Source organism: Micromonospora sp. CNZ296, from assembly GCF_007827635.1.
On the sequence record NZ_VISW01000017.1, the window covers coordinates 1 to 57,671 of the forward strand.

Below are 57,671 nucleotides of genomic sequence, written 5' to 3' on the forward strand. Positions count from 1 at the left end.
TCACCCGCTGCCTCAAGCGCTACATCGCCCGACAGCTCTACCGCACCATCACCACCCACCACCAAACCCCTTGACAACCCCACTCACAGATCGACCGAGTGAGGGCGCGAGGGAGGACGGGAGGGAGGACGGGAGGACGGCGACGGGCCCCGGCCTTGGTGGCCGGGGCCCGTCGTGGGTGTTCGGGGTCAGTTGCCGCCGTTGGGCGAGCCGTGGCAGCGCTTGTACTTGCGGCCCGAGCCACACGGGCAGGGCGCGTTACGGGACGGGCCCTCGCCACCGTCGACCTGGCCCGGCGCGGCCCGCCGGGCGGTGCTGGCGGCCACAGCCTGGCCGCTCGCCCCGGCCGGAGCACGGCGCGGCGTGGTGGCGGCCGGGCGCTCCGAGGACTGCTGGCCGATGCCGAGCGCCGGCGCCTGCTGCTCGGGCCGCTCGATCACCGGGGCACCCCGGCCGGCCTCGCCGTCCACGGCGGGCGCGGAGTATTGCAGGCCCTGCTGCTGCGGCGCGCGGTTGAGACCCTTGGCCCGGATCTCCACCGGCTTCTCCAGCAGCTGCACCTCCTCGGCCTCCGGCTCCGCCTCCTCGACCTGGACGTCCAGGTTGTAGAGGAAGCCGACCGTCTCCTCCTTGATGCCGTCCATCATGGAGGCGAACATGTCGAAGCCCTCGCGCTGGTACTCGATGACCGGGTCGCGCTGGGCGTACGCCCGCAGGCTGATGCCCTCCTGCAGGTAGTCCATCTCGTAGAGGTGCTCGCGCCACTTACGGTCGATCACCTGGAGCAGGACCATGCGCTCGAGCTGACGCACCGCCTCCTCGCCGAGGCTCTCCTCACGCCTGTCGTACGCGGCGTGCGCGTCCTCCTTGAGGCGGGCGAGCAGGAAGTCCTGGTCGATGCCCGAGCGGGAACCGACCTCCTCCTCCAGCTCCTCGACGGTGATCCCCACCGGGTAGAGCTGCTTCAGGCTCGACCAGAGCTGGTCGAGGTCCCAGTCCTCGGCGTAGCCGTCGCTCGTCGCGCCGACCACGTACGCGGTCACCACGTCGTCGATCATGTTGCGGACCTGGTCGGACAGGTCCTCGCCGTTGAGCACCCGGAGGCGCTCGGCGTAGATCACCTGGCGCTGCTTGTTCAGCACCTCGTCGTACTTGAGGACGTTCTTGCGGATCTCGGCGTTCTGGCCCTCGATCTGGGCCTGGGCGCTCCTGATCTGGCGGGTGACCATCTTCGACTCGATGGGCACGTCCTCCGGGATGTTGAAGCGGTCCATCACGGCCTCGACCGCGCCGGCCCGGAAGCGCTTCATCAGCTCGTCCTGGAGCGACAGGTAGAAGCGGGACTCGCCCGGGTCACCCTGCCGGCCGGCGCGACCGCGCAGCTGGTTGTCGATCCGGCGGGACTCGTGCCGCTCGGTGCCCAGCACGTAGAGCCCACCGGCGGCGGCGACCTCCTCCGCCTCGACGTCGCACGCCTGCTTCCAGGTCGGGAGGATCTCCTCCATCGCCTTGGCGTACTCCTCCGGCTGCTCGACCGGGTCGAGCCCGCGCTGGCGCAGCTCGTTCGCGGCGAGGAACTCGGGGTTGCCGCCGAGCAGGATGTCCGTACCGCGGCCGGCCATGTTGGTGGCGACGGTGACCGCGCCCTTGCGCCCGGCCTGCGCGACGATCTCCGCCTCCTTGGCGTGGAACTTCGCGTTCAGCACCGAGTGCGGGATGCCGCGGCGGCGCAGCATGTGCGACAGGATCTCGGAGTTCTCCACCGAGACGGTGCCGACCAGCACCGGCTGGCCCTGCACGTGCCGCTCGGCGATGTCCTCGACGACGGCGTTGAACTTGGCCTTCTCGGTCTTGTAGATGACGTCGGGCCGGTCGAGCCGGACCATCGGCCGGTGCGTCGGGATGGTCACGACGCCGACCTTGTAGACCTTGTTGAACTCGCCCGCCTCGGTCTGGGCGGTACCGGTCATGCCGGAGAGCTTCTCGTAGAGGCGGAAGTAGTTCTGGAGGGTGATGGTGGCGAGCGTCTGGTTCTCCTGCTTGATCTCCACCCCCTCCTTGGCCTCGATCGCCTGGTGCATGCCCTCGTTGTAGCGGCGGCCGTGCAGGATGCGGCCGGTGAACTCGTCGACGATCAGGACCTCACCGTCGTTGACGATGTAGTCCTTGTCGCGCTTGTAGAGCTCCTTGGCCTTGATCGCATTGTTCAGGTAGCCGACCAGCGGGGTGTTCACCGACTCGTACAGGTTGTCGATGCCCAGGCGGTCCTCCACCTTGGCCACGCCGCGCTCGGTGATCGCGATGGTGCGCTTGGCGTAGTCGACCTCGTAGTCGCCCTCGCCGTCGGTGCCGGGCTGGAGCCGGGCCACCACGGCGGCGAACTCCTGGTACCACCGGGCGGAGTGCTCGGCCGGACCGGAGATGATCAGCGGGGTACGCGCCTCGTCGATCAGGATCGAGTCGACCTCGTCGACCACGGCGAAGAAGTGGCCGCGCTGGACCAGCTCGTCCTTCGACCAGGCCATGTTGTCGCGCAGGTAGTCGAAGCCGAACTCGTTGTTGGTGCCGTAGGTGATGTCGCACTCGTAGGCCGCGCGGTGCTCGCTGGCGGGCCGGTTGGGCAGCACCACGCCGACCTGCAGGCCGAGGAACTCGTGGACGCGGCCCATCCAGGCGGCGTCGCGCTCGGCCAGGTAGTCGTTCACCGTGATCACGTGCACGCCCTTGCCGGCGAGCGCGTTCAGGTAGACCGGCATGACCGAGGTGAGCGTCTTGCCCTCACCCGTCTTCATCTCGGCGATGTTGCCGAAGTGCAGCGCCGCGCCACCCATCACCTGGACGTCGTAGGGGCGCTGGCCGAGCACCCGCGAGGCGGCTTCCCGGCACACCGCGAACGCCTCGGGCAGCAGGTCGTCGAGGGTCTCGCCATCCTCGAGCCGCTCCTTGAACTGGTCGGTCATGGCGCGCAGCTCGTCGTCGCTGAGGTTGACGTAGTCGTCCTCGATCGAGTTGACGGCGGCAGCGATGGCCTTCAGCCGACGCACCATGCGGCCCTCGCCGGCGCGAAGGAACTTTTCCAGAATCGACACGGATCAACGCTCCCCTAGACGGTCTCGAACCATCGTAGGCGCTCCGACGCGACGATGGTCACTGGTGGCGGCGGTCCGGGCTCCGGAACCCGACATAACGCCGCGACCGTGCGCCACCGGCCGCTAATCGGGTTACGCCGTGCGCGAACGATCCGGCACGATGGCTCGAATGGAGCCTGTGGAGATCATCGAGGACGGCCTGCTGCTGCGCCCGTGGCGCGCGGAGGACGCCGACGCGGTGCACCGTGCCTGCCAGGATCCGGACATCCAGCGCTGGACCACCGTACCTCGCCCGTACCTGCCGGAGCACGCGAGCGAGTACGTCACCACGATCAGCGCCACCGCCTGGGCCGAGGGCACCGGTGCGCTCTTCGCGGTCTGCGACGCCGGCACCGGTGAGCTGCTCGCCTCGTTCGGCCTGGTCTCCGTCGACCGCGCGCGGGAGTCGGCCGAGGTGGGCTACTGGACCGCGCCGTGGGCCCGGGGCCGGGGCGTCGCGGTCCGCGCCACCCGCGCGCTCGCCCGCTGGGCGTTCGACGCGCTCAAGTTGCGTCGGCTCACCTGGCAGGCCGAGATCGGCAACCACGCCTCCCGGCTGGTCGCGCTGCGCGCCGGCTTCCGGATCGAGGGTGAGCTGCGGCTTGCCGACCCCAGCCCCGGCGGCCGGCCCGAGGGCTGGATCGGCTCGCTGCTCCCCGGGGAGGTCGCCGCCGCCGGCGACCCGGTCCCCTACGGCCCGGACACGCTCCAGGCCCGCCGCGCGGCGGTCTTCGGCCGGCCGCAGCCGGTCCTGTTCGCCACCGCAGGCGACACCGAACTGCGGCTGCGCGCGCTGGAGGAACGCGACCTGGCCGCGGTGACCCGCACCTGCCAGGACGAGCAGACGATCCGCTGGACCACGGTGCCGCACCCGTACCGGCCGGAGCACGCCGAGGGCTTCCTGCGCGACCTGGTGCGCCCGGCCTGGGCGCGGGGAACGGCAGTGACGTTCGCCGTGGCCGATCCGGACGACCGCTACGTCGCGTCGATCGACCTACGCCTGCTGCCGAACGACCCGCTGGTGGCCGACGTGGGCTACATGACCGCGCCGCACGCCCGCGGCCGGGGCTACCTGCCGGCCGCGCTCGCCGCGGTGTGCGCCTGGGGTTTCACCACGCTCGGCCTGGCCCGGATCGAGTGGCGGGCGAACGTGGGCAACACCGCCTCGCGGCGGGCCGCCGAGAAGGCCGGGTTCACCGTCGAGGGCACGCTGCGTGGCGGCGTCCAGCACCGCGGCGAGCGGCAGGACGCGTGGATCGGCGGCCTGCTGCCGGGCGACCTGGCATGACGCCGGAGACGATCGAGGGGTACGGCGTACGGCTGCGGCCGTGCCACCTCGCGGACGTGCCCGAGATGGTGGCCGGGTGCGCCGATCCGGAGATCCGCCGGTTCATGCCCCTGCTGCCCGACCCGTACGACTCCGGCGCCGCCCGCTGGTGGGTCACCGAGGGCGCGCCCGCGGCGTGGGCGGCGGGCGGTGCGGCGTACACGATCGCCGACCCGGCCACCGACCGGCTGCTCGGCAGCATCGGGCTGACCCGGCTCAGCGCGGAGCGGGCGACGTACGAGATCGGTTACTGGGTGGGAGCGGCGGCGCGCGGCCGGGGCGTGGCCACCGCCGCCACCCGGCTGCTGACCGAACGGGCGTTCGCCGCCGGGGCGGCCCGGTTGGAGTTGCTCACCCGCACGGAGAACGTGGCGAGCCAGCGCATCGCGCTCGCCTGCGGTTACCGGCACGAGGGCGTACGCCGGGCGGCGGGCGCGGACGGCGACGGCGTACGCCAGGATCTGATCGCCTGGGTGCGGCTGGCCGACGACCCGCCCGGGCCGCTCGCCCGGTTGCTGCCGGACCTGCCGGACGGCCGGCTCACCGACGGCGTGGTGACGCTGCGCCCGGTGGAGCCGGCGGACACGGACGCGCTGTACCGGCTGCACTCGCTGCCGGAGGTGGTGGCGAACCGGGTGCCGCCGGTGGCGCCGGAGCGGGCGGCGCTCGCGCGCCGTTGCCGGCTGGCGGCGAGCCGCTGGCTCGCCGGAGAGGCCGCCGACCTGGCGATCGTCGACGCGGTCACCGGCGCTGTCGTCGGCGGCTGCGCGCTGTTCTACGACGAGCCGGCCACCGGGCAGGCCATGATCGGCTACAGCCTGCTGCCCGAGGCGCGCGGGCGCGGGCTGGCGGCCCGGACGGTCCGGCTGGTCGCGGGGTGGGCGTTCGGCATCGGGGTGGCCCGGCTCTGGGCCGGCACGCGGCCGGACAACATCGCCTCGCAGCGGGTGCTGGAACGGGCCGGCTTCCGGCGGGAGGGTCTGTTGCGCGGCCGGCTGCCCGGCCCGGACGGCGCCCGTGTCGACTCGGTGGTCTACGGCCGGCTGGCCACCGACGAGAACTGAGTACGGGCCCCCGCACGGGGCCCGTACTCACCGGTCAAGGGGTCACGTGTCGAGCTGGATGATCCCGTAGTCGTACGCGTGCCGCCGGTAGACCACGCTCGGGCGGCCGGACTCCTTGTCCTGGAACAGGTAGAAGTCGTGGCCGACCAGTTCCATCTGGAACAGCGCGTCGTCGACGGTCATCGGTTCGGCGGGGTGGACCTTCGCCCGGGCGATGTGCCACGGCTGGTCGTCGGGTTCGGTGTGGCCGCTCTCGTCGGGGCGTTCCGCGACCGCTGTGGCGGTGCCGTGGCCGTCGAGCGCCGCCAGTCCGGGCCCGTCGAGGTCGGCAACCGGCAGGCCGGCGGTCGCGGCGGCCACGGAGATCGGCGCATGCCGTCCGCGGTGTACCCGGCGACGGTCCGCCGCGCGGCGGAATCGCGTGTCCAGCTTGGCGATGGCGGCGTCGAGCGCGCTGTAGAAGTCGTTCGTGCAGGCCTCGGCCCGGATCACCGGGCCGCGCGTCACGCACGTGATCTCCACCCGCTGGCAGGTGTCCGCCTGGCGTGGATTGCGCTCGTGGAACAACTCGACGTCCACGCGAATGAGCTTCTGGTCGTAGCGTTCGATCTTCGCGAGCTTCTCGGCTACGTGCACCCGGTAATGGTCCGGCACTTCGACGTTACGGCCCTTGACCACGATGTCCACGTGACCTCCCTTGTTCGGACGGTCGTTCGGTCCGGATCATCCGGTCGACGCACCCGGGAGGGCCCCGCTCGGCGTCGACCGGTGTTGTTCGGCTACGCCTCCTTCCAGTGCCGGGGGAAGGTTTGACCCTCACTACCCCCGACACCGAAACGCTAACTCCTGTACGGCCAACCGTCACCCCTGGTTGCCGAAGGCGGTCGCGAAATTTAACAGCTCATACACCATGGGGTGAAACGGATACACGAAGCGTCACCGACGGTGCCGCTTTTGCGTTGCGGCGAGCACGGCCGCGGCCTTTGGCGTCATTCCCGCGCGGTGCAACATCCGGCTCACCGCCGCCAGCGTGGCGCCGGTGGTGACGATGTCGTCGAGCAGCACGACCGTCTCCCCCGGCCGGTGGCCGGCCGGCGGGCGGCGCAACCGGAACGCCTCCTCGGCCGCGGCGGCCCGCCCGGCGCTGTCCAGCGCCACCGAGTCGGTCCGGGGCAGCGCCCGCAGCGGGCGCAGCACGCGTACCGGCCAGCCGGCCGCGCGTAACCGGGCCGCCGCCGGCCGGACGAGCCGGTCGAGGTGGTCGCCGTAGCGGGCCCGGGCGGCGCGAGCGGTGTCGGGCACCGCCACGAGCGTGACCGGGCCGGGTTGCCCTGCCGCCACCGCGACCACCTCGGCGAGCAGCGCGCCCAACGGCCGGGCCAGCCCGTGCCGGCCCCGTTCCTTGTACGCCAGCAGACCCTCGCGCAGCGCGCCGCCGTACGGGCCGAGCGCGACGCAGGGCGGCAGGCCGGGCGGAGCCGGATCGGGCCGGGCAGGTGCGGGACGCAGCGACTCCAGCTCCCGCACGCAGCCGGGGCAGAAGCCGTGCCGCAGCCGTACCGATCCCGCGCCGCAGCCCGCGCACCCGGCGGGCAGCACCAGGTCGGTCAGGTCCGACCAGAGCCCGCCCAGGTCACGCACGGACGGCTCAGTAGAGGAAGAACGGCGCGGTCGGGTTGGTCGCCCGGCTGCCCGACGGAACGTCAAGCACCTGCTCCCGCTTCACGTAGTCGAACGGGTTGTTCCGCCAGGCCGCGCCGTCCGTCTCGAACATGAACGAGAACGCGGCCAGGCCGCGGTCGCCGCCGCCCGGATAACCGGCGAGCTGGGTCACCGGGGCGCCGATCTCCACCGCCAGCGGGGTCTCCCAGGCACCGTCGACGCTGAGCTGGTGGATCGCCGAACGCCGGTCCGCCTCGTTGCCGGCGAGCGCCAGCTCGTTCTCCGCCACCCAGTCCACCACCGTCACGCCGGTGAGCAGCGTGGTCACCCGGCGGGGCTGTCCGAGGCTGACCACGCCACCGTCGACGCTCACCGCGGCGACGAAGACCGCGCCGCCGGAGGCCAGCGCGATCCGGTGGCCGTCGAGGGAACCGGCCACAGCCGTCACCGGCCCGGGAACGGACAGCGGGATCTCGCTCATCCGGCCCGCGCCGTCGAACCGGTAGAGCCGGCCGTCCGCCGCCACCAGACCGGCCGGGCGGACCTTGTTCAGCGACCGCAGCCAGGTGGGACGGCTCATCGCCCGGAACGTACGGTCGCCGGGGCTGAGCATCGCGACCGGTTCCGGACCGGTGCCCACCTTGAGCCGCCTGCGGTTGTCCGACCCGGTCACCACGAGCGCGGCGAGCACCTGGTCGTCGGCGCGGGCGAGCGACGCGGAGACCACGTTGCGGTTCTCCGCGGGCGGCAGCGGAACGGCGGCACGCGACTCGTTGCCGAACGCCAGGGGGCGGACGGCGCCGTCGTAGACGGCGAACCGCATCGGATCGCCGCCGCGTGGATAGGCGGCGGTGGAGACGCGCTCCCGCCGCAGGTCGACGGTGAGCCGCTTCTGGTTCTGGATCTTCAGGTCGACCTGGCCGTCGAGGTCCGACAGCGACCATGCCAGCTGGGTGCCGAGCCGGGTCAGCCGCTGCTCGTTGGCGCCCGGCATGTTCAGGTTTATCTCCCAGTGGCCGTCGGCGCCGGTCGCATTGTTGATCAGCTGGGTGCCGTCGGGCAGCCCGGTCACGCCGGGGGCCAGCCAGTCCGACGGGCGGTCGGCCAGCCACTTCATCACCTCGGTGATCCGGCGCTCGGTCGGCGCCGACGAGGGCAGGTAGCGCTGGTCCGGCACCAGCCGGGTCAGGTCGGTGTTCCAGAAGTAGACGGTGCGGGGACGGTAGTACTCGCGCATCGCCGAGTCGCTGGCCAGCAGCACGTTCGGCAGCTCGGTGATCAGCAGGCCGGTACCGGCCTGCTCGGCCCGGCGCAGCTCGAAGGCGTACTGCGTCTCGCTCGCCACCGGCGGGCCGAGCGTGCCGTCGGCGCGCAGCACGCCCACCTGCTGCACCTTGAGCGTCACGGTGCTGGTGCCCTGGTTGTTGGGCGGCGTGCTCTCCGGCTTCTCCCGCAGCCGCACCACTGTCAGTTCGACCTCGCTGGTCTGCGGCTTGCCGGGAAGCAGGTCGCGGGCCTCCGCGGCGAGGAACTTCCGGGCCCGGGCGTACGCCTGGTCGCGTTCCCCTGCCGCGGCGGCCCGCAGGTAGTTCTCGATGAAGGGCACCGGCTCGCTGCTGTCGGCCGGCTCGGGCGGCCGGGCCGGGCTGCCGTTGAGCGCCCCGGACTCGGCGGCCGGCACCGAGCCGTCCACCTGCACGTCCGTCTGGTCCGGGATGCCGCATCCGGCGAGCGCGGCCGGCAGCAGCGCGCCGGTCAGCAGCAGGGCCAGGACGCGGCGGTTCACGGCCGCGCCTCCGCGTGGTCGCCCCCGCCGGCCGGTCCGGCGGTCAGCGCCGCGACACCGCCGCCGGGCCCGACGGCGGGCAGCCCGCCGTCGCGGGGGCCGCCGAACGGCACCGTGGCGTCGGCCGGTACCAGCCGCAGCGGGGAGGTGGTGAGCCGGTCCCCGGCCCGGGCCGGCAGGGTGAGCCGGAACTGGGCACCCTGCCCCGGCGCGCCCCACGCCTCCAGCCAGCCGCCGTGCAGGCGGGCGTCCTCCAGGCTGATCGACAGGCCCAGCCCGGTGCCGCCGGTCTGCCGGGCGCGCGACGGGTCGGCCCGCCAGAAGCGGTTGAACACCAGCTTCTCCTCCCCCGGCTTGAGGCCGACCCCGTGGTCCCGCACGGTGATCGCCACCGCGCTCTGGTCCTGGCCCAGGGTGATCCGTACCGGCTTGGCCTCGCCGTGCTCGACCGCGTTGCCGACCAGGTTGCGCAGCACCCGCTCGACCCGGCGCGGGTCGACCTCGGCGATCACCGGAGTGTCCGGCAGGTCCAGCTCGATGGTCACCCCGACCCGCTCGGCCAGCCCGGCCAGCCGCTCGGTCACCCGGTGCACCACCGGCACCAGGTCGGTCGGCTCGCTGTCCAGCACCGCGAAGCCGGCGTCGAACCGGCTGATCTCCAGCAGGTCGGTGAGCAGTTCCTCGAACCGGTCCAGCTCGGCCTGGAGCAGCTCGGCGCTGCGGGCCACCGCCGGGTCGAACTCGTCGCGCTCGGCGAAGATCAGGTCGGCTGCCATCCGTACCGTCGTCAGCGGTGTCCGCAGCTCGTGCGAGACGTCTGAGGTGAACCGGCGTTGCAGCCGGGACATCTCCTCCAGCCGGAGGATCTGCCGTTGCAGGTTCGTCGCCATCTGGTTGAACGAGGCGGCCAGCAGGGCGAGGTCGTCCTCGCCGGAGACCACCATGCGCTGGTCGAGCAGGCCGGCGGAGAGCCGCTGCGCGGTGCGCGCGGCCACCCGTACCGGCGTCACCACCAGGCGGGTGACAAGGGCGGCCAGCAGGCCGAGCAGCAGCACCAGCGCGACGCCGGTGGCGACCACCGTGGCGCGGGCGTCGGCCGCCGTCGCGTCCTGCCGCGCCAGGGGTACGAGGTAGTAGAGCTCGACCTGCCCGAACTTGGTGGGCACCGGGGAGCCGTAGACCAGGTATTTCGTCCGCTCGCCGCCGAGCGAGCCGGTACGGATCTGGTGTGCGACCTTGCCGGAGGCGACTGTGGCCCGCAGCTCGTCGCCGATCACCGCGCCCACCGGCACGTCGGGCGTCGTACGCGGCTCGATGAACTCGGCGAAGTTGTCGGCGGTGATCGCCACCACCACGCCGCTGGTCTGGGTGGGGTCTCCGCCGGCCAGGTAGTTGACGGTGCCGTCGATGGTGTTCTGGAGCTGCGCCTCCTGCGGCTGGCTGTAGAGGTTGAACTGCTTGGCCGCGTACTCGCTGCCGTTGCTCAACCGCAGCCGCACGTCGGTCTCGGCGTTCTCCAGCAGGATGCTCGTGATCTTGTCGGCGATCAGATAGGCGAAACCGCCCACCAGCAGGCTCGACGCCACCAGCGTGATGGTGACCACACGGACCTGGAGCGACCGCCGCCACGCCTGGTGCACCGCGGCCACCAGCCGGGCGACCCGGCCGGTCAGGGCGAGCCAGATCGCCCGCACGGCGTGGAGCCGGCGGGGCGCGGCGGTCGGCGGGTCGGGCAGCGGGGTGGTCACCACAGTGCTGACCAGGCTATCCGGTACCCGCCTTGTAGCCCACGCCCCGCACGGTGAGGATGATTTCGGGTCGCTCCGGATCCGGCTCGATCTTGGCGCGCAGCCGCTGGACGTGCACGTTGACCAGGCGGGTGTCCGCCGCGTGGCGGTAGCCCCAGACCTGCTCCAGCAGCACCTCGCGGGTGAAGACCTGACGCGGCTTGCGGGCGAGCGCGACCAGCAGGTCGAACTCCAGCGGCGTCAGCTTCACCTCCTCGCCGTCGCGGCTGACCGTGTGGGCCGGCACGTCGATGGTGATCTGGTTGCCGGGCGGGCCGATGGTCAGCATCTCCGGCGCCACGTCCTCGCCGCGGCGCAGCCGGGCCCGCATCCGGGCCACCAGCTCCTTGGGCTTGAACGGCTTGACCACGTAGTCGTCGGCGCCGGACTCCAGCCCGAGCACCACGTCGACTGTGTCGCTCTTGGCGGTCAGCATCACGATCGGCACGCCGGACTCGCCCCGGATGGCGCGGGCCACGTCGATGCCGCTCATGCCCGGCAGCATCAGGTCGAGCAGGACGATGTCGGGTCGGTTGTCGCGGAACGCGGCCAGCGCCCGTTCGCCGTCCGCGACGAAGGACGGCACGAAGCCCTCGCTGCGCAGCACGATGCCGAGCATCTCGGCGAGGGCGGGGTCGTCGTCGACCACGAGTACCCGGGCTCTCATGGGGTTTATCGTTCCATCCCCGTTCGTCTGGAGTGTTCGGCGTCTCCACGAGACCGTAGCGCCGAGCGGCCCCGCGCACCACAGCAAGTCGGCGTGGCCGCCCAGCGTGGCGCGCCGGGGCGGACGGGTCCACCGGATGCGGACCCGCCGTGCAACCATGATCCCCCGGGCGTCGCCCCGCCCGCCACCTCCGCTCGCCCCGCCCAGGAGTACGCGTGCCCGACGCCGGCCCGACCGCGGTGCTGCCGCGCCGTCCGCTGACCGTCGGCGAGCTGCTCGACGCGGCCGTGCTGCTGCTGCGCGACCAGGCCCGGGTGCTCGTCCCGCTCGCCCTGCTGCTGGCCCTCGCCGAACAGGCGGTGCTCCACCCGCTGCGGATGCTCGCCGGGACCGAACCGCCGTTCTGGTGGCCGGCGGAGTTCGGCGACTCCCTCCCCGCGTACTGGCTGCTGCTGGCGGCCGGCGCGGGCACCGAGGCCGCGATCGTCGCGCTGCTCGGCGCCCCTGCGGCTCGCGGCGCGGGCGCGGCGCTTCTGGGGCGCCGTCCCGCACCGTCGGAGCTGCTGCGCGGCGCCCGGCTCGGCGCGGCACTGCCGGCCGCCGTCCTGGTCGGGCTGACCGTCACCGCCGCCGGGCTGACCGGGCCGGGCTGGTTCCCGGCGTACGCGCTGCTCGGCCTGGTGGTGCCGGTCCTGGTGCTGGACGGGGTGCCCGCGCACCTGGCGCCCTGGCGGGCGCTACGCCTGGCCGGCCGGGTCAGCGCGCGGGCCGCCGCGATACGGCTGCTGGGCTACCTGGGCTGGTGGCTGATCCGGCTCGGCATCGGGCTGGGTCTCTACCAGGGCCTCACCATGCTGGGCCTGTTCGACGTCTCGGCCTGGGCGCTGCCGGTGACGATCGCCGCCTTCACCGCTGTGAACGCGCTGGCGTACCCGGCGCTCGCCTGCCTGGACGCGGTGCTGCACCTGGAGACCCGGATCCGCACCGAAGGGCTGGACATCCGGCTCTCCCGCGCGCCGGCCGACGTGCCCGAGCCGGTCCTGCTGGCGGCGCACCGGTGAGCCGGTGGTGGACCGAGACGGTCGCGGCCCTCGGTGACGTGGTGCCGCTGCCGCTGGTCGCGCTGATCCTGCTGGCGGTCGCGCTGCTGGCGGCGCTGGGCTGGTACTTCTTCCCGGCCTGGGTGCCCCGCCGGCTGCCCCGGTTCAGTCTCCCCCGGTGGCGGCGTCCACGGCTGCCCCGGTTCCGCCTACCCCGGTTCCGGCTGCCCCGGTTCCGGCGGCGCAGCCGGAAGCGCACCGAACCGCCGCCGGTACGCCTGCCCGCGCCCCGGCTGCCGGAACCGGCGGCGGCCGGGCTCGGGCCGGCCGACCGGCTGGCGGCCGAGGGCCGGTACGCCGAGGCGGTCCGGGAGCGCCTGCGCGAGATGGTCCGGCTGCTGGTCGTCCGGCAGGTGGTGGAACCCCGCCCCGGGCTCACCGTCGTCGAGCTGACCGAGGCGGCGGCCCGTAACCGGCCGCAGGTCCGGCCGACGCTGCACGCGGCCGGGGCGATCTTCTCCGACCTCTGGTACGCCCAGCGTCCCGCGACCGCCGCGCACGACCGGCGGATGCGTGAACTCGCCACCGACCTGAGCCGCGAGCTGACCGGGGAGGAGCCGCGGTGACGGCCACAGTCGTACCGGAGACCGTGACGGCGGCGGCCACGGCGGCGCCGCGCCGGCGTCCGTACCGGTTGATCGTCCCGCTCGGGCTCGCAGTGCTGTTGATCGTGACCACGCTCGTGCTGCGCGCGGTCGACCGGCCCGACGCCGACGAGCCCGGTTTCCTGTCCCCGGTCGCCACCGACGACGACGGCGCCAGCCGGCTCGCCGAGGCGCTGCGGACGCAGGGCGTGCCGGTACGCCGGGAGACGGATCTGGCGGCGGCGCTGCGTACCGCCGGGGCCGGGCCGAGCACGCTGTTCGTGCCCGCGCCCGGCCTGGTGCACCCGGACCTGCTCGACGGGCTGACCACCCTGCCGCCCGGCAGCCGGCTGGTGCTCGTCGAGCCGTCCCGGCGGGTGCTCGCCGAGTTGGACACCCCTGTCGAACCGGCCGGCGGGCGCTGGGCCGCCCGCGCGGTGCCGCCGGACGCCGACGGCACGCCCTGCCCGCTGCCCGAGGCGGTCCGGGCCGGCACGGCGGCGATCGACCTCCAGCGGTACGCCGGACCGGCCGAGGTGGACCACTGCTACGGCGGCGCGCTGCTGCGCGTCCCCAGCCGGGTCGAGGTGGTGCTGGCCGGCGCCAGCGACCCGTTCCGCAACGACCGGATCGGCGAGTGGGGCAACGAGGCCCTCGCCACCGGCCTGCTCGGCGGCGACCGCCCGCTGGTCTGGCTCGACCTGCCCGAGCCGGCGTCGGCCCCGACCGGTCCGAGCTGGTCCCCGGAGCCGTTCACCGAGGAGCCCGCCCCGGCCGGCAGCGGCAGGTCGGAACGGCCCGACCCGCCCGACCGCGCCGACCCGCCGCGGGAGAACCCGCTCTGGGGCGCCTTCCCGCAGTGGTTCTGGGCCCTCCTGGTGCAGCTCGCCCTGGCCGGCCTGCTCGTGGTGCTCTGGCGGGCCCGCCGGCTCGGGCCGCCGGTGTCGGAGCCGCTGCCGGTGACCGTCCGGTCCGCCGAGACGGTACGCGGCCGGGCGCGGCTCTACCGCCGGGCGGGCGCCCGGGACACCGTCGCCGCGACGCTGCGCGACGCCGCGCTGGACCGGCTGACGACCCGGCTCAACCTGCCCCCGGGCACGCCCGACGACGAGGTGGCCGCCCGGGTCGCCGAGCGCGCCGGCGCCGACCCGGAACGGGTGGCCGACCTGCTCTACGGCCCCGCCCCGGAGAAGGACCGCGAGCTGCTGGAGCTGGCCCGCGAACTGGACGTCCTGACCCGTACCCTGGCCCCGCATCCCAGCGAAGGAGACACCCGGTGACCGGACCCGTCACGACCACCGCCCCGTCCGGCGCCCGCGCCGCCCTGCACCGGCTGCGCGCCGAGGTCGCCAAGGCCGTCGTCGGGCAGGACGCCGTGGTGACCGGCCTGGTGATCGCCCTGCTCTGCCGGGGGCACGTGCTGCTGGAGGGCGTACCGGGAGTGGCCAAGACGCTGCTGGTGCGGACGCTGGCGGCCGCGCTCGACCTGGACGCCAAGCGGGTGCAGTTCACCCCCGACCTGATGCCGGGCGACGTCACCGGCTCGCTGATCTTCGACCAGCGCACCGCCGCGTTCACGTTCCGGGAGGGGCCGGTCTTCACCAACCTGCTGCTCGCCGACGAGATCAACCGCACCCCGCCCAAGACGCAGTCGGCGCTGCTGGAGGTGATGGAGGAGCGGCAGGTCTCCGTCGAGGGCGAGCGCCGTCCGCTGCCCGACCCGTTCATCGTCGCGGCCACCCAGAACCCGGTCGAGTACGAGGGCACCTACCCGCTGCCCGAGGCGCAGCTCGACCGTTTCCTGCTCAAGCTGACTGTGCCGCTGCCGGAGCGCGAGGAGGAGCTGGGCGTGCTGCGGGCGCACCACGCCGGCTTCGACCCGCGCGACCTGCGTGCCGCGGGCGTACGCCCGGTGGCCGACGCGTCGGACCTGGCCGCCGCCCGGGCCGAGGTGCGGATGGTGCACGTGGCCGAGCCGGTGCTCGGCTACATCGTGGACCTGTGCCGGGGCACCCGGTCCGCTCCGGCGCTGGAGCTGGGCGCGTCCCCCCGGGGCGCCACCGCGCTGCTCAACGCCGCCAAGGCGTGGTCCTGGCTGGCCGGCCGCGACCACGTCACCCCGGACGACGTCAAGGCGGTCGCCCGGCCCACGCTGCGGCACCGGCTGCGTCCGCGTCCGGAGGCGGAACTGGAGGGCGTGACTGTGGACGCCGTGCTGGACTCGGTGCTGGCCACCGTGCCGACGCCGCGATGACCTGGCGGGCGGGTCTGCTGCTCGGCGCGGGCGCGCTGACCCTGCCGGCCTGGCCGGCGCCGTTCCTCGGCGTCGCCGTGCTGACCGCGACGGTGCTGCTGCTGGTGCTGCTCGACCGGGCGATGGCGGTCCCGCCGGACGCGCTCACGGTGACCCGGTCCGGGGAGCGGACGGTCCGCCTCGGCGGCACCGCCACCGTCACGCTGCACCTGGCCAACCCCACCGATCGCACGCTCCACGCCCAGGTACGCGACGCCTGGGTGCCGTCGGCCGGGGCGCGCCCGGACGTGCCGCCGGACCGCCTGCTCACCGTGCCGCCCGGTGGCACCGCCACGCTGCCGGTCCGGCTCACCCCGACCCGGCGCGGCGACCGGCCGGCGGTGGCGCTGACCGTACGCTCGCTCGGGCCGATGCGCCTGGGTGCCCGGCAGCGCGCCGGGCAACCCGCCACGCCACAGTGGACGCTGCGGGTGCTGCCACGCTTCGACTCCCGCCGGCACCTGCCGGAGAAGCTGGCCCGGCTGCGGGTCATCGACGGCGTGCAGGTGACACGGGGGCGCGGTCACGGCACCGAGTTCGACACGCTGCGCGAGTACGCGGTGGGCGACGACGTCCGCTCGATCGACTGGCGGGGCAGCGCCCGCCGCGCCGACGTGCTGGTGCGCACCTGGCGCCCGGAGCGGGACCGGCGGCTGGTCTGCGTCCTGGACACCGGCCGCACCTCGGCGGTACGCCTCGGCGACGAGCCGCGGCTGGACACCGCCATCGACGCGGCGCTGCTGCTCACCGCGCTCGCCGCCCGGGCCGGTGACCGGGTGGACCTGCTGGCGGCGGACACGGAGATCCGGGCCCGGGTGACCGGCAGCGGCCGTCCGGCGCTGCTCGCCCGGCTGGTCGACGCGGTGGCGCCGTTGCAGCCCGCGCTGGCCGAGACCGACTTCGAGCTGATCGCCGCCGAGGTGCTGCGCCGGGAGCGGCAGCGCAGCCTGGTGGTGCTGTTCACCGCGCTGGAGGCGGGCGCGATCGGCGACGGGCTGCTGCCGGTGCTGCCCCGGCTGGCGACCCGGCACCGGGTGGTGCTGGCCGCGGCCGGCGACCCGGTGCTGAACCGGCTCGCCACTGCCACCCCGGCCGGCCCGGACGACCCGTACGCGGCCGCGTCGGCGTGGCGGGCGCTGGCCGAACGGGACCGGGTACGCGCCGCCCTGTCGCGCTACGGCGTGACTGTGGTGGACGTACCGGGGCACCGGCTGGCCCCGGCCGTCGCCGACACCTATCTGCGGCTCAAGTCTCTCGGCCAGCTCTGACCGCGCGCCGGCCGAGCACCAGCGCGTACGCCAGGAAGGCCAGCCACACCGCGGCGCCGGCGGCCACCCGCAGCGGGATCGGCACCGGCGCCGGGGTCACGAACGCCTCGATCAGCGCGGAGACCGCGAAGAGGCCGACCAGGCCGGCGGCGACCACGACGGCGAGCCGTCCCGCCTCGGCGACCGCGCGGCCGCGCCCGAGGTGCGCGGGCGGAGCGATCCAGGCCCAGGCGGTCCGCAGTCCGACCCCGGCGGCGACGAAGATGCCGGTCAGCTCCAGCAGCCCGTGCGGGGTGATCATGCCGAAGAAGACGTCCGCCCGGCCGTAGGAGATCATCACGCCGCCGACCACGCCGATGTTCAGCGCGTTCTGCCACAGCAGCCAGAGCACCGGCACCACGAGGACGCCGGCGGCCAGGCACTGGGCGGCCAGCCAGGCGTTGTGCGTCCACAGGTGGAACGCGAACGTGGGCGCGGCGAACTCGGTGTAGTAGCCGGCGAATCCGGAGTCCACGAGCTGCCGGGCCGCCTCGGGGCCGACGAACGCGGCGGCGGTGTCCGGGTTACCGGCGACGAACCAGATGAGGAAGGCGCTCAGGGCGCTGAACGCCGTGGCCACGCCGCACCACCACGGCCAGGCCCGGTAGAGGGCGGCGGGCAGGTCGGCGGCCAGGAACCGGCCCACCGCCGCCCAGGACAGCCGGGGGCGGCCGGTGACCCGGGCCCGGGCGGCGAGGACCAGGTGGGACAGGCGGTTCACCAGCGTCGGCTCGGGTGCCCGGGCGCGCAGCGCGGAGAGGTGTGTGGCGCTGCGCTGGTAGAGCGCCACCAGTTCGTCGACCTCGGCCGCGTCGAGGCGACGCCGGCCGGTCAGGTGTTCCAGCCGCCGCCATTCGGCGCCGTGCTCGGCCACGTACGCGTCGAGATCCACTCACCCTCCCCCGTTCGGCGTCCATGGTGTTCACTGTCGGGGTGCGCGCGCAACCTCCCCCACCGCCCAGTTGGGCCGATGCCGGTCTGGTCAGCGGCGAGGCGGTGGAGCTGGACGTCCGGGTGGCCCGGCTGGGCTCCCGGGTGCTCGCCCTGCTGATCGACGCCGTGATCCAGCTCGTGCTGTTCCTGCTGCTCGGCGCAGTGCTGGCCATGGTTGCGCTCGCCCTGCTGGGCGACCTCCTCGACGCCGCGCTGGCCGGCGCGCTCCAGGTCGTGCTGCTGGTGCTGGTCCTGCTCGGCTATCCGGTGGTGATGGAGCGCTTCGCCGGTGGCCGGACGGTGGGCAAGCTGGCCGTGGGGCTGCGGGTGGTGCGGGCCGACGGCGGCCCGGTGGGGGTGGGCCAGTCGCTGACCCGGGCGCTCGTGGGCGTCGCGGTGGAGTGGCCCGGGCTGGTGCTGCCGCTGCTGAGCTGGGCGGCGAGCGTCACGGTGATGCTCACCGACCCGCGCGGCCGCCGGCTGGGTGACCTGGTCGCCGGCACGCTCGTGGTGCACAGTCGAGGCGCCGCGCTGTGGCGGCCGCTGCCGCCGGCTCCGCCGCCGCTGCTGGCCTGGGCGACCACGCTCGACCTGACCCGGTTCGACGACGGGCTGGCGCTGGCCGTCCGGCAGTATCTGGACCGGCTGCCTCAGCTCGCCGAGCCGGACCGTTCCCGGCTGGGCCGGGCGTTGTGGGTGGAGGCCGCGGCGGTCACCTCGCCGCCTCCGCCGTGGTCCGCGCCGGACTGGGTCTACCTGTCCGCCGTGCTGGCCGAGCGGGGGCGCCGGGCCGCGCTCCGGCTGGGCCGCGCCCGGGCGGTCACCGCCACGCTCTGGCCGGAGCTGGTCCCGGCCGCGGTGCCGCACGCCGTCGCGCCGGCCACCCTGCGTCCCGCCGCGCCGGCCGTCGGCCGGTTGCGGTCCGCGGCGCCGGAGGCCGCCCCCGATCCGGTACGCCGCTGAGCCGGGCTCAGCCGAACAGCCCTCGCCCCCACCAGTCGGCGGCGTCGCGTACGCCGGGCGGGCAGGCGAACAGGCCGCTGGAGACGTGCCGCAGGTACTCGTTCATCGCGTCGTTGCGGGCCAGCCGGGTCTGGATCGGCACGAACTGCCGGCGCGGATCCCGCTGGTAGGCGATGAAGAACAGACCGGCGTCGAGCCGGCCCAGCCCGTCCGAGCCGTCCACGAAGTTGTAGCCGCGGCGCAGCAGGCGGGCGCCGTTGTTCGCGTCCGGGTGGGCGAGCCGTACGTGTGCGGTGTCGGCGATGAGCGGCTCCCCGTCGTCGCCCTTCGCAGCGAAGTCCGGTTCGTCGAACTCGTCCCGGAGGCCCAGCGGCGCGCCGCTGCCCTTGGTCCGCCCGACGATCATCTCCTGCTCGGCCAGCGGGCTGCGGTCCCACGTCTCGATCAGCATCCGGATCTTCCGGGTGACCAGGTAGGAGCCACCCGTCATCCACTCCGGGCCGTCACCGGGCTGCACCCAGAGCTGGTCGCGGAGCAGGCCCGCGTCCTCGGCCTTGAGGTTGGCGGTGCCGTCCTTGAAGCCGAACAGGTTGCGCGGCGTGGCCTGGTCCCGCGACGTCGACGAGGTACGCCCGAAGCCGAGCTGCGACCAGCGGACGCTCACCACGCCCATGCCGATCCGGGCCAGGTTGCGGATGGCGTGCACCGCCACCTGCGGATCGTTGGCGCAGGCCTGGACGCAGAGGTCGCCGCCGGACAGCTCCGGCCTGAGCGCGTCCCCGGCGAAGTGCGGCAGGTCGGCGAGGGCGGCCGGGCGGCGGGCGGCGATGCCGAAGCGGTCCCGGCCCTGCGCGTCGCGGAACAGCGTCGGCCCGAAGCCCACAGTGAGGGTGAGCTGCGACGGGGGCAGTCCGAGCGCCTCGCCGGTGTCGTCCGGCGGGGCCTCGGGCATGCCGCCGACGGCGCCGATCACCCCGGCGTCCTTGCCGGCGGTCATCCGGGCCGCGGCGGCGGTCCACTCCTGGAGCATGGCGACGAGGCGGTCCCGGTCCTTCGTGACCACGTCGAACGCGACGAAGTGCAGCCGGTCCTGGGCGGGGGTGGTGATGCCGGCCTGGTGCTCGCCGAGGAACGGCACCGACCCGGCGGCGGAGCCGGTGGCTGAGGCCTCGTTCCCGCCGGCGAGCAGCGCGCCAGCGCCGCCCGCCACCCCGGCGACGCCGGCCACACCGACGCCGGCCAGTGTCATCGCCCGGCGGCGGGACAGGCCGCGACCGGTCCGCTCGTGGTTCGGCTCGCTCGTCGCGTCACCACCGGCCGGGCCGGTCATCGCGCGACTGCCGCCGCGACCTTGCTGACCGGCTCGGCCAGCGCGTTCACCGCGTCCGACAGCTCCTTGAGCTCGGCCTTGCCGAGCTGGGTGTGCAGCTTCCAGCCGTCGCCGTCCCGGTGCTTGCCGAGGGTTGCCTCCACGTTCGCGAACTCGCTGTCGAGCTGCTTCACCAGGTCGGGCGCGCGCTGCTCCAGCGCCGGGCGCAGCGCCGCGATCGCCGCCTTCGAGCCCTCCAGGTTGGCGTTGAAGTCCCAGAGGTCGGTGTGCGAGTAACGCTCCTCCTCGCCGGTGATCTTGCCGCTGGCGACCTCGTCGAGCAGCGCCTTGGCGCCGTTGGCGAGCTGGAGCGGGGTGAGCTTCTCGGCGTCCGCCTTGGCGACGATCGCCTTCACGTCGACCAGGAGCCGGTCGGCGATCGGGCCGTCCTTGCTGACGTCCCCGGTGGTCCAGAGGTCCTTCTCGATCCGGTGGAAGCCGGTGAACTCCATGCCCTCCTCGACCACCTCCTCGCGGCCGTCGATCTTCGGGTCGAGGTCGCCGAAGCTCTCCGCGACCGGCTCGATCCGCTCCCAGTAGGTGCGGGCCACCGGGTACAGCGCCTTGGCCTTGGCCACGTCGTTCGCCTTGACCGCGGCCACGAACTCCTCGGTCTTCGTCAGCAGCGCGGCGGTCTGGCTGCGCACGTACCGCTGGTAGCTCTCGGTGGCCTGGGTCAGCGCGGCGTCGGGGGCGACAGTCGCGGCGGTGCCGGAGACCTTCAGCGCGCCCCGGATGCCCCGGCCGCTCATCCCCGGCTTGCAGGCCGTCTCGTACGTGCCGGCGGTCAGCTCGACGCGCAGCTCGCGGCTGAGCCCGGGGGCGATGTTCTCCACCTCGCCCATCACCCGGTCACCGGCCGCGTAGACGTAGAACTCGTTGACCTTGGAACCGGTGTTCGTCACCTTGAAGGTCACCTGACCGGCGTCGATCTCGGTGTCGCCGACCTCGCAGACGGTGTCGGTGGCCTTGACGGCGATCGGCCCGCCGTTCGTGGCGTCGGCGTCGTCACCGCCCCCGCAGCCGGTCAGCCCGGCGACGGCGAGCAGCCCGGCGGCGGCGGGCGCGACGAGTCGAGTGGTACGCATCGTGCGGGGTCTCCTCGGAAACGGGCGGGTCAGGAGCGGGGGGACGGAACGGCGGCGGCGTCGGCCGGCGCGGCGGACGTCTCGGCGGACGTGTCGGCGGCCGGCTCGGCGGACTGCACCGGCTCGGCGGACTGCACCGGCTTCGCGGGCTTGGCCGGCTTGCGCAGGAAGAGGACGAGCACCGGCACCGCGTACGCGACCCAGGCGACCAGTTCCAGCACCGTCGGCGCGGCGGTGACGTTGAACATGCCGGCGAGCAGCGCGCCGTACCAGGAGCCCGGGTCGAGCGTGCCCGAGATGTCGAAGGCCAGGTCGTTCAGGCCGGGCAGCACGCCGGCCTCCTGGAAGTCGTGCACGCCGTACTTGAGGATGCCGGCCGCGACCAGGATGAGCAGCGCGCCGGTCCAGGTGAAGAACCGGCTCAGGTTGATCCGTACCGCGCTGCGGTAGAGCAGGAAGCCGATCACGACGGCGGTGGCGATACCCCCGGCCAGGGCGAGCAGCGAGCCGGGCCCGGTTCCGCCGGCCGCGCTCTCGGCCGCGGCGTAGAAGATCAGCGCGGTCTCCAGACCCTCGCGGATCACGGCGAGGAACGCCATGCCGGCGACCGCCAGGGAGCCGACGGCGAGCGCGTCGGTGAGCTTGCCGCGCAGCTCACCGGCGATGGTGCGGGCGGCCCGGCGCATCCAGAAGATCATCCAGGTCACGAAGACCACGGCGGCGACCGAGGTGACCGCCTCGAACAGCTCGCGCGACTCGGAGGTGCGCAGCAACGAGGTGGAGGTGTACTGGATCAGGGAGCCGAAGCCGACGGAGAGCGCCAGGGCCAGGCCGACGCCGGCCCACACCTGCGGCAGCCGGTCCCGGCGCTGCGACTTGACCAGGAAGGCGACGAGGATGCTGACCACGAGGGTCGCTTCCAGGCCCTCGCGCAGGCCGATCAGGTACGTGGCGAACATGGATACTCCGTAGTCAGGCTTGCCTCAGTTAACTTAGGGCAGCCATACCTTGCTCCTGTTCACAGCAAACGTCAAGCCGATCCGGGTAACGTCACCCGGTTCGACATCCGCCGGACTCCCCCCGTACGCGAAGAAGGACCGGGACGGCCGCACGGCGGCCGACCCCGGTCCCTTCTCCGAGCGTGGGACTCAGTAGCGGTAGTGGTCCGACTTGAACGGGCCCTCCGGGGAGACGCCCAGGTAGGCGGCCTGCTCCTTGGTCAGCGTGGTCAGCTTCGCGCCGAGCGCGTCCAGGTGCAGCCGGGCGACCTTCTCGTCCAGGTGCTTGGGCAGCACGTAGACGCCGATCGGGTATTCCTCGGTCTTGGTGAACAGCTCGATCTGGGCGATCGTCTGGTTGGCGAACGAGTTCGACATCACGAAGCTCGGGTGGCCGGTGGCGTTGCCCAGGTTCAGCAGGCGGCCCTCGGAGAGCACGATGATGGCGTGGCCGTCGTCGAAGCGCCACACGTCGACCTGCGGCTTGATGTTCTCCCGGGTCACGTCGCTGCGCTTGGCCAGGCCGGCCATGTCGATCTCGTTGTCGAAGTGGCCGATGTTGCCCACGATGGCCTGGTGCTTCATCCGGGCCATGTGCTCGTTGGTGATGACGTCGAAGCAGCCGGTCGCGGTGATGAAGATGTCGGCCTGCTCCACCACGTCGTCGAGCGTGGCGACCTGGTAGCCGTCCATCGCCGCCTGGAGCGCGCAGATCGGGTCGACCTCGGTCACCACGACCCGGGCGCCCTGGCCGCGCAGCGACTCGGCGCAGCCCTTGCCCACGTCGCCGTAGCCCATGACGACAGCCATCTTGCCGCCGATCAGCACGTCGGTGGCGCGGTTGATGCCGTCGATGAGCGAGTGGCGGCAGCCGTACTTGTTGTCGAACTTGCTCTTGGTCACCGAGTCGTTGACGTTGATGGCCGGGAAGAGCAGCGTGCCGGCGCGGTGCATCTCGTAGAGCCGGTGCACACCGGTGGTGGTCTCCTCGGTGACGCCCTTGATGCCGGCGGCGATCCGGGTCCAGCGCTGGCCGTCCTCGGCCAGCGAGCGGTGCAGCAGTTCGAGGATGACCGCGTACTCCTCGGAGTCGGCGGACTCGACCGGCGGCACGACGCCGGCCTTCTCGAACTCGGCGCCCTTGTGGACGAGCAGGGTGGCGTCGCCGCCGTCGTCCAGGATCATGTTCGGGCCCTGCCCGTCGGGCCACGCCAGCACCTGCTCGGTGCACCACCAGTACTCCGGCAGCGTCTCGCCCTTCCAGGCGTAGACCGGCACGCCGGCCGGGGCCTCCGGGGTGCCCTCGGGGCCGACCACGATCGCGGCGGCGGCGTGGTCCTGGGTGGAGAAGATGTTGCAGGACGCCCAGCGGACCTGCGCGCCGAGCGCGACAAGGGTCTCGATCAGGACGGCGGTCTGAACGGTCATGTGCAGCGAACCGGTGATGCGGGCGCCGGCCAGCGGCTGGGCCTCGGCGAACTCACGCCGGATCGCCATCAGGCCGGGCATCTCGTGCTCGGCGAGCCGGATCTCCTTGCGCCCGAACGCGGCGAGCGACAGATCCGCCACCTTGTAGTCGCCCTCGGCGAGGGTGCTCGGCCGGGCCTGCGACGACGCGCCGCTGGAGGCCGCCGGGAGGGTGCTGGTCATGGAAGCTCCTGTCGAACGATGGTGGTGCGCAGCCTTCCACCTTACGCTCGCGGGCCACTCGACCCGTGCCCGGTTGGCCGACCGCGCAATCGGCCGGTCGGCGGACAGCGCACGGGGCGGTCGGTCGTGAGCGGACTTTCCACCCACGGCCCGGCCGCCCCGCGCATCCCCCCGGTTTGGTTCCCCCGCACGTCACCGGACCTTCGTCGCGACAACGCTGCGTACCCATAGAGTCACACCACGCAGCGTGACCGTCAAGCTATTTCGGGAAAGTCGGACTTGCGCAGATCAGTGCATGCCGCAAGTGGCGACGAACGCCTCGCCCGCCCCGCCCACCGTCAGCGGGCCACCGGCCGCCGTACCGACCGCTGCCTGACCCGCGTCCAGCGTCACCACGCCCACGCCGTCGTCAACTGTCAGCTTCCCGGCCCGGCAGAGCACCACACGCGGTCCGGGCAGCGTCAGCCGCACCCCCGGCGACCCGGCAGCCACCTCGACCCGGTGCAGCGCGAAGTCCTCCACCGGCACCGGCCAGGTCAGCACCCCCGGCTCCACCTGCTCCGGCCGCAGCACCGGCTGGGTCAGCACCTCGAACCGGAGCACCCGCAGCAGCTCGTCCACGTCGACCCGCTTCGGGGTCAGCCCGCCGCGCAGCACGTTGTCACTGGCCGCCATGATCTCGACGCCGGTGCCGCGCAGGTAGGCGTGCAGGTTCCCGGCCGGCATCCAGATGCCCTCGCCGGGGGCCAGCCGGACGTGGTGCAGCAGCAACGCCACCACCACGCCCGGGTCGGCCGGATAGCCCGACGCGAGCGTGCGGACCAGCTCGGCGTCCGCCGAGGCCGGCCCGGCCTCCGCCGCCGCCAGCACGGCCGCCACCAGCCCCGCCCGCTCCGCCCGGGGCCAGCTCAACAGCAGGCGTACCGCCTCCCGCAGCCCCGCCGGCCCGTCGCGCAACGCCGCCACCACAGGCTCCAGCGCGGGTACGCCGAACGCGGCGATCGCCGCCGCCGACTCCCCCGGATCGCGGAAGCCGCACAGCGCGTCGAACTCCGAGAGCGCCACCAGCAACTCCGGCTTGTGGTACGGGTCGACGTAGTTGACCCGCCCCACGTCGGCGGCGTGCCCGGCGCGGGCCTGCTCGGCGTCCGGATGCGCCTGGAGGCTCAGCGGCGCGTCGGCGGCCAGCACCTTCAGCAGGAACGGCAGCCGGGTGCCGAACCGGCCGACCAGCCGCTCACCCAGCCAGTGGCCCGGCTCGGCCACCAGCAGTTCGGTGAGGCTGACCGGTCGGCCGTCGCGCTGCACAGTGGCCGGGGCGCCCGGGTGGGCGCCCAGCCACAGCTCCGCCTCCGGCCCGTTGCTCGGCACCGGCCGCCCCTGCAACTCGGCGATCGCGGTGCGCGAGCCCCAGGCGTAGTCACGGATCCGGCCCTGCAACAACTCCATCGGTCAGCTCCCGGGCCGCCCGGCCACCTCGTCGGCCGGCTGCGCCCCACCACTGGTCACGGCCTCCGGGACGGCGGTGTCCGCCGCCTGCCCGGTGCCGGCCCGCTCGGCGGCGGGCGAGTAGATGTCCGGCTCCAGGTAGATCACCCGGGCGGTGGGCACCTCGCGGCGGATCCGCGCCTCGACCGCGTTGATGTCACGCGCCAGGTCCTGGGCGGTCTCCCAGGCCGGCACCGCGATCTTCGCGGCCACCATCAGCTCCTCGGGGCCGAGGTAGAGCGTCTTCATGTGGATGATCCGCTCGACCTCGGGACCGCTGGTCACAGCCTGCTCGATCTTGTCCAGCTCGCTCTGCTCGGCACCCTCGCCGAGCAGCAGGCTCTTGGTCTCGATCGCCAGCGTGATCGCGATGATCACCAGCAGCACACCGATCATCGCGGTGCCCGCGGCGTCCCACATGCCGTCTCCGGTGATCAGCGTCATGCCGACGCCGAACAACGCGAAGACCAGACCGACCAGGGCGCCGAAGTCCTCCAGCAGCACCACCGGCAGCTCCGGCGCCTTGGCGCGACGGATGAACCGGACCCAGGACTGCTTGCCCCGGACCAGGTTCGACTCCTTGATCGCGGTACGGAAGGAGAAGCTCTCCATCACGATCGCCGCGACCAGCACCACCACCGGAACCCACTGCCAGTTGTCGATCGGGTGCGGGTCGGACGCCTTGTGGTACGCCTCGTAGAGCGCGAACAGGCCACCGATGCTGAACAGCACGATCGCCACGATGAAGGCGTAGATGTAGCGCTCCCGGCCGTACCCGAACGGGTGCTGCGGCGTGGCCTGCCGCTTGGCCCGCCGGCCGCCGAGCAGCAGCAGGCCCTGGTTACCCGAGTCGGCCACCGAGTGGATCGACTCGGCCAGCATCGACGACGAGCCGGTGAGGGCGAACGCGATGAACTTGGTGACGGCGATGCCGAGGTTCGCCGCCAGGGCGGCGACGATCGCCTTCGTGCCCCCGTTTGCGCTCATTCCCCGCCTCGCTCGATGCCCCGTGTGCTCACTGGTTTGCCAGCTCCTTCATCTCCGTGATTGCCGGTACCGCCATCGGGTCCAGCCCGTGCGCCAGGGCCAGGTAGATCGAGGCGAAGTCGGGGACCGCCACCAGCGACGCGAGCCGCTCCAGCGCGGAGCCGCCCTCGGCGGTCACCACGTCGCAGCGCACCCCGCGCCGCTCGGCAAGCGTCTGCACCGCGTCCGCGCGGCGCTCCTCGACCGCCAGCGGCTCGTCGGTGTCGTCGTCGGCGTTGAGCCCGCCGTCGCGCAGCAGCACCAGCCGTAGCCGGGTGCCGTCGGGCTCGTCGTCGCCCGGGTCGGCGAAGATGTCCCGCTCGCCCTCGGCCAGACCGCCGAACACGCCGTCGAGCAGGCCGACGCGGCCCCGGCCCGCCTCGCCCAGCGCACCGGCGACCACCGGGTAGCGGGCGTTCGCGGACAACGTGTCACCGAACCGCCGGGCGGCCACGGTGGCCAGCGGGGACGAACCCCACACGATCGGGATCGAACCGGACAGGCCGAGCGCCAGCGACTTCGCCGGGTTGACGAAGGACTCGGCGGTCGGCCGGCATCGATCGGCGTCGGCGTCCAGCCGGGCCGCCGTCTCGGCCAGATCCGCCTCGTTGACCTTCACGAGCCCGAGGGTACGGGCGGCCAGCAGAACCGGCACGGTGAGCGCCCAGAGGCTGGCCCGGGCCGGCGCGCGCCGGGGCACCGGGATGAACGGCGCGCGGGCCCGCTCGGCCACCGACTGGAGCTGCGAGTCGGGCGCGCCGACCGCGACCAGCCGGGCACCGCGCCGGTGCGCCGCCTCGGCCGCGCCCAGCGCCTCCGGGCTGCGGCCCGACGCGCTCACCGCGATGACCACGTCCGCCGCGCCCACCCAGCCCGGCACGCCGGCGCTGCGGTGCGGGATGACCGGCACCGGGCAGCGCGGCCCGGCGACGGTGGCCAGCACGTCACCGGTACGCCCGGCGGTGCCGATGCCGGCGATGACCACCGCGCGGGGTCGCCCGTCGTCGGCGAGCACCGACAGGTTCGCCTCGGCGGCCAGCGCCGCCGACTCGCGCACCTGGGCGCCCGCGGACGCGGTGAACCGGAGCATGCCGCCCGGATCCCGCTCGGAGAGCTGCGCCGCGTCGTCCAGCAGGGCCTCGTCGGCGTGCCGGTGGCCGCTGACCCCGGCCGTACCCTCCATCACCGCGACGACCCGCCCCGCGCGTCGTCGGCGGCGGGTCCACCGCGCGCCTCGTCCAGCAGGAGCACCGGGACGTCGTCCCGGACCTCGAAGATGCGACCGCACTCGGTGCAGGTGAGCGTCTGCGCCTGCGCGTCGTAGTCGAGCGGGGCGTGGTGCGTGTCCGGGCAGGCGAGGATGTCGAGCAACTGCGGGTCCAGGGCCACGGCGCGGCTCCTTCCACGTATGCGGTCTCACCGGTCGGCGGTGCCGATCGGCGCACGCGATCTTATCGGCCGAGCGGCCCCGGCACCGGGCCCCGTTCGGCCCCGGTGTTCCGTCCTCCGGCCGGGCAGGTGGCGGCTACCGGGTCACGGCATGACCACCCACAGTCACGGTAACCCCGGGACCGGGTCGGGTTCCGGCTCAGTCCGGCAAGCGGGGCAAGACGCTCGTCGCATCCCCGGCAGGCGGGGCCGGCGGCGTCGGAGCGGGCGCGGGCGCGCCGTACACGTTGCCGGCCGGGCGGGGCGGTGTCGCGCCCCCGTACACCGTGGGGGCCGGTCCGGGCGTGCCGGAGCGGTAGGTGGTGGTGCTGCGCGGCAGCGGGACCGGCGGGAGGCCGGCGTCCACGCCGCCACCGCTGCGGTCGGCGCGGTTGCGGCGCAGCAGCAGGACGATGAGGGCGGCGCCGACGAGCACCAGCCCGATACCGAACCACATGATCATGGAACCTCCGAACGACGAGTCGTCGGCCGCGGCGGTGGCCGGGGCGACGGCGGCGGCCACCGGCGACGTGTCGGTCGCCTCGGCCGGCGTGGTCTCGCTCGCGCTGGGCGTCGGCGAGGGCTTACGGGACGGGCTGGGACTCGGCGTCGGCGCGCCCACCAGCCGGGCCGACCCGCCGGCGCGGCCGAGCACGTCGCCGTTCGCGGCGCTCGCCTCACCGGCCAGCTCCAGCCGGCCGCCGACGGCCCCGGCCAGGAAGGACACCCGGTAACGCACGGTGACGCCCTTGCCCTTGCACAGCGGCCGGTCGACCGGGGCCACCGCGGCGGTGGCGACGGCGCCGCCGTCCCCGGAGACCTGCACCGGCACCCATCGGCCGCCGGACGCCACCTGCACCCGGACCTGGTCCGCCCGCAGGCCCTCCAGCCGGAGCCCGACCGCGGTACGCAACTGCACGCAGCCGTCCGTGCGCTTGCGCACCTCGACCGCCACCGTCCCGGGCGGACCACCGGCGGTGAAGCTCTTCGCCGAGCGCAGTCCCACCCGGTCGTCCCGGGCCGACGCCGGTGACGCCGGGACGGCGATCAGGCCACCCAGCAGCGCGCCGACCATGGCCCACCGCGCCGCGTGCCGCCCTGCCGACATCTCCACCTCACCGTTGCGTCCGGACCGGATCCGCCGGTCAGGTTACTACCGGCCCCTCCAGGCACCCGCGCATCGAGCACGCCACATGTGTGCAGCGCCACGCGATCACCGCCCGCCCAGGTCACCGCCCGACGCGCCTGCATCGGCGAGCGCCCGCCGGCACAGCCGGTCGGCCGTACGGGTGGTCTCCGGCAGCCGGTACCGGGGCGTCAGTGCCAGTACCCGCTCCACCGCTTCGTCCAACCCCATCCGGTGCCCGACGCTCACGAAGACCGGCCGGACACCGTCCTGAGTCCGCAGCACCCGCCCGACCACCTCGCCCTCGTCACACAGGTCGGCGCTGTCACCACGCTCGGGACCGGGGCCCGTCCACGAGCCGACGAGCGGCGTCTTGCCCACCCCGATCGTGGGCAGCCCGGTCACCAGGCCCAGATGACAGGCCAGCCCGAACCGGCGCGGGTGCGCCAGCCCGTGGCCGTCACAGACCAACAGCTCCGGACGGGTGGTGAGCCGGTCCAGCGCGGCGAGCAACGCCGGCATCTCGCGGAACGCGAACAGTCCCGGCACGTACGGGAAGGCGGGACGCCCCACGCACACCGCCTCGTCCACCACGTCGAGGGTGGCCGCGTCGAGGACCGTGACGGCCGCTGCGAGCAGGTCACCGTCCTGCGCGTACGCCACGTCCAGCCCGGCCACCGTCGCGGGCGCGGCAGGACCGGGCCCGATCAGGTCCACCCGGGACCGCAACTCCTCCTGTACGCGTCGCGCCTCCGCCACGTCGGCGGGCGGCAGGTGGGGCACGGGCGGGCCGCCGGTGGAGGGCATGGCGTTCCGGGCCGCTGTCAGGAGGCGATGGTGGGGTCGGCGGCCGGGTCACCGGCCTGCTGGAGCTGCTCCTCGAACATCACGAAGGTCCGCCGCCGGACTCCCCGGATCAGCGCCTGCTCCTGCGGCGTCGGGTACCGGCGTTCCTGCTGGAGCGTGTCCTCGATCGCCCGGACGGTTTCGTAGAGAGCGAAGATCGGCCCGTCGCCATTCAGATAGCGGCCTCGCTCGTGTTCAGTGAGTTGTACGAACTCATCCCGCGAGATCTCACTGATCTCGTCACCGCCGGTGAAGAGCACCTTGTCGATGAGATTGTTGGCCTCGCGCCAGCCCCCTGTGTCCTTGGAGAGCCTCCAGCCTGCGACGCCGCCATCGGCCGTGGCTACGAGCTTCAGGGGGGAGCCGAAGTAATCGAAGAACTTCGGCAGCCGCAAGCCCTCTACCTGACTCACCGCGGTGGCTCCTCCCCAAGGCTCTCTTGCACCTTGCTCCAGTAAGCGTCCTGCACTCGCCGGAGGAGTCCGTCCCGAATCGCACGTTCCCCCTGTGTCAACGGCCTGCCCTCGATCTCTGCCGCCGCGCTGAGGTCGCGCCGAACCTCGTACAACGAATGCTCCCACTCTGCGATGTCATCGAGCGACACCAGGTGCAGCCGAAGCTCTCCTACATGGCCGTTCGACATCCGGAGGTTCAGCAGTAGGTCCCGATAACCGCTCGCCTGCGGATTGAGGAAACGATCCTTGATGTGCAGAATCACGACCTCCGGGTCGACTGCTAGACGGCCGAGTGCCTGGTAAACCGCATCGACGCTGTCGAACTGCACTTTGGCGCCGGCCAAGTCCTTGAGCTGGGACGCGTCATTCTCGTACTCACCTTCCAGCTTGTCGAGGACACGCTCTCGGCTCTTGGGCTCGGTCCGCCAGCCGGGCGTGCCGCCGTGTGCAGCCAGCTTGATGGCAAGCCTGTTCAGCTCCTGCTGGGCGACCACCGCATCCGCATACAGCCGGTCAACGTATGCAAGGCGGTAGACCTCATCATGACGTCGCCTTTCATCAAACCCAGGTTGCAGTCTCGACTGACGGCGGGACGCCACCGAATCGACGAGTCGACGCTGCTCGTGAGTGATGGGCGTCGGTTGAGGCGTCAATGGTTCATGCGCTACGACAGCGTCCGCCCCGTACTCGGCTATGTCGTTGATGACCTCGCCGAGTACATCGATGGCCTGCTGGTGGCTGGCCAGGTGATGCAGGGTCAGCGGCCGCGCGGTCAGCGAGTTGGCGAGTTCCGGCGTCGCCAGGATCATCCGGACCAGGTCGGGCCGCTCCGCGAGCTGCCGCACCAGCGTCTCGGCCAGCAACTCCTCGCGTCGCGGCGGCGCCTCCCAGCTCTGGTCGAGCATCCGCTGCACGCGCGGGTCGGCGAACAACCGGGTGAGGTCGGCCGCACCGCTCTCGTCCAGCGCCGGTACGAGCCGCCGCAACGTCGGCACGTCGGCGTGCTGCGCCAGCTCGACGGGCGTCACCCCGGCGGCGAAGGCGTCGTCGAGGTTCCCGCTCTGCGCGAGCGCGTCGCGCACGTAGAGCCCGGCGGCGATCCGGTCGGCGTGCGCCTGCCGGTGGTCCTCGCGTACCCGGTCGGGTTCCGGCTCGACCGGCGGCGCGCTCCCCGGCAGCGGTCCGTCGCCCCGGCGGTAGATGGTGGTGGACTCGCCGAGCAGGTGGACGTGGTTGAAGTCCGGGACGTGGCCGTCTGCGATCGGCGGCGGGGCCGGCGGCCGTGGCGGCGCCGGACGGGGTAGCGGCTCGGGCAGGACGTTGTAGGTGCCGGGCGGGCGGCCGGCGAGCGGCATCGGCCGGCCGTCGGGGCCGAGCACCAGAGCGTCGACGCCGACCACGTTGCTGCGGGCCGGACGGCCGCTGTGGTGGTAGATCGGCCGGTCCGCCACCTCGCCCGTCTGCGGGTCGAGGAAGAGGATCGTGCCGCTCTGGTTCAACGCCACCCACGCGTGCGATCCGCCGCCCTCGAAGCTGGTGATGAGGAACGCGTAACTGCCGTGACCGCCCGACGCGAGCTGCGCGTACAGGTCCCGGTAACCGCCGTCCACCAACAACTGCCGGTCCCGGCCGGTGATCCCGGGCCGATCCGGCCGGCAGAGGTTCTGGAACCGGCCGCCGGTCGTCTGCTCGACCCGCAGCGGTCCGTCCGCCTCGCCGCCCACCGGCCGGTTCACGTCGCCGTGCAGGTAGCCGTCGAACGTACGCGGCGCCGCGACGCGCGGCCGTCCGTGGACCCAGGTCTCGAACAGCGACAGCGTGCAGTCGAGGCAGTTGATCCCCCGGGTGGCGTCGGCCGCCGGTCCGCCGTCGTTCGCGAGGCGGAACCAGCCACCGCGCCGGGGATCGGCGGTACGCGTCACGCTGCCGTCGGGGTTGCGGGGCATCTGCCGTTCGAGGTCGGTCTGGTGCAGCGCGAGCGGAGGCCGGAGTCCTCCCCGGCGGCCGTACGGCCGGGACCTGTCGATCGGCTCGGGGTGTCCGTGACCGGTGAGCGCGGAGTGGTCGGCCGTCTCCACCGCGCCGACGGCCAGGTCCGCCACGTCGTCGTTGATGCGGTAGAAGTCGAGGTCGTCCTCGACCATCACCTCGCGCGGCAGCCGCTGGCCGGCACGGACCGCCTCCACCTCGTCGACGGCTCGGTAGTGCAGGCGTTCTCGCCGCCGGCCCTCCCACACGTGCCTGTCGGCGAGCTCGTGCCGCCCGGCTTGGCGCAGCTCGTGGGCCTGCATGAGGAGCCAACGCGCCGCCTCGTAATGCTGTTCGGCGAGATCACGCAGCTCCCTGATCTGCGCCTCCCGTCTGTTCTCCTCGTGCAAGGCACGCTGGGACTGCAGATAGCCCTGGTAGCGCCGCCGGTCCAGACCCTCCCGATCGGCCTTCAGCCGCGCGGCGCGCTGCTCAGCGGTCTCACGGGGCCACGCCTGGACATGGGGCGGGCCCGGGTGGGGCCCCGGGGAGTCGGTAGGAGTGCGGGGCGGAGCCAAGGACTCCAGCAGCGGAAAACGGGGGTTCGGCCCCGGCCGGGGCTCGGGCCCGATGGTCGACGCTCCCGGGTGCGGCCCCGTCTGCGGGCTGACCGGTGAGACCGGAGGCGGTCCCGCCTGACCTCCATTGCTGACGGGGGCGGCGCGGTCCGCCGTTGGTGGCGCCGCGATCTGCGGGTGGTTGGCGGGCGGTGCAGGGAGTGTCGCCGGTGCGGCTGCCGCCTGAATCGGGTTGGTCGAGGACGGCGTGGGGTGGTCGACCGGCGTCGCCACCGGAACCGCGCCGCTGTGGACTCCGGGCGCGGTTGACGGGGGCGTGGCGACGGGCGCTTCCGTGATCACCGAGGACAACGTGGGGCTCGTGGTGACCGTCGGACGTGCCACGTCGTGCGGGACGACATCGTTGTGCGGCGGCGTCGTCGTGGGATCCGGCGCCGGAAGCGGCAGGTCCACGGCGAGCGGGTGCGGACCGGTGGCTTGGGGCGTGACGTGTGTGGGTGTCACGGGAACGGCGCCGGCGATCGTGTCGCTGCCCTGCACGACCGGCTCGGCGACCCGCTGGGCCGGGATCAGCCCGACGGGATCGGCGGCGATCGGCACGTCCAGGCTGACCGGGGACACCGTCAACCCGCTCAGCTGCCCGTCGAGGCGGCGTTGCAGTGCCGTGTCCGCCTGGTTGGTGGCGGAACCGGTGGCGCCGGAGGCAGCCGCGCGCGCCAGATCCTCCAGCGACGGCCCCTGGCCGGTCGCCAGACCCGCCGCGGTCTCGGCGAGCGTCTCCCCGGCCATCTCCCGCCCGAACCGCTCGCCGATCTCCGCGAACCGCCCGTTGGCGTGCCGGCCCAGCCCGGCCAATGGCGCGACCGCGCCGCCGGCGAATCCGCCGAGAGCCGACGTGCTCACGTCGGTCAGGTCGAGGCCGTCCCGCCGGCCGGTGGAGTTCTGGTACGCCTGCGTGCCGAGGCTGGTGCCCGCCTCCTGACCGGCCTCCAGCAGACCGCCGATCGCGGCCCGTCGAGCCAGCGTGCGGGCACCGGACCTGGCCACCTCCTTGGCAGCGCGTTCGCCCGCCTCTTTGAGGCCCTGCTTGACCGCCTTGCGGGCGAGCTGGGCCACCAGCCGCTTGAAGATCTGCTGCACCACGACCCGCGTGGCGGTGATCGCAGCGGCCGCCGCCGGTGAGGCGGCGCCCAGGGTGAGCACTGTGGCGACCGCCAGGGACAGCAACTCGACGACCAGGATGCCCAGCTCGATCCAGGCTTCCAGCTTCGCGCCCTCGATGTCGCAGCCGCAGGAGTCCACCAGACGTGCCAGCTCGTCTGTGGCCGCGACCAGGACGTGCAGTGGAGCGTCCTGGCCTTCGGCGAGCTTGTGCCACGCCGTGTCGAACGCGCCGGCGACCAGGCCGACTCCCCCGTACCCGCTCTTGACCTCGCCGGCAGCGGTGATCGCGTCGTCGCGCGGACGGGCAAGGACGCCTGCTACGCCGTACCACTGGTCGGCCAGGTCCCAGACGGCGCGCTCGTTGCCCTCCGGCCATTCGACGCCGACCACCCAGTCGAGCGCCTCGTAGATCCAGCCGGGCAGGTCCCACGGGCAGAAGTCGAGCGGGTGCGGGATCGGGCTGGGCAGCATGCTCACGCGCGGGTCCTCCGGTGGTCAGCGCCGGGGCCGATGGGGGTTGTGCCCTTGCTGCGGGATCTTCCCGAGGTCACGGGCGTTGCTCAGGTCCGTCTCCACGGTGGCCGCGACCGAGCGGACGACGTCCGACCCGAGCACCTCCAGCGACCGGCCGAGAAGCTCCCACGCGCGCAGCAGCGTCTCGGCGTAGCCCTGGTAGTGCTTGTCGAACGCGGCGCCGATGTCGTCGCGGCCCCAGGGCCGCTGCGCGCTCGCGTGGGCGATCGGCTCGCCCGTCTCCCGCCGGGCCGCGCTCACCGCCCGCCCCGACAGCGCCAGGTCAGCCCCGCCGCGCCGGGCCCGGTCCGGGTCCAGCCAGATCTCTCCCCCGGCCACCTGTCACTCGCCGCGGGCCAGCACGGAGTCAGCCCGGCCGAGCAGCGCGCCGAAGTCATGGGTACGCAGGAATTCGACCGAAGGGGAGCCCGGCGGCAGGTATCCGGAGACCAGTTCGCGGGTGGCGGCGCTCGCCGCGGTGGAGGCGCGCAGCACGGTCTCGGTGATCTTCCGGCTCAACGCACGGGCGTCCCGGTCCTGGAACGCCGCCGGGCTCACCTCGACGCTGATCAGCTCGCCTCGCGCGCCGACGACGGCGGTCACCTGACCGTCGTCGGAGCGTTCGGTGACCCGCAACTCGGCCAGCTTGGTCTGGAGATCGTCCAGACCGGACCGCAAGCGCTGGTATTGGCCGTACACCTCGTCGAATCGCGCGCGCAGTGCACGGTTCGCATCCCGGTCCGCACTCTCGGCCACCGTCGCTCCCCTTCCGTCACCGTGGGTAGGGCTGACCATACCGGGTGCCACGAAATCCGTGGGGTCCGGTAATTTCAGGTGGTGATCGAGCGACAGCAGGCCGAGCAGATCGCCTCGGTGTGGGCCCGGCGGGACTCCGACCGCCTCGGTTTTCCCTGCACGCCGGAGGTCGAGGAGTTCGACCTGGGCTACGTGGTGAGTTCCGTCGTGTCCACCGAGGCCCGGGCGCTCCCCGGCGACCTGCCGACCACTGTGATCGACAAGGAGACCGGCGAGGTGTCCACGTGGCCACGGGTGCCGGCCGCGGCGGTCGAGCGGATGTACCGGCAGCGGCGTCCGGCCGAACCGCGCCCGCCGCGTACCGTCGACCCGGCCGCCCAACTGCTGCGTGAGCTGACCCGCCTGCCCACGCCCGGCGCGGCGGCGCACCTCACGCTCGACGGCCGGCAGCACGTCGCGCAGGGCGCGAAGGGCGCGATCGAGGTACGCCACCATCCGCTGGTGCAGTCCTATCTGGACGAACTACCGGCGGGGCATCTGGTACGCGGCGGGGAACGGCACGCCGAGATGATCGTCGTCTCCGATGCGCTCTACGAGCACGACCACCGCCGAGCCGCCGAGGGTCTGCCGCCGTTGTCCATCGAGGACGCGCGCGACCTGCTCGCCAGTAGCCGAATCGAGGTCTATCGCAGTCGTGAGCCTGGCGACCCCCAGGGCGGACAAGCGGATCTTCCCTGCGACTCGTGCGTCCGGTTCCTGGTGCGGTTCGCGGTACTGCCGTGGTCCGACCTCGCCTTCGTGGAGGAATGGCGCCCGGAGCCGCGCGAGGTCATTCAACCCGGGCGGTTTCCTGACGACGTCGCCCACGCCCTCATGGACGGCGGCTGGCAGATCAGCATGTTCAACGAGGCACTCGCGATGGGCGCGATGACCGAGACGAAGGCGGTCGCGGGGCAGCATCACCGGCACGAGGCGTTCCCCGCCGCCGAGGCGGCGCTCACCGCGTTCCCGGCCGTCCTGAGCCGACGGCGCGGGCCCGGCGAGCAGGTCTGGATCAGCCGGTTCACTACGAATCCGCTGCGGGCCGCCCACACCGCCGACTCCCTCGCCGACTTCGCCGCCGTCCTGGGCGCCCGTCTCTTCCCGCTCGGCAGCGAACGTCAGGAGAGCATCCTCGCGATCGACGAGCACGGCCGGATCTTCGCCCTCGACCAGGCCGGCGAGTGGTTCCTCGGCGCCGACATCGACGCCGCCCTCACCACCCTGCTGCTCGGCCGCGCCCCCGCCCGGGTCCGCGACGACGGCACCTGGTGAGCGGCGGGCGAGCGGTCAGAGGGCCACGCCGGTCAGCACCGTGACCCGCGGCTCGGTGTAGTCGTCCATCGCGCTGCGCAGCCCTTCCCGCCCGACCCCGGAGCCCTTCATCCCGCCGTACGGCATCTGGTCGGCCCGGTACGACGGCACGTCCCCGACGATCACGCCACCGACCTCCAGCGTGCGGGCGGCGTCGAACGCCACGTCGAGCCGGTGGGTGAAGACGCCGGCCTGGAGGCCGTACGCCGAGTCGTTGACGGCGGCGAACGCGGCCCGGTCGTTCACGACCGGGGCGACCACCAGCACCGGTCCGAACACCTCTTCGGCGCACACCTTCGCGTCGGCCGGCACGCCGCTGAGCACAGTGGGCGGGTAGGTGGCGCCGTCGCGCCGCCCGCCGGTCTCGATGACGGCGCCGGCGGCGACCGCCTCGTCCACCCAGGTCTCGACGCGCTGCGCCGCCTCGACCGACACCAGCGGGCCGACGTCGGTCAGCTCGGAGCGCGGGTCGCCGGTGCGCAGCGCCTGCACCGCCGCGACGAGCCGGGGCAGGAAGCCGTCGTAGAGCCATTCGTGCACGTAGACCCGCTGCACGGCGATGCACGACTGCCCGGCCTGGTAGTTGGAGAACGTGGCGATGCGGTGCGCGGCGAAGGTCAGGTCCTCGTCCGCCGCCCAGTCCTCGCAGATGACCGCCGCCGCGTTGCCGCCGAGCTCCAGCGTGACGTGCTTGTCCGGCGCGGCCCGGCGGATGGCCGCGCCGACCGGTCCGGAGCCGGTGAACGACACCACCGGTAGCCGCGGGTCGGTGACCAGTTCGGCGGCGCGCTCGTTCGGCAGCGGCAGCACCGAGAACATGCCCTCGGGCAGGTCGGTCTCGGCCAGGATCTCGCCGAGCAGCAGCGCGGTGAGAGGGGTGGCCGGTGCGGGCTTGACCACGATCGGGGTGCCGACGGCGAGCGCCGGGGCGACCTTGTGGGCGACCAGGTTGAGCGGGAAGTTGAACGGGGTGATGCCGAGCACCGGCCCGCGCGGCACGCGCCGGACCAGGGCGATCCGCCCGGTGGCGGCGGGGTCGGTGTCGAGCCGTTGCAGCTCGCCGGAGAAGCGGCGGGCCTCCTCGGCGGCCCAGCGGAACGTGGAGATCGCGCGCCCGACCTCGGCCTTCGCCCATTTGACCGGCTTGCCGTTCTCGGCGGTGATCAGCGCGGCGACCTCGTCGGCCCGCTCGGCGAGCCGGCGGGAGACGTGGTCCAGGGCGGCCGCACGGGCGTGCGCGGGCAGGGCCGCGGCCTCCGCGGCCACCGCGGCGGCGCCCGCGACTGCGGCTTCGAGCTGGTCGGCCGTGGCGAGCGTGGTACGCCCCACCGGCTGCCCGTCGTACGGGTGGGTGACTGTCAGCTCGTCCTCGCCGTGGGCGGGGCGACCGGCGACGTAGAAGGCTCTCGGCTCCACGACCGGCAGCCTAGACCACAGACGCCCACGCGGAAACAGTTGCTCAAACCCTTGTCTGCCTCGGATTTAGTAGCCAAGATGGCAGTCAGATTGCGATAACCTCCGCTGACCCTCTCCCCGGCCACCCTCTCGGAGACTTCTGATGAGCGACCAGCAGCAGCTGCGCAACTTCGTCAACGGCGAGTACGTCGACCCGGTGGACGGCGGCTACGCCGACCTGATCGACCCGTGCACCGGCGAGGTCTTCGCCCAGGCCCCGGTCTCCGGCGCGGCGGATGTGGACGCGGCGATGAAGGCCGCCTCCGCCGCGTTCGAGACCTGGCGGGACGCCACACCGGCCGAGCGGCAGCGGGCGCTGCTGAAGTTCGCCGACGCGGTGGAGTCGCGGGCCGCCGAGCTGGTCGACGCGGAGGTCCGCAACACCGGTAAGCCCCGGCAGCTCACCGCCGACGAGGAGCTGCCGCCCGCGGTGGACGAGCTGCGCTTCTTCGCCGGGGCGGCGCGCCTGCTGGAGGGGCGCTCGGCCGGCGAGTACATGGCCGGGCACACCTCGTACGTGCGGCGCGAGCCGATCGGCGTCTGCGCCCAGGTGACGCCGTGGAACTACCCGCTGATGATGGCGGTCTGGAAGATCGCCCCGGCGCTCGCGGCCGGCAACGCGGTGGTGCTGAAACCGTCGGACACCACGCCGGTGTCGACGCTGCTGCTGGCCGAGATCGCCGCCGAGCACCTGCCCCCGGGTGTGTTCAACGTGGTCTGCGGCGACCGCGACACCGGCCGTACGCTGGTCTCCCACCCGACCCCGCAGCTCGTGTCGATCACCGGCTCGACCCGCGCGGGCATGGAGGTGGCCGCCGCGGCGGCGCCGGACCTGAAGCGGACCCACCTGGAGCTGGGCGGCAAGGCCCCGGTGGTGATCTTCGACGACGCGGACGTGGCGGCGGCGGCCGAGGCGATCGCGATGGGCGGCTACTTCAACGCCGGTCAGGACTGCACGGCGGCGACCCGCGTGCTCACCGGTCCGGGCATCCACGAGGATTTCGTGGCCGCGCTGACCGAGCAGGCCCGCAACACCCGCACCGGCGCGCCGGACGACGCGGACGTGCTCTACGGCCCGCTGAACAACGCCAACCAGCTCGCCCGGGTCAGCGGCTTCGTGGACCGGCTGCCGGACCACGCGAACGTCACCACCGGCGGTGCCCGGGTCGGCGAGCGTGGCTTCTTCTACGCCCCGACAGTGGTCTCCGGCGTCCGCCAGGCCGACGAGATCATCCAGGACGAGGTGTTCGGGCCGGTCATCACCGTGCAGCGCTTCTCCGACGAGGACGAGGCGGTGCGCTGGGCCAACGGCGTGGACTACGGCCTGTCCGCCTCGGTGTGGACGCGCGACCACGGCCGGGCCATGCGGATGACCCGGCGGCTGGACTTCGGGTGCGTCTGGGTGAACACGCACATCCCGTTCGTCTCGGAGATGCCGCACGGCGGCTTCAAGCACTCCGGCCACGGCAAGGACCTGTCGGTCTACAGCCTGGAGGACTACACCCGGGTCAAGCACGTCATGCACAACATCGAGGGCTGATCCCGGTGGCCACGAGCGAGGAGTTGCACAAGCGCCGGGTCGAGGCGGTGGCGCGGGGCGTGGGCAGCACGATTTCCGCGTACGTGGACCGGGCGGGCGGCGGCACGATCACCGACGTGGACGGCCGGGAGTGGATCGACTTCGCGGCCGGCATCGCTGTCACCAACGTGGGCAACTCCGCGCCGCGCGTGGTCGAGGCGGTACGCGCGCAGGTCGAGCGCTTCACCCACACCTGCTTCATGGTCGCGCCGTACGAGTCGTACGTGGCGGTCTGCGAGCAGCTCAACGCGCTGACGCCGGGTGGCTTCGGGAAGCGGTCGGCGTTGTTCAACTCCGGCGCCGAGGCGGTGGAGAACGCGGTGAAGATCGCCCGGCACGCGACCGGGCGGCCCGCTGTGGTGGTGTTCGACCACGCGTACCACGGCCGGACCAACCTGACCATGGCGCTGACCGCGAAGAACATGCCGTACAAGCACCGGTTCGGGCCGTTCGCCGGTGAGGTCTACCGGGTGCCGATGTCGTACCCGCTGCGCGACGGCGGGCTCGACGGCGCCACCGCGGCGGCCCGGTCGATCGAGATGATCGAGAAGCAGGTGGGCGCGGAGAACGTGGCGGCGCTGCTGATCGAGCCGATCCAGGGCGAGGGCGGTTTCGTCGTACCCGCTCAGGGTTTCCTGCCGGCGCTGCGCGAGTGGGCGACGGCGGCCGGGGTGGTGTTCGTCGCCGACGAGATCCAGACCGGTTTCTGCCGCACCGGCGACTGGTTCGCCTGCGAGCACGAGGGCGTCGAGCCGGACCTGATCACGCTGGCGAAGGGCATCGCGGGCGGCCTGCCGCTGGCGGCGGTGACCGGCCGGGCGGACCTGATGGACGCGGTGCACGTCGGCGGCCTCGGCGGCACGTACGGCGGAAACCCGATCGCCTGCGCCGCCGCGCTCGCGTCGATGGAGACGATGCGGGAGCTGGACCTGGCCGCGGCCGCGCGCCGGATCGGCGCGGTGATGGGTGAGCGGCTGCGCACGATCGCCGCCGGTGACCCGCGCGTGGCAGAGGTACGCGGCCGGGGCGCGATGCTCGCGATGGAGATCGTGGTGCCGGGCACGCTGACCCCGGACCCGGCCGCCACGGCGGCGATCTCGGCGGCCTGCCACGCGGCCGGGCTACTCACCCTGACCTGCGGCACCTACGGCAACGTGCTGCGGTTCCTGCCTCCGCTCGTCATCTCCGACGACGAGCTGGGCCGGGGACTCGACATCCTGGCGGCCGCCTTCGGCTGACCCCGGACGTGGGACACCATGGGCCCGATCTCCCCCAGGACCGGCCCATGGTGTTCCGCCCGGAGGATCAGCGGAGCAGCTCCACAGTGTTGCGCCGGACCAGGTTCTTGCCGGGTTCCCGGATCGCGTCCATGGCCGCCGTGTTCAGCAGCACGCAACTACCAGACGGCCCGGTCACCGTCACGGTCACCACCTTGTTGTTGTCCAGGTTCGTCACCCGCAGCCGGGTGCCGAGCGGGAACTGGCCGCTGGTGGCTGCGGGCGCCCCGCCCTCGGCGAAGAACGTGAGCGCGCCGGAGCAGACGCTGCCGCCGATCGGCTGCGCCGCGCCCGGCCGGGTCTCACCCGGCTGCGCACCGGGCGCCGGGGCGGCGGCGCCGTCGAGGCGTTCCACCACGTTGCGGCGGACGACGTTCTTGCCCGGCTCGCGTACCAGGTCCATGGCGGCGGCGTTCAGCAGCACGCAGCTCCCGGACGGCCCGGTCACCGTCACCGTGGCCACCTTGCGGTTGTCCAGGTTCGTCACCCGCAGCCGGGTGCCCACCGGGAACCTGTCACTTGTCGCGGCCGGTGGTCCGCCCTCGGCCGAGAAGGTCACCGACCCGGCGCAGACCGACCGCCCGACCGGCGCGGTGTCCGCGAAACCCAGTCCGGTGCCCACCGAGACCGCCACAGTGGCGGTCACCGCCACAGTCGCCGCCATCACGTGCTTGCGCTGCACCCTCACGTTCTCTCCCGTCGTCGCTGTCGTTCGACGCGTGGTACGGACGGGAGGGCCGGACCGTTCACCCGGATGCGCGGGCTACAGCGGACCGTAGCGGGTGTGTGGCGCTCCGGTCATCAGCGCCCAGTACCTGTCGCCGTAGGACCAGTGCCACCACTCCGTCGGGTAGTTCACCAGCCCCGCGCCGCTCAGCGCCGCCACCAGCACGTTCCGGTTGCGCCACGCGCTGACCGGGATGTGCCGGGCCGCGGTGAAGCAGGCGTCGGCGCTCTCCTCCGGGGTGGCGTCGAGCGCTGTGCCCATGTCCAACTCCGCCCCGTCGGCGTCACACAGGGTGAGGTCGACTGCTCCGCCGGTGCTGTGCGGGGCCACAGCGACCGGCGAGACGAACTTGGTGGTCTCCCGGTGCAACCGGTCCGCCGGCCAGTCCGGGTGGCGCCGCCGCAACTCGTCCCGGTAGCCGGTGAAGATGTCGAGCTGCGCCCGGTACGGCCGGTACCCCTCGACCACGAGCAGGCGCAGCCCGGCCGGCAGCGCGCGCTGCGCGGCCAGCAACCGGTCCGCGACCCCGAGCCGCACCCGGGCGTACGCCCCGGCGGGGTCGGCGGCCCGCCCGTCCACCCGCAGCCCGGGCACCTCGCGCAGGTCCACCAGGGGTTCGCCGTCGTCCCGGCTGGACACCGCGGCGACCCGGGGGTCGGAGAGCAGGATCACGGCGTACCCCCGGGGTGTTCGCGCGACGGCCGGGCCGCGTGCCTGGTGAAGGCGAGCGCGACGAGCCGGTCCACCACCTCGGGGTACGCGACGCCGGACTCGGCCCACACCTTCGGGTACATCGAGTGGGCGGTGAAGCCTGGCAGCGTGTTCAGCTCGTTGACGAACAGGTCGCCGGTGGTCTCGTCGTAGAGGAAGTCGACACGGGCCAGGCCCCAGCCGCCGATCGCGGTGAACGCCCGCACCGACAGCTCGCGGATCCGCTCGGTGACCTCGTCCGGCAGCGGCGCCGGGACGATCATCGGGTCGGCGTCGCCGAAGTACTTCTGCCGGTAGTCGAACCAGCCGCCCGCGACCCGGACCTCGCCGACCGCCGACGCCTCCGGCTGCCAGCCGCCGAGCACGCCGCACTCCAGTTCCCGGCCGGTCACGCCCTGCTCGACGAGCACCACGTGGTCGTGCCGGAACGCCTCCTCCACGGCGGCGATCAGGTCGTCACCGTCGGCCACCCGGGAGATGCCGATCGAGGAGCCCATCCGGGCCGGCTTGACGAACAGCGGCCCGCGCAGCCCGACCACCAGCTTCTCCGGGTCGGACGCGGCCCGCCAGGTCGGTTCGTCGAACCAGACGTACGGCGTGGTCGGCACGTCCTCGGCCCGCAGCGCCCGCTTCATCGCCACCTTGTCCATGCCGACTGCGGAGGCGAGGATGCCGCACCCGACGTACGGCACGCCCAGTGACTCCAGCAGCCCCTGCACCACGCCGTCCTCGCCGTACGGGCCGTGCAGCACCGGGAACACCACGTCCAGTTCGGCGTGCACAGTCGCGGGGGCGTCGGCCGCGCCGACCGCGACGGTGCCGGTTGTCGTTCCGCGTCGCAGCTCGACCGCCGGACCGGTGACCGGCAGCCGGTCGTCGATCGCCCGCCCGGCCGTCACGGTTCCGAGGTGCTGCGCGAGCACCGGTTCGGGCAGCAGCCTGATCCCGCCGGTACGGGTGATGCCGAGCGCCACCACCCGGTGCCCCTGCCCGGCCAGGGCCCGGGCCACGCCGAGCGCCGAGGCGCAGGAGACCTCGTGTTCCGCCGACGGGCCTCCGAACAGGACACCGATCCGCATTGTCTCTCTCATGCCGCCACTCCCACAGTCATCCGGTCGCCCGCCAGCCGGGCCACCAGGTCCGCTTCCACGTTTCCGCCGGTCAGCACCACGCCGACAGTCATCTGCCGCCTGCCCTCGGGTGGCCACGGCGCCCCGCCCCCGGGGCGGGCGACGCCGCCCGCGCCGGACGGCTCGCCGAGGCGCAAGGCGCCGGCCAGCGCGGCCGCGCCGGACGGCTCGACGAGTACCTTCAGGTCCAGCAGGAGCAGCCGGAACGCCTCGGCGATCGCGTCGTCGTCGACACGGACCACCCCGCGTACGCGGTTGCGGGCCACCGCGAACGGCAGGTCGCCGACGCAGCCGGGGCGGAGTCCGTCGGCCAGGCTCGGCGCCGGGGCGACAGGTGTGGGCCGTCCGGCGGCCAGGCTGCGCGCCAGCGAGTCGCAGCCGACCGGCTCCACGCCGTACACCTCGATCGGGGTTCCGGCCGCCGCCAGGCAGGCACCGGCGATGCCGCCGCCCCCGCCCACCGGCACCACGAGCGCGTCCAGCGGTGTGCCGCGTCGCGCCGCCTCCTCGATCAGTTCCAGGCTCGCGCTGCCCTGACCGGCCACCACGTCCGGGTGCTCGTACGCGTCGACCAGCGGGTGGCCCTCCACCTCGGCGATCCGCCGGGCGACTGCGAGGCGCTCCTCGACTGTGGTGCCGGCCCGGACCACCCGGGCCCCGGCGGCCCGCGCCCGGTCCACCTTGACCGGCGCGGCGTCCTCCGGCAGCACGACGGTCGCGGCCAGCCCGTGCCGGCGCGCGGCGAGCGCCACCGCGACGGCGTGGTTGCCGGTGCTCTGCGCGACCACGCCGGTGTGCCCGGCGGCGGCGAGCCGGCCCACCGCCAGCATCGCGCCGCGCATCTTGTACGAGCCGCCGTCCTGGAGGTTCTCCGCCTTGAGCAGGATCCGGGCGCCGGCCAGGCGATCGATCGCCGGGCTGTGCAGCACCGGGGTACGCACCACCCGGCCGGACAGCACGCGGGCGGCCTCCTCGACATGTGTTCGGTCCGGCAGTACCGGCGCGTCGATTCGGGGCATGGTCTCTCCTTCGGGATTCGAGTGGGCGCGGCGGCGCGGCAGGTCGAACAGCCAGTGCGCGCCGAGCGCGGTGAGGCAGCGGTGCGCGGCGAGGCTCAGTGCCAGCACGAGCGCGGTGAGCAGGACCGGGTAGACGGTCACCAGCAGCGCCCGGGCCGGCCCGGGCAGGCCGGCCACCGGTGCGGCGAGGAGCCGGTCCAGCAGCGCCAGCACCGGCATGTGGATCACGTAGACACCAAGCGTGCGGCGGCCGAGCCGGGCCAGCGCCGGACCGGCCAGGCGGTGCCGGGCCAGCCGGGCGGCGGCGGTCAGCCCGAACGCCACAGCGATCACGGAGACGAGCAGGTACACGCCGGGCCACCTCTGCGCGCCGGCCGGCGCCATGGCGGCCAGCCCGATCGCGTACGCCGTGCCGGTGCCGGCGAGCCGGCGGGTGTTCGCGCCGTCCGCCCACCCGGTGAGGTACGGCCGCAGGTGCACGCCGGCCAGGAAGAACACCAGGTTCTGGTAGACGTGCCCCCGGTTCCCGGGGCTGTCCAGCAGCCCGGTGGCGGCCACCGCGGACAGCGCGCCCGCAGCGGTCAGCAGCATCGCCGGGTGCACCCGGCGCAGCGCCTTCGCGATCGCGAAGTAGAGCGCCAGCGCGTACAGGTACCACAGATTCGAGGGCGTCACGGTGAGCTGGGCCAGCAGCTCACCACCGTCGGTGGCCCGGTCGGTCGGGAAGTCCGGTGCCGACGCCAGCAGCGCGGTGTGGATGAGCAGCCAGATCGCGTAGAGGTAGAGGTTCCGCGCGATCCGGGGCCGCCCGGCCACCCGCCACGGGCGGGCCACCGCGTTCGCCGCGAAGATGCCGGAGAGCGCGAAGAACAACGGCATCCGCAGCGGCAGCAACTGCTCGCCGAGCAGCCCCCACGCACCCGGCACCGGCAGGCCGACCCGCCAGTCGACGCGCAGGTAGTCCTTGACGACGACGTGCCACAGCACCACGAGCACGATGCAGGCGCCCTTCGCCACGTCGGCCCAGAGCACCCGGCCGTCGGGCGGCGCGTTCCCCTCGGTACGGGTCGGCACTGCGGTCTCCTCTCCGGCCGTCTGCGGGTGGAAGGCGGCTCCGCCGGTCCCGTCCTCGGGCAGGTGTCATCGCGGGACGCCGCGACGGCGGCTCCCGGAGTCGTGTGTGGGGTGGTCAGCCCACGGGGGGCAGGTGGACGTCGACCCGCAGGCCGCCGTCCGGCCCCGGACGCGCGGCGATGATGCCGCCGTGCGCCTGGGTGATGGAGCGGGCGATGGCCAGGCCGAGCCCGGCGCCGCCGCCCTGGTTGGTCCGGTCCCGGGCGAGACGCCGGAACGGTTCGAACAGCCCGTCGACCGCCTCGGCGGGGACGCTCTGCCCGCTGTTCATGACGGTCAGCGCGGGGTCGCCGCCGACCGTGACGACGAGCCGGCCGCCCTCGCGGTTGTACTTGATGCCGTTCTCCACCAGGTTCGTAACCAGGCGTTCCAGCAGTACCCGCTCGCCGGTCACGATCCGGGGCGACAGCTGGGCCTCCACCGTCACGCCGGCCTCGGCGGCCCGGTCGGCGTACGCGGCCAGTACGCCGCTGACGATCTGTTCGAGGCGTTGCGGGGTGGAGGACCGCAGGCCCTGGTCGCTCTCGCTGAGCGCGAGCAGCCCTTCGATCAGCCGCTCGTTGCGTTCGTTCGTGGCGAGCAGTTGGGCGGTCAGCAGTTCCAGTTGCTCGCCGGTGAGCGACTGGGCCATGCCGACCTCGATCAGGGTGCGTTGCACCGCGAGCGGCGTACGCAGTTCGTGCGAGGCGTTCGCGGCGAACCGCCGCTGTCCCTCGTATCCGGCGGTGACCCGGTCCAGCATGTCGTCGATCGCGCGGCCGAGCCCGGCCAGCTCGTCCCGGCCGCCGCGCCGGATCCGGTAGCCGAGGTTCTGCGGCCCCAGGTTCGCGATCGGGGCGGCCAGGTCGTGCACCGGGCGCAGGCACCAGCGGGCAGCGCCCCACACCGCGAACCCGATGGCCACCAGCACCAGCAGTTCGATGAGCATGGGCAGCAGCGGGACGAACGGGCGGCCCGGCTCGCACACCGCGCCGATCGTGGCCAGGCCGCAGAACCGCTCGGCCTGCCCCCACACCATTTCGAGCAGCGACTTGACCAGGTTGGGCAGCATGAACCCGGCGAGCAGGGCGAGCACCCCGACCAGCAGGATGCGGCGGCGGGGGCTCACTCCGGCTCGCCGATCCGGTAGCCGGCCTTCGGCACCGTGTGGATGACGGACGGCTGGCCGAGCTTCTTGCGCAGGGTCATCACCGTCACCCGGACCGCGTTGGTGAACGGGTCGGCGAACTCGTCCCACGCCTGTTCCAGCAGCTCCTCGGCGCTCACCACCCGGCCACCGGCCCGCATCAGCACGTGCAGGACGGCGAACTCCTTCGGGCTCAGCCCGAGCGGGCTGCCGTCCCGGGTCGCGGAGTGCCGGGCCACGTCGAGCACCACACCGTGCTGCTCCAGCACCGGCGGGAGGGCCGGGGTGGACCGGCGGCCCAGCGCCTGCACCCGCGCCACCAGCTCGGCGAACGCGAACGGCTTGGTCAGGTAGTCGTCGGCTCCGAGCCCGAGGCCGGCGACCCGGTCCCGGATGCCGGCGGCGGCGGTGAGCAGCAGCACGCGGGTGCCGGCGTCCGACCCGGCCAGGCTCCGGCACACGTCGTCGCCGGTGGCGCCGGGCATGTCCCGGTCCAGCACCGCCACGTCGTACCGGTTGACCCCGATCCGTTCCAGCGCGCCGTCCCCGTCGTAGCAGACGTCGACAGCCATGGAGAACCGTCGCAACCCCTCGGCGACCGTGTCCGCCAAGAGCCGCTCGTCGTCCGCCACCAGCACCCGCACCGTTGCGCTCCCCCGTGTCTTCCCTCGTCGTCCGGCACACCATCGCAGGCCGGAGTTAAGGGTTCCGTAAGCGTCCGCAGCAGCCATCCTCCACGCGGGCCACGCTGCGACAACCGGCGTGGGGCCGTCTGGGCCGTTCGTCCGGTACGCGGGCGGCGCGAGCACCGCTCAAGTGACCCGGATCACGCATTGGCGCTCGGGGGTGAGGTGGGTCACGATGGGTGGAAGGAGGCGCTGGTGGCTGACCCGTGGCTCGCCCTGGAGTTCGGCGCGGATCCGGCGGAGCGGATCGCGCAGATCGGTGCCGCCCACGAGGCGTTCCTCGCCGCCGGCACCACCTCCGGCCGGGTCCGGGAGGTGGTGGCCCGATCCTGGGAGCGGTCCGCGCTGCTCGACCCGGAGACCACCGCGCCGGTCGACCTCGCCGACGACGCGCTGGAGACGTACCGCGCCGCGCACCCGCTGGCCCGGGTGATGCCGCTGTTCCGCGACCTGCTCGGCGGCATCGCGCAGGACGGCGCGCACCTGATGGCGGTCTGCGACGCCGCCGGGCGGCTGCTCTGGGTGGAGGGCCATCCCGGGGTGCTGCGGCACGCCGAGCGGATGAACTTCGTACCCGGCGCCCGCTGGGACGAGGCCCACGCCGGCACGAACGCCCCCGGCACCGCCCTCGCCGTCGACCACGGCGTGCAGATCTTCGCCACCGAGCACTTCGTCCGGCCCGTGCAGCGCTGGACCTGCGCCGCCGCGCCGATCCACGACCCGGCCAGCGGCGCGCTGCTCGGCGCCGTCGACATCACCGGCGGGGACCACCTGGCCAACCCGCAGAGCCTCGCCCTGGTCCGGGCCACCGCCCGGGCCGCCGAGGCGTTCCTGGCCGGTGCCGCGCCCGCCGCGCCGGACGTGGCGTACGTGTCGGCGCTCGGACGTGACGAGGCGGAGTTGCGCGTCGGCGGCCGGCGCATCCGGCTCGGCCGGCGGCACAGCGAGCTGCTGGTGCTGCTGGTCGACCATCCCGAGGGGCGCACCGGGGAACAGCTCGGCCTCGACCTGTACGGCGACGACAGGCGGCACCCGGTCACGCTGCGCGCCGAGCTGTCCCGGCTGCGCCGCGTGCTCGGCGAGGAACTGCTCGACTCCCGCCCGTACCGGCTGCGGCCGGCCGTGCGCGCCGACTTCCGTACCGTCACCGAACTGCTGGAACGTGGCGATCCGGCGGCGGCGCTGCGCGCGTACCCCGGGCCCCTGCTGCCCCTGTCGGACGCGCCGGGAGTCGCGCGACTGCGCCGCCTGGTCGACGGCCAGTTGCGCGCCGCCGTGCTGGCCGGTGCCGACCCGGGGCTGATCGCGGCCTGGACCGCGACGGCGGCCGGGTCCGACGACCTGGCCGCCTGGCAGGCCCTGGCCCGGGCGTTGCCGCCGGGCGCGCCCCGCCGGCCGCTCGCTGTCGCGCGGGCCCGCCAGCTCGCCGAGGAGTACGCGCTGCCGCGCGCAACGTTCCTGCAACGTCCCGGAAACTAGCCTGCCCGCCATCCACCCCAGACGGACGGCGGAGGTACCCATGACGCGCTACGACGCCCCCACCCACTGGCAGTCCCGCTACGACCACTACATCGGCGGCGAGTACGTGAAGCCGCACGGTGGGAAGTACTTCGAGAACCCGACCCCGGTGACCGGGCAGACCTTCTGCGAGGTGGCCCGGGGCACCGCCGAGGACGTGGAGAAGGCGCTCGACGCGGCGCACGGCGCGGCCGACGCGTGGGGCCGCACGTCGGTCGCCGAACGCTCGCTGATCCTCAACCGGATCGCCGACCGCATGCAGGACAACCTGGAGTCCCTCGCGATCGCCGAGACGTGGGAGAACGGCAAGCCCGTACGCGAGACGCTCGCCGCCGACATCCCGCTCGCGATCGACCACTTCCGCTACTTCGCCGGCGCGATCCGGGCGCAGGAGGGCTCGCTCGGCGAACTCGACGACGACACAGTCGCCTACCACTTCCACGAGCCGCTCGGCGTGGTCGGGCAGATCATCCCGTGGAACTTCCCGATCCTCATGGCGGTGTGGAAGCTCGCCCCGGCGCTGGCCGCCGGCAACGCGGTGGTGCTCAAGCCGGCCGAGCAGACACCCGCCTCGATCCACTACCTGCTCTCGCTGATCGGCGACCTGCTGCCGCCGGGCGTGGTGAACGTGGTGAACGGCTTCGGCGTCGAGGCGGGCAAGCCGCTCGCGTCCTCGCCGCGGGTGGCGAAGGTGGCGTTCACCGGCGAGACCACCACCGGGCGGCTGATCATGCAGTACGCCAGCGAGAACATCAGGCCGGTCACGCTGGAGCTGGGCGGCAAGAGCCCGAACATCTTCTTCGACGACGTCAGCGCCGCCTCCGACGATTTCCTGGACAAGGCGCTCGAAGGCTTCACCATGTTCGCCCTCAACCAGGGCGAGGTGTGCACCTGCCCGTCACGGGCGCTCATCCAGCAGGGCCACTACGCCGACTTCCTGGCCGCCGCCGTGGACCGGACCCGGCAGATCACGCAGGGGCACCCGCTGGACACCGACACGATGGTCGGCGCGCAGGCGTCCAACGACCAACTGGAAAAGATCCTGTCCTACCTGGACATCGGGCGGCAGGAGGGCGCTCGTGTCCTCACCGGCGGTGAGCGGGCCGACCTCGGCGGCGAGCTGTCCGGCGGCTACTACGTCCAGCCGACCATCTTCGAGGGCGACAACTCGATGCGGATCTTCCAGGAGGAGATCTTCGGCCCGGTCGTGTCGGTGACCTCCTTCGCCGACCTGGACGACGCCGTGAAGATCGCCAACGACACGCTGTACGGGCTCGGCGCGGGCGTGTGGACCCGGGACCTGAACACCGCGTACCGGGCCGGACGGGCGATCCAGGCCGGCCGGGTGTGGACGAACTGCTACCACGCGTACCCGGCGCACGCGGCGTTCGGCGGCTACAAGCAGTCCGGCATCGGCCGGGAGAACCACAAGATGATGCTGGAGCACTACCAGCAGACCAAGAACCTGCTGGTCAGCTACTCGCCGAAGAAGCTGGGCTTCTTCTGATGGGCGACACCGTGACCCTGACCCCCGCGGCGGCCGACCTGATCCGGTCGCTGCGGGGGCAGCACGGCCCGCTGATGTTCCACCAGTCCGGCGGCTGCTGCGACGGCAGCGCCCCGATGTGCTACCCGGCCGGTGAGTTCCGCACCGGCGGCTCGGATGTGCTGCTCGCCTCGCTGGCTGTCGACGGGGTGCCCGAGCCGGTGGAGTTCTGGATGTCGAAGGCCCAGTGGGAGCTGTGGCGGCACACCCGGCTCACCGTCGACGTGGTGCCCGGCCGGGGCAGCGGGTTCTCCCTGGAGGCCCCGGAGGGCGTCCGCTTCCTCATCCGGTCCCATCTGAACCGCTGATCTGTCCGAGATCTTGCAGCTCGCGGGCATCGCGGCGGTGGGATGCTGACGCCGTCCACTTCGGAGTACGCGTCCCACCACCGCCCGACAGGAGACCGCGCATGAACCCGGTCCGACAGCCAGTGCTCGCCGCCGGCCTCACCGCCCTGGCCACCGCCGCCACGCTCGGGCTCGCGCCGGGCGCCGCCGTCGCCGCCCCGGCCGCCTCCCCCAGCATCTCCGTCAACTGGTTCGGCGCCGCCGACGTACGGGCGCACACCGCCACCGTCGGCGGCCGGTTCGACTGCGGGGCCGAGCGCGGCCTCGCGTACATCGAGGTGCACCTGGAGCAGCGGGTACGGCGCGGTTCGGTCACCGGCTTCGGATTCGGCGTGATCGGCGCGTGCACCGACGACCGCACCGCCGGCACCTGGACCGCGACCATCCCCGCCGACCAGGGCAGATTCCGCCCCGGCCCCGCCACCACCATCGCCCGCCTGGTGATCGAGCCCAACTCCCTCACCGAAACCACCGAACGCGTACGCCTGCGCCCCCACTGCGCCCGCCCCTGACCGCATCGGCGGCCTCCGGTCAGGCGATCTGCCGGAGGTCGTCGCCGTAGTCGAAGATGATCCGCAGCCGGGCGCCGAGGGCATTGGCGTACCGGCTCAGCGTGGCCACCTCGTTGACGTCGAGGTCGCCGTTCTCGATCTGGCTGACCCGGCCCGGCGTGACCCCCATGATCTCGGCGACCTGCCGCTGGGTGAGCCCCAGCCGCTTGCGCTCCTCGGCCAGGTGGAACGCGCTCACCCACGCGTCGGTCCGGGCGCGCTCCGCCTCGTACGCCTCGTCGTCACCGCCGAGTTCGGCGCGGACCTCGTCCCAGTGATAGAACTCCGTCACGACTCCCCCCTTCGCTCGCGCTCGCTGTCGAGCCAAGCCTTGTAGGCAACCTCCGCCGCCGGAATGTGCTGCCGGTACCAGCGGGTCCAGTTGCCCGCCTTGTTGCCGGCGACCAGGAGGACCGCCTGCGACCAGGGATCGAAGACGAACAGCACCCGGATAGCCACGTCCCGACCGGAGCGGGGCCGCAGCTCCTTCAGATTACGGAGACTGCTTCCACGCAGCGTGTCCACGAGCGGGCGACCCAGCCCCGGCCCGACCTCGGCCAGCTTGTCCACCGCCACCCGGACGCTCTCGTACGACGACGGGTCGTGGTCCCGCAGGTCGCGCAGCCAGTGCCGGACCTCTCCGGTGACCCGCACCGACCAGCGCTTCCCGTCCGCACCCATGCCCCGACTATAGCCCGGGCTAAACATCCCGGACTACCAGTCAGCGGTTGTCCAGGAGCGGCTGGGTGGGGTTCCACGGGGGTCCGCCGGCGGCGTCGTGGCGGCGGCGGGCTATCGCGGACAGCGCCTCCAGCACCACCCGGTTGCCCAGGTACGCGGTGATGTCGGCGTGGTCGTACGGCGGGGCGACCTCGACCACGTCCAGCCCGACCACAGGCAGCTCGTAACAGACCCGGCGCACCGCGTCGAGCAGTTGCCGGGAGGTGAACCCGCCCGGCTCGGGCGTGCCGGTGCCGGGTGCCATGCCCGGGTCGACCACGTCCACGTCGACGGAGAGGAACACGCCCTCGCACTCGTCGGTCGCGATGTCGAACGCCTCGGTGAGGCAGGTGTCCAGGCCGCGCGCCACGACTTCGGTCATCTCGTACGAGCGCATCCGCTGTTCCGCCATCCACGCCAGCGTGTCCGGGCCGGGCCAGTAGCCGCGCAGCCCGATCTGCAGGAAGCGGTCGCCGCGTACCGCACCGGACTCGATGAGCCGGCGCATCGGCTGGCCGTGGCCGTGCAGCGAGCCGAACTCGACGTCGCCGGTGTCGGCGTGCGCGTCGAAGTGCACGAGCGACACCCGGCCGAGCCCGTGGTGCCGGGCCACGCCTGTGGCGTCGGGCAGCGCGATGGAGTGGTCGCCGCCGAGCACCACCGGGATCGCCCCGGCGGCGGCGACCGCGTGCACGGCGGTCTCCAGCGCGGCCAGCGAGCGCTCGATGTCGCCGCTGAACATCTCCACGTCGCCGGCGTCGTAGACGCACAGGTCCTTCAGCCCGTCGACGCGCAGCGCCAGCGACGGGCGGGAGCCGTCGTGCGGCAGGTAGCAGGCCTGCCGGATGGCGGACGGCCCGAACCGGGTGCCGGGCCGGTGCGAGGTGCCGCCGTCGAACGGCGCCCCGATGATCACCACGTCCGCGTCGGCGTACGTGACCGGTTCCTCGACTGTGCACGGCGGCACACCCAGGAACGTGATGTCGGGACCGTACATCGGGCCGTACCGGGTCATCGTTCCTCCATCCCCCACGGCGAACCGTAGCCGGTGAGCAGGTCCAGGAAGGGGATCGGCGGGAACGCCTCCGGGCCGAGCACGCCCGTGCCGGACCAGGCGCCGGTGGCGAGCAGTTCCAGCGCGACGACCGGGTTGACGGCGGTCTGCCAGACCACCGCCTGGTGGCCGTACTCGGCCATCGACCACTCGTTGTCGACCACGTGGTAGAGGTAGACGCGGCGGGGCCGCCCGTCCGGCCCGGTGCCGGTGACGTACGTACCGGCGCACGTCTTGCCGCTCATCCGGTCGCCGAGCGTGGCCGGGTCGGGCAGCGCGGCGGCCACCAGGTCGCGCGGCGACACGTCGACCCCGCGTACGCGCACCGGCTGGGTGGAGTCCAGCCCGAGCTTGTGCAGCGTGCGCAGCACCTCGATGAACTCGGCGCCGAGGCCGTACTTGAAGGTGACCCGCTTCGCCGGCACCCAGCGCGGGATGAGCAGCACCTCCTCGTGCTCGACGTTGACGCACTCGACCGGACCGATCCCGGCCGGGAAGTCGAACACCTCCGGCTCGCTGAACGGTTCGGTGGTGAACCAGCCGCGCCCGGCCTCCCAGATCACCGGCGGGTTGAGGCACTCCTCGATGGTGGTCCAGATGGAGAACGAGGGCGCGAACTCGTACCCGGCGACTGTGAGGTTCGCGCCGTCGCGTACCCCGATCTCGTCGATCTCGGCGAAGAGTTCGTCGGCGGCGTAGCGGGCGAAGACGTCGGACAGGCCCGGTTCGACGCCGATGCCGCAGAGCGCGAGCCGTCCGGCGGCGGCCCACTGCTCCGCGACGGCGAACTGCTCGTCGCCGAGCTTGACCCCGGTCTCGGCGTAGGGGTGCTCGGGGTGCGGCCGGGACAGCGACATCGCCATGTCCAGGTAGTCGGCCCCGGCGGCGAACGCGCCGTCGAAGATCGGCATGACGAAGCGCGGGTCCACCGCGTTGAGCACGTGCGTGATCCGGTGTTCCCGGCACAGCGCGGCCACCGCGTCGGCGGAGGCGGCGTCCACTGTGGCGACGACGAACCGGTCGCCGTGTCCGGCGACGGCCCGCGCCGCCCGCGCCGGGTCGTGGTCGGCGACCACCATGATCTCGAAGAAGGTACGGCGGGCGGCGATGGATACGGCGGCGGAGCCGACGCCACCGGCGCCGACGAGGAGGATACGCATCAGGAGTCGAACCCCAGTCCAAGACGATCGAGAGTACGGAGCCAGAGGTTGCGCCGTCCGTCCCGCGCGTCGGCGCGGGCGAGCGACCATCGGGTGAGGTTGATGCCCACGGACCGGGCCGGTTCCGGCGGGAACGGCAGCGGCTTGCGGCGCACCAGGTCGAGCCGGGTCAGCGGGGTGTCAGTGCCGGAGAGCAGGTCGAGCGTCACGCGGGCCCCGAACCGGGTCGCGCCGACGCCGAGCCCGGTGAACCCGGCGGCGTACGCCAGGCGTCCGGAGTACGCGGTGCCGAAGAACGCGCAGAACCGGGTGCAGGTGTCGACGACGCCACCCCAGCGGTGGCTGAACCGCAGGCCATCGAGTTGCGGGAAGGTCGCGAAGAAGTGCGACGCCAGCGTGGTGAAGGTGGCCTCGCGCTGCTCCAGCACGGGCGCCACCCGGTTGCCGTAGTGGTAGACGGCGTCGTAGCCGCCGAACAGGATCCGGTTGTCGGCGGTGAGCCGGTAGTAGTGGAACTGGTTGCCGGTGTCGGCGAGCCCCTGCCGGTGCCGCCAGCCGATCGCGTCGCGCTGCGCCCCGGTCAGCGGCTCGGTCATCAGCGCGTAGTCGTAGACCGGCACGATCCAGGAGCGCAGCCGGCGCAGCAGCGGCGGGAACGCGTTCGTGGCCAGCACGACCTGCCGCGCCCGTACCGCGCCGGGCGCCGCGTCCGCGCCGCCCGCCGTGGTGGCGCGCAGCCCGGCGCCGTCGCTGGCCAGGCCGGTGACGCGGGTGTGCTCGTGCACGCGTACGCCCAGGTCGAGCGCGGCCCGGCGCAGTCCCCAGGCGAGCTTCGCCGGGTCGAGCAGGGCCACCCGGTCGCGGTCCCACATCCCGCCCAGGTACGTCGGCGACGCCACCTCGGCGCGTACCTCGTCTCGGTCGAGCAGCCGCACGTCGTGGCCGTACCGGCGGGCCAGCTCGGCGTCGGCGGCGAGCCCGTCGAGCTGGTACGGCTCGACGGCAACCGCCAGCTCGCCGGTGCGTTCGAAGTCGCAGTCGATGTCGTACTTCGCCACGGTGGCGGCGATGGCGTCGAGGTTCTCCCGGCCCAGCCGTTCCAGCTCACCGATCTCGCCGGGGAACCGCTCGACGCCGTTGGCGAGCCCGTGGGTGAGCGACGCGGCGCAGAACCCGCCGTTGCGCCCGGACGCCGCCCAGCCGCACGTGCCCGCGTCGACGAGCAGGACGTCGCGGTCCGGGTCGGCCTCCTTTGCGAGCAGCGCGGTCCACAGCCCGGCGTACCCGCCGCCGACCACGAGCAGGTCGGCGGTGTGCGTCCCGGTCAGCGGCGGCAGCGGGTCGGGGCGAGCCGGGCGGTCCAGCCAGTACGACACGGGCGCGGCGTCGGCCAGCGCCCGGCCGGTATGCGGGAGTGTCATGGCTTGCCCGCCGGTGTGGCAACCATCGCGAGGGCGGCCCGTCGCGCCCGCCGCCCGCGCAGCGAGGTGGCCCCGACCAGCAGCAACGCGATCACGAACATGGCCGTGCCGATCACGTTCACCTGCGGCGGGATGCCCCGCTGGGAGGCGCCCCAGACGTACATGGGGAACGTGACAGTGGTGCCGGCGTTGAAGTTCGTGATGATGAAGTCGTCGAAGCTGAGCGAGAACGCCAGCAGCGCGGCGGCCACGATGCCGGGTAGCACGAGCGGCAGCGTGATCCGGCGGAACGTCTGCCACTCGCTGGCGTACAGGTCCATCGCGGCTTCCTCCAGCCGCCGGTCCATGCCGGAGAGCCGGGCCTTCACGGTGACCACGACGAACGACACGCAGAACATGACGTGCGCGATGACGATGGTCCAGAAGCCCTGCGGCACCCCGGCGGCCACGAAGAGGGCGAGCAGCGAGGTGCCCATCACGAGTTCCGGGGTGGCCATCGGCAGGAAGATCAGCCCGTTGAGCCCGGAGCGGCCGCGGAAGCTGTGCCGGACCAGCGCGAACGCCATCAGCGTGCCGAGGAGCGTGGAGACGACCGTGGCGATGAGGCCGATCTGCATGCTGCGCACCACGGCGTCGCACATGTCCGAGGTGGCGCAGGGCTGCTTCCAGTTGTCGAGCGTGAACTCGTTGAAGTCGTAGGAGAGCCGGCTGGAGGGCCGGTTGAAGGACAGGCCGGCGACCACCATGATCGGCAGCGTCAGGTAGCCGAGGACGAGCAGTGCCACGCCCATCACCCACCGGTCGGCGAGCCAGCGCCTGAGTCCGTTCACAGCGCCCGCCTTTCGTTCGCGACTGCGGGGCTCCGCTTCGCTGCGCTCCTCGCGCTCACAGAACCTCCTCCGTGCCGGCCTTCCGCAGGTAGACGAAGACGATCGCCAGGATCGCGGCCATCAGCAGGAACGACAGCGCCGCGCCCTGCGGATAGTCCAGCCGGACCAGGAACGCCGAGTCGATGACGTTGCCGATCATGTACTCGTTCGGCGTACCGAGCAGCTCGGCGTTGATGTAGTCACCGGTGGCCGGGATGAAGAACAGCAGCGTGCCGGCGATCAGACCGGGCATCGACAGCGGCAGCGTGACCTTGGCGAACGCGCGCAGCGGGCTCGCGTACAGGTCGCTCGCCGCCTCCAGCAGCCGGGAATCGAGCCGCTCCAGGCTCGCGTACAGCGGCAGCACCAGGAACGGCAGGAAGTTGTACGTCAGGCCGAGCACAACGGCGATCGGGGTGGCGAGCAGCCGGCCGTCCGGGCCGAGCAGGTGCACGTCGCGCAGCAGCCCGACCAGCGCGCCGTTGTCCGACAGGATGGTCTTCCAGGCCAGCGTGCGCACCAGGAAGCTGGTGAACATCGGCGCGACCACCGCGACCAGCAGCAGGTTCTTCCACCGGCCGGCCTTCTGCGCGATCGCGTACGCCAGCGGATAGCCCATCAGCAACGCGAGCACCAGCGCGATGGCCGAGTAGAGGAACGACCGGGAGAACTGCGGCCAGTACGCCTGCAACGCGTCCGGGTAGTTGCTGAACGCCCAGGTCATGGCGTACCCGGTGGAGAGCGAGCCGGCCGGGTCGTAGAGGCTGGCCGAGGCGAGCTGCACCAGCGGGAGCGCGAAGAAGACGAGCAGCCAGACCGCGCCGGGCAGCAGCAACAGGTACGGCAGGAGGCGGCTGCGCCCGCGCCGCACCGGCGGCGGCACCGGCTTCCCGGCGGAGGTCGGTACGTGGGCCAGCGCGCTCATGCCGACGCACCCACCGGCGGCTCGTCGAGCAGCGGCGCGGTCTGGTCGTCCTCACCGGCGGCCCGGGGCAGCAGGAACGCGTGCCGCGGATCCCAGTGCGCGGTCACCGCCGTACCGACGGCGAGGCGGCCGCCCAGCCCGCTGTTCGCGGCGAACGCGGACAGCTCGCTGCCCCACGCGGTGCGCACCAGGTACTGGGTGCTCACCCCGACGTAGGAGGTGTCGGTGACGATGCCGCCGACGTGCTGGTGCCCGGCCGGCACCCCGTCCGGGCCGTCGGCCAGGTGCAGCTTCTCCGGACGTACGCCG

At 73.2% G+C, this 57,671-nt stretch carries 51 protein-coding genes (1 of these 51 running past the window's edge); 15 read left to right on the forward strand and 36 right to left on the reverse strand.

From position 1 onward, the window contains the following. Positions 1 to 188 precede the first annotated feature (188 nt). A complete protein-coding gene (gene secA, locus FB455_RS25205) occupies positions 189 to 3,089 on the reverse strand; it encodes a preprotein translocase subunit SecA (RefSeq protein WP_013284217.1) in 2,901 nt (966 codons plus the stop codon). 169 nt (positions 3,090 to 3,258) lie between these two features. On the opposite strand from secA, the gene FB455_RS25210 reads away from it, so the two are divergent. Then, the gene (locus tag FB455_RS25210; RefSeq protein WP_013284216.1) at positions 3,259 to 4,416 is read left to right on the forward strand and encodes a GNAT family N-acetyltransferase; all 1,158 of its coding nucleotides are present in this window, start codon (positions 3,259 to 3,261) and stop codon (positions 4,414 to 4,416) included. Beyond that, a complete protein-coding gene (locus FB455_RS25215; protein ID WP_145755093.1) occupies positions 4,413 to 5,519 on the forward strand; it encodes a GNAT family N-acetyltransferase in 1,107 nt (368 codons plus the stop codon). The genes FB455_RS25210 and FB455_RS25215 overlap by 4 nt, the downstream gene beginning before the upstream one ends. 42 nt (positions 5,520 to 5,561) lie before the next feature. Here the strand turns inward: FB455_RS25215 and hpf are convergent, their stop codons facing one another. The 5 genes from hpf to mtrA form a co-directional block, all read right to left on the reverse strand. Next, positions 5,562 to 6,206, reverse strand: a complete 645-nt coding sequence (gene hpf / locus FB455_RS25220) for a ribosome hibernation-promoting factor, HPF/YfiA family (protein WP_013474120.1) — start codon at positions 6,204 to 6,206, stop codon at positions 5,562 to 5,564. Between the two features lie 249 nt (positions 6,207 to 6,455). After that, the gene (locus tag FB455_RS25225) at positions 6,456 to 7,160 is read right to left on the reverse strand and encodes a ComF family protein (RefSeq protein WP_114919502.1); all 705 of its coding nucleotides are present in this window, start codon (positions 7,158 to 7,160) and stop codon (positions 6,456 to 6,458) included. Positions 7,161 to 7,167: 7 nt separating this feature from the next. After that, positions 7,168 to 8,967, reverse strand: coding sequence for an LpqB family beta-propeller domain-containing protein (locus FB455_RS25230; protein WP_145755094.1), 1,800 nt, complete (start codon positions 8,965 to 8,967; stop codon positions 7,168 to 7,170). Then, positions 8,964 to 10,718 carry an MtrAB system histidine kinase MtrB gene (gene mtrB, locus FB455_RS25235; protein WP_186466436.1) on the reverse strand — a complete coding sequence of 585 codons (1,755 nt, stop codon included), beginning with the start codon at positions 10,716 to 10,718 and terminating at the stop codon, positions 8,964 to 8,966. Before mtrB ends, FB455_RS25230 begins: the two co-directional genes overlap by 4 nt. 13 nt (positions 10,719 to 10,731) lie before the next feature. Next, entirely contained in the window at positions 10,732 to 11,421 is a 690-nt protein-coding gene (mtrA, locus tag FB455_RS25240; protein ID WP_013284210.1) for an MtrAB system response regulator MtrA, read from the reverse strand. A 215-nt stretch (positions 11,422 to 11,636) separates the two neighbouring features. On the opposite strand from mtrA, the gene FB455_RS25245 reads away from it, so the two are divergent. From FB455_RS25245 to FB455_RS25265, 5 genes are read left to right on the forward strand one after another with little or no spacing between them, the layout of a single operon-like run. Further along, complete coding sequence (locus FB455_RS25245; RefSeq protein WP_145755095.1) at positions 11,637 to 12,482, forward strand: hypothetical protein; 846 nt, start codon at positions 11,637 to 11,639, stop codon at positions 12,480 to 12,482. Further along, positions 12,479 to 13,087, forward strand: coding sequence for a DUF4129 domain-containing protein (locus FB455_RS25250; RefSeq protein WP_145755096.1), 609 nt, complete (start codon positions 12,479 to 12,481; stop codon positions 13,085 to 13,087). The genes FB455_RS25245 and FB455_RS25250 overlap by 4 nt, the downstream gene beginning before the upstream one ends. Beyond that, positions 13,084 to 14,385, forward strand: a complete 1,302-nt coding sequence (locus FB455_RS25255) for a DUF4350 domain-containing protein (RefSeq protein ID WP_145755097.1) — start codon at positions 13,084 to 13,086, stop codon at positions 14,383 to 14,385. Before FB455_RS25250 ends, FB455_RS25255 begins: the two co-directional genes overlap by 4 nt. Next, complete coding sequence (locus FB455_RS25260; RefSeq protein WP_013284206.1) at positions 14,382 to 15,359, forward strand: AAA family ATPase; 978 nt, start codon at positions 14,382 to 14,384, stop codon at positions 15,357 to 15,359. Before FB455_RS25255 ends, FB455_RS25260 begins: the two co-directional genes overlap by 4 nt. Then, on the forward strand, positions 15,356 to 16,666 hold the full coding sequence (locus tag FB455_RS25265; RefSeq protein WP_013474115.1) for a DUF58 domain-containing protein: 1,311 nt from the start codon (positions 15,356 to 15,358) through the stop codon (positions 16,664 to 16,666). Before FB455_RS25260 ends, FB455_RS25265 begins: the two co-directional genes overlap by 4 nt. On the opposite strand, the gene FB455_RS25270 is transcribed toward FB455_RS25265, so the two are convergent. After that, a complete protein-coding gene (locus FB455_RS25270) occupies positions 16,644 to 17,597 on the reverse strand; it encodes a stage II sporulation protein M (RefSeq protein WP_013284204.1) in 954 nt (317 codons plus the stop codon). The genes FB455_RS25265 and FB455_RS25270 overlap by 23 nt on opposite strands. 41 nt (positions 17,598 to 17,638) lie before the next feature. Here FB455_RS25270 and FB455_RS25275 point away from each other — a divergent pair, with 41 nt between their 5' ends. After that, positions 17,639 to 18,601, forward strand: coding sequence for an RDD family protein (locus FB455_RS25275; protein WP_486481573.1), 963 nt, complete (start codon positions 17,639 to 17,641; stop codon positions 18,599 to 18,601). Between the two features lie 7 nt (positions 18,602 to 18,608). Here the strand turns inward: FB455_RS25275 and efeB are convergent, their stop codons facing one another. The 14 genes from efeB to FB455_RS25345 all read right to left on the reverse strand — a co-directional run bounded on the left by efeB (position 18,609) and on the right by FB455_RS25345 (position 35,054). Further along, a complete protein-coding gene (gene efeB / locus FB455_RS25280; protein WP_047892314.1) occupies positions 18,609 to 19,931 on the reverse strand; it encodes an iron uptake transporter deferrochelatase/peroxidase subunit in 1,323 nt (440 codons plus the stop codon). Beyond that, complete coding sequence (efeO, locus tag FB455_RS25285) at positions 19,928 to 21,058, reverse strand: iron uptake system protein EfeO (RefSeq protein ID WP_013284201.1); 1,131 nt, start codon at positions 21,056 to 21,058, stop codon at positions 19,928 to 19,930. Before efeO ends, efeB begins: the two co-directional genes overlap by 4 nt. A 29-nt stretch (positions 21,059 to 21,087) precedes the next feature. Next, complete coding sequence (efeU, locus tag FB455_RS25290; RefSeq protein WP_145755099.1) at positions 21,088 to 22,017, reverse strand: iron uptake transporter permease EfeU; 930 nt, start codon at positions 22,015 to 22,017, stop codon at positions 21,088 to 21,090. A gap of 189 nt (positions 22,018 to 22,206) precedes the next feature. Then, on the reverse strand, positions 22,207 to 23,706 hold the full coding sequence (gene ahcY, locus FB455_RS25295) for an adenosylhomocysteinase (RefSeq protein ID WP_013474110.1): 1,500 nt from the start codon (positions 23,704 to 23,706) through the stop codon (positions 22,207 to 22,209). A 288-nt stretch (positions 23,707 to 23,994) separates the two neighbouring features. Continuing rightward, a complete protein-coding gene (gene manA, locus FB455_RS25300) occupies positions 23,995 to 25,155 on the reverse strand; it encodes a mannose-6-phosphate isomerase, class I (protein ID WP_013284198.1) in 1,161 nt (386 codons plus the stop codon). A 3-nt stretch (positions 25,156 to 25,158) separates the two neighbouring features. Then, positions 25,159 to 26,181: a cation diffusion facilitator family transporter gene (locus FB455_RS25305; RefSeq protein WP_013284197.1), complete on the reverse strand. Its 1,023-nt coding sequence runs from the start codon at positions 26,179 to 26,181 to the stop codon at positions 25,159 to 25,161. 28 nt (positions 26,182 to 26,209) lie between these two features. Beyond that, entirely contained in the window at positions 26,210 to 27,406 is a 1,197-nt protein-coding gene (locus FB455_RS25310) for an SIS domain-containing protein (protein WP_030271147.1), read from the reverse strand. Then, complete coding sequence (locus tag FB455_RS25315; RefSeq protein ID WP_013284195.1) at positions 27,403 to 27,609, reverse strand: Trm112 family protein; 207 nt, start codon at positions 27,607 to 27,609, stop codon at positions 27,403 to 27,405. Before FB455_RS25315 ends, FB455_RS25310 begins: the two co-directional genes overlap by 4 nt. Before the next feature lie 199 nt (positions 27,610 to 27,808). After that, complete coding sequence (locus FB455_RS25320) at positions 27,809 to 28,756, reverse strand: hypothetical protein (RefSeq protein ID WP_047892328.1); 948 nt, start codon at positions 28,754 to 28,756, stop codon at positions 27,809 to 27,811. A gap of 105 nt (positions 28,757 to 28,861) precedes the next feature. Beyond that, a complete protein-coding gene (gene nfi, locus FB455_RS25325) occupies positions 28,862 to 29,581 on the reverse strand; it encodes a deoxyribonuclease V (RefSeq protein ID WP_013284193.1) in 720 nt (239 codons plus the stop codon). A 17-nt stretch (positions 29,582 to 29,598) separates the two neighbouring features. Further along, on the reverse strand, positions 29,599 to 30,033 hold the full coding sequence (locus tag FB455_RS25330; RefSeq protein ID WP_013284192.1) for a hypothetical protein: 435 nt from the start codon (positions 30,031 to 30,033) through the stop codon (positions 29,599 to 29,601). Continuing rightward, positions 30,030 to 34,256 carry a toxin glutamine deamidase domain-containing protein gene (locus FB455_RS25335; protein ID WP_244879770.1) on the reverse strand — a complete coding sequence of 1,409 codons (4,227 nt, stop codon included), beginning with the start codon at positions 34,254 to 34,256 and terminating at the stop codon, positions 30,030 to 30,032. Before FB455_RS25335 ends, FB455_RS25330 begins: the two co-directional genes overlap by 4 nt. 24 nt (positions 34,257 to 34,280) lie before the next feature. Next, the gene (locus FB455_RS25340) at positions 34,281 to 34,637 is read right to left on the reverse strand and encodes a hypothetical protein (RefSeq protein WP_013284190.1); all 357 of its coding nucleotides are present in this window, start codon (positions 34,635 to 34,637) and stop codon (positions 34,281 to 34,283) included. 3 nt (positions 34,638 to 34,640) lie between these two features. Next, positions 34,641 to 35,054: a YbaB/EbfC family nucleoid-associated protein gene (locus FB455_RS25345; protein ID WP_013284189.1), complete on the reverse strand. Its 414-nt coding sequence runs from the start codon at positions 35,052 to 35,054 to the stop codon at positions 34,641 to 34,643. Positions 35,055 to 35,132: 78 nt separating this feature from the next. On the opposite strand from FB455_RS25345, the gene FB455_RS25350 reads away from it, so the two are divergent. Next, a complete protein-coding gene (locus tag FB455_RS25350; RefSeq protein WP_013284188.1) occupies positions 35,133 to 36,368 on the forward strand; it encodes an SUKH-3 domain-containing protein in 1,236 nt (411 codons plus the stop codon). A gap of 15 nt (positions 36,369 to 36,383) precedes the next feature. Here FB455_RS25350 and FB455_RS25355 read toward each other — a convergent pair whose 3' ends face one another. Continuing rightward, complete coding sequence (locus FB455_RS25355) at positions 36,384 to 37,823, reverse strand: aldehyde dehydrogenase family protein (protein WP_145755100.1); 1,440 nt, start codon at positions 37,821 to 37,823, stop codon at positions 36,384 to 36,386. A gap of 142 nt (positions 37,824 to 37,965) precedes the next feature. Here FB455_RS25355 and FB455_RS25360 point away from each other — a divergent pair, with 142 nt between their 5' ends. Together FB455_RS25360 and gabT are read left to right on the forward strand one after the other, a co-directional pair. After that, positions 37,966 to 39,402 (forward strand): gamma-aminobutyraldehyde dehydrogenase, encoded by a 1,437-nt coding sequence (locus FB455_RS25360; RefSeq protein ID WP_013284186.1) that lies wholly within the window; start codon positions 37,966 to 37,968, stop codon positions 39,400 to 39,402. A 5-nt stretch (positions 39,403 to 39,407) separates the two neighbouring features. Beyond that, positions 39,408 to 40,679 (forward strand): 4-aminobutyrate--2-oxoglutarate transaminase, encoded by a 1,272-nt coding sequence (gene gabT / locus FB455_RS25365; protein ID WP_145755101.1) that lies wholly within the window; start codon positions 39,408 to 39,410, stop codon positions 40,677 to 40,679. Positions 40,680 to 40,746: 67 nt separating this feature from the next. Here gabT and FB455_RS25370 read toward each other — a convergent pair whose 3' ends face one another. From FB455_RS25370 to FB455_RS25395, 6 genes are all read right to left on the reverse strand, one after another. Then, positions 40,747 to 41,406, reverse strand: coding sequence for an RlpA-like double-psi beta-barrel domain-containing protein (locus tag FB455_RS25370; RefSeq protein ID WP_013284184.1), 660 nt, complete (start codon positions 41,404 to 41,406; stop codon positions 40,747 to 40,749). Between the two features lie 75 nt (positions 41,407 to 41,481). Beyond that, positions 41,482 to 42,117, reverse strand: a complete 636-nt coding sequence (locus FB455_RS25375) for a M15 family metallopeptidase (protein WP_145755102.1) — start codon at positions 42,115 to 42,117, stop codon at positions 41,482 to 41,484. Further along, positions 42,114 to 43,247, reverse strand: a complete 1,134-nt coding sequence (locus FB455_RS25380; RefSeq protein WP_145755103.1) for a D-alanine--D-alanine ligase family protein — start codon at positions 43,245 to 43,247, stop codon at positions 42,114 to 42,116. Before FB455_RS25380 ends, FB455_RS25375 begins: the two co-directional genes overlap by 4 nt. Continuing rightward, positions 43,244 to 45,379 carry a pyridoxal-phosphate dependent enzyme gene (locus FB455_RS25385; RefSeq protein ID WP_145755104.1) on the reverse strand — a complete coding sequence of 712 codons (2,136 nt, stop codon included), beginning with the start codon at positions 45,377 to 45,379 and terminating at the stop codon, positions 43,244 to 43,246. Before FB455_RS25385 ends, FB455_RS25380 begins: the two co-directional genes overlap by 4 nt. A 115-nt stretch (positions 45,380 to 45,494) precedes the next feature. Beyond that, positions 45,495 to 46,547: a sensor histidine kinase gene (locus FB455_RS25390; RefSeq protein WP_013474095.1), complete on the reverse strand. Its 1,053-nt coding sequence runs from the start codon at positions 46,545 to 46,547 to the stop codon at positions 45,495 to 45,497. Beyond that, on the reverse strand, positions 46,544 to 47,209 hold the full coding sequence (locus FB455_RS25395; RefSeq protein WP_030271171.1) for a response regulator transcription factor: 666 nt from the start codon (positions 47,207 to 47,209) through the stop codon (positions 46,544 to 46,546). The genes FB455_RS25390 and FB455_RS25395 overlap by 4 nt, the downstream gene beginning before the upstream one ends. A 237-nt stretch (positions 47,210 to 47,446) precedes the next feature. On the opposite strand from FB455_RS25395, the gene FB455_RS25400 reads away from it, so the two are divergent. The 4 genes from FB455_RS25400 (at position 47,447) to FB455_RS25415 (ending at position 51,174) form a co-directional block, all read left to right on the forward strand. Further along, on the forward strand, positions 47,447 to 48,730 hold the full coding sequence (locus tag FB455_RS25400; RefSeq protein ID WP_145755105.1) for a sigma-54-dependent transcriptional regulator family protein: 1,284 nt from the start codon (positions 47,447 to 47,449) through the stop codon (positions 48,728 to 48,730). 40 nt (positions 48,731 to 48,770) lie between these two features. Next, positions 48,771 to 50,276, forward strand: coding sequence for an aldehyde dehydrogenase (adh, locus tag FB455_RS25405; protein WP_047892325.1), 1,506 nt, complete (start codon positions 48,771 to 48,773; stop codon positions 50,274 to 50,276). After that, complete coding sequence (locus FB455_RS25410; RefSeq protein ID WP_013284177.1) at positions 50,276 to 50,623, forward strand: DUF779 domain-containing protein; 348 nt, start codon at positions 50,276 to 50,278, stop codon at positions 50,621 to 50,623. The genes adh and FB455_RS25410 overlap by 1 nt, the downstream gene beginning before the upstream one ends. 101 nt (positions 50,624 to 50,724) lie before the next feature. Continuing rightward, positions 50,725 to 51,174: a hypothetical protein gene (locus FB455_RS25415; protein WP_013284176.1), complete on the forward strand. Its 450-nt coding sequence runs from the start codon at positions 50,725 to 50,727 to the stop codon at positions 51,172 to 51,174. 19 nt (positions 51,175 to 51,193) lie between these two features. Here FB455_RS25415 and FB455_RS25420 read toward each other — a convergent pair whose 3' ends face one another. The 8 genes in view from FB455_RS25420 to FB455_RS25455 are tightly spaced (at most 55 nt apart) and all read right to left on the reverse strand, a layout consistent with a single transcriptional unit that may run on beyond the window. After that, positions 51,194 to 51,505 (reverse strand): helix-turn-helix domain-containing protein, encoded by a 312-nt coding sequence (locus FB455_RS25420; protein ID WP_013284175.1) that lies wholly within the window; start codon positions 51,503 to 51,505, stop codon positions 51,194 to 51,196. Beyond that, complete coding sequence (locus FB455_RS25425) at positions 51,502 to 51,894, reverse strand: type II toxin-antitoxin system RelE/ParE family toxin (protein ID WP_041798810.1); 393 nt, start codon at positions 51,892 to 51,894, stop codon at positions 51,502 to 51,504. Before FB455_RS25425 ends, FB455_RS25420 begins: the two co-directional genes overlap by 4 nt. Before the next feature lie 40 nt (positions 51,895 to 51,934). Next, on the reverse strand, positions 51,935 to 52,948 hold the full coding sequence (speB, locus tag FB455_RS25430; RefSeq protein WP_071096694.1) for an agmatinase: 1,014 nt from the start codon (positions 52,946 to 52,948) through the stop codon (positions 51,935 to 51,937). Further along, entirely contained in the window at positions 52,945 to 54,147 is a 1,203-nt protein-coding gene (locus tag FB455_RS25435) for a saccharopine dehydrogenase C-terminal domain-containing protein (protein WP_145755106.1), read from the reverse strand. The genes speB and FB455_RS25435 overlap by 4 nt, the downstream gene beginning before the upstream one ends. Further along, on the reverse strand, positions 54,147 to 55,568 hold the full coding sequence (locus FB455_RS25440; protein ID WP_013284171.1) for an NAD(P)/FAD-dependent oxidoreductase: 1,422 nt from the start codon (positions 55,566 to 55,568) through the stop codon (positions 54,147 to 54,149). Before FB455_RS25440 ends, FB455_RS25435 begins: the two co-directional genes overlap by 1 nt. Beyond that, positions 55,565 to 56,398 (reverse strand): ABC transporter permease, encoded by an 834-nt coding sequence (locus tag FB455_RS25445; protein WP_013284170.1) that lies wholly within the window; start codon positions 56,396 to 56,398, stop codon positions 55,565 to 55,567. The genes FB455_RS25440 and FB455_RS25445 overlap by 4 nt, the downstream gene beginning before the upstream one ends. Positions 56,399 to 56,453: 55 nt before the next feature. After that, positions 56,454 to 57,362, reverse strand: a complete 909-nt coding sequence (locus FB455_RS25450; protein WP_013284169.1) for an ABC transporter permease — start codon at positions 57,360 to 57,362, stop codon at positions 56,454 to 56,456. Then, positions 57,359 to 57,671: the end of an ABC transporter ATP-binding protein gene (locus tag FB455_RS25455; protein WP_013284168.1), read on the reverse strand. It continues 845 nt past the right edge of the window; only the last 313 of its 1,158 coding nucleotides appear in the window; its start codon lies beyond the right edge, outside the window — the gene reads right to left on this strand; its stop codon occupies positions 57,359 to 57,361. The genes FB455_RS25450 and FB455_RS25455 overlap by 4 nt, the downstream gene beginning before the upstream one ends.

What these genes read in the sequence shown, in the direction of transcription:
- FB455_RS25210 (WP_013284216.1), top strand. Translation starts at nt 3,259, where the DNA reads ATGGAGCCTGTGGAGATCATCGAGGACGGCCTGCTGCTGCGCCCGTGG.
- FB455_RS25215 (WP_145755093.1), top strand. Translation starts at nt 4,413, where the DNA reads ATGACGCCGGAGACGATCGAGGGGTACGGCGTACGGCTGCGGCCGTGC.
- mtrA (WP_013284210.1), bottom strand. Translation starts at nt 11,421, where the DNA reads ATGAGAGCCCGGGTACTCGTGGTCGACGACGACCCCGCCCTCGCCGAG.
- FB455_RS25265 (WP_013474115.1), top strand. Translation starts at nt 15,356, where the DNA reads ATGACCTGGCGGGCGGGTCTGCTGCTCGGCGCGGGCGCGCTGACCCTG.
- efeB (WP_047892314.1), bottom strand. Translation starts at nt 19,931, where the DNA reads ATGACCGGCCCGGCCGGTGGTGACGCGACGAGCGAGCCGAACCACGAG.
- efeO (WP_013284201.1), bottom strand. Translation starts at nt 21,058, where the DNA reads ATGCGTACCACTCGACTCGTCGCGCCCGCCGCCGCCGGGCTGCTCGCC.
- efeU (WP_145755099.1), bottom strand. Translation starts at nt 22,017, where the DNA reads ATGTTCGCCACGTACCTGATCGGCCTGCGCGAGGGCCTGGAAGCGACC.
- ahcY (WP_013474110.1), bottom strand. Translation starts at nt 23,706, where the DNA reads ATGACCAGCACCCTCCCGGCGGCCTCCAGCGGCGCGTCGTCGCAGGCC.
- manA (WP_013284198.1), bottom strand. Translation starts at nt 25,155, where the DNA reads ATGGAGTTGTTGCAGGGCCGGATCCGTGACTACGCCTGGGGCTCGCGC.
- FB455_RS25305 (WP_013284197.1), bottom strand. Translation starts at nt 26,181, where the DNA reads ATGAGCGCAAACGGGGGCACGAAGGCGATCGTCGCCGCCCTGGCGGCG.
- FB455_RS25320 (WP_047892328.1), bottom strand. Translation starts at nt 28,756, where the DNA reads ATGTCGGCAGGGCGGCACGCGGCGCGGTGGGCCATGGTCGGCGCGCTG.
- nfi (WP_013284193.1), bottom strand. Translation starts at nt 29,581, where the DNA reads ATGCCCTCCACCGGCGGCCCGCCCGTGCCCCACCTGCCGCCCGCCGAC.
- FB455_RS25335 (WP_244879770.1), bottom strand. Translation starts at nt 34,256, where the DNA reads ATGCTGCCCAGCCCGATCCCGCACCCGCTCGACTTCTGCCCGTGGGAC.
- FB455_RS25360 (WP_013284186.1), top strand. Translation starts at nt 37,966, where the DNA reads ATGAGCGACCAGCAGCAGCTGCGCAACTTCGTCAACGGCGAGTACGTC.
- FB455_RS25380 (WP_145755103.1), bottom strand. Translation starts at nt 43,247, where the DNA reads ATGAGAGAGACAATGCGGATCGGTGTCCTGTTCGGAGGCCCGTCGGCG.
- adh (WP_047892325.1), top strand. Translation starts at nt 48,771, where the DNA reads ATGACGCGCTACGACGCCCCCACCCACTGGCAGTCCCGCTACGACCAC.
- FB455_RS25410 (WP_013284177.1), top strand. Translation starts at nt 50,276, where the DNA reads ATGGGCGACACCGTGACCCTGACCCCCGCGGCGGCCGACCTGATCCGG.
- FB455_RS25415 (WP_013284176.1), top strand. Translation starts at nt 50,725, where the DNA reads ATGAACCCGGTCCGACAGCCAGTGCTCGCCGCCGGCCTCACCGCCCTG.
- FB455_RS25425 (WP_041798810.1), bottom strand. Translation starts at nt 51,894, where the DNA reads ATGGGTGCGGACGGGAAGCGCTGGTCGGTGCGGGTCACCGGAGAGGTC.
- speB (WP_071096694.1), bottom strand. Translation starts at nt 52,948, where the DNA reads ATGACCCGGTACGGCCCGATGTACGGTCCCGACATCACGTTCCTGGGT.
- FB455_RS25435 (WP_145755106.1), bottom strand. Translation starts at nt 54,147, where the DNA reads ATGCGTATCCTCCTCGTCGGCGCCGGTGGCGTCGGCTCCGCCGCCGTA.
- FB455_RS25440 (WP_013284171.1), bottom strand. Translation starts at nt 55,568, where the DNA reads ATGACACTCCCGCATACCGGCCGGGCGCTGGCCGACGCCGCGCCCGTG.
- FB455_RS25450 (WP_013284169.1), bottom strand. Translation starts at nt 57,362, where the DNA reads ATGAGCGCGCTGGCCCACGTACCGACCTCCGCCGGGAAGCCGGTGCCG.